The sequence below is a fragment of the Streptomyces sp. NPDC091292 genome (assembly GCF_044757265.1).
Classification (GTDB): Bacteria; Actinomycetota; Actinomycetes; order Streptomycetales; family Streptomycetaceae; genus Streptomyces.
On sequence record NZ_JBIVUQ010000003.1, the window covers coordinates 110907 to 167447 of the forward strand.

Annotated in this window: 54 protein-coding genes (2 of these 54 running past the window's edge); 30 read left to right on the plus strand and 24 right to left on the minus strand. The window is 70.1% G+C overall.

The window, feature by feature from the left end; translation table 11 throughout:
- Positions 1-287, plus strand: the 3' portion of a protein-coding gene (locus ACIQNU_RS11855) for a hypothetical protein (protein WP_401364580.1). 193 nt of this gene lie to the left of the window's left edge; only the last 287 of its 480 coding nucleotides appear in the window; its start codon lies beyond the left edge, outside the window; it ends in the stop codon at positions 285-287.
- Between the two features lie 23 nt (positions 288-310).
- On the opposite strand, the gene ACIQNU_RS11860 is transcribed toward ACIQNU_RS11855, so the two are convergent.
- The 4 genes from ACIQNU_RS11860 to ACIQNU_RS11875 form a co-directional block, all read right to left on the minus strand.
- A complete protein-coding gene (locus ACIQNU_RS11860; RefSeq protein WP_401364583.1) occupies positions 311-937 on the minus strand; it encodes a Maf family protein in 627 nt (208 codons plus the stop codon).
- A gap of 4 nt (positions 938-941) precedes the next feature.
- The gene (gene mmpB, locus ACIQNU_RS11865; RefSeq protein WP_389880562.1) at positions 942-1076 is read right to left on the minus strand and encodes a morphogenic membrane protein MmpB; all 135 of its coding nucleotides are present in this window, start codon (positions 1074-1076) and stop codon (positions 942-944) included.
- A gap of 72 nt (positions 1077-1148) precedes the next feature.
- Positions 1149-1355, minus strand: coding sequence for an acyl-CoA carboxylase epsilon subunit (locus ACIQNU_RS11870; protein WP_401364586.1), 207 nt, complete (start codon positions 1353-1355; stop codon positions 1149-1151).
- Between the two features lie 35 nt (positions 1356-1390).
- The gene (locus ACIQNU_RS11875; protein ID WP_401364589.1) at positions 1391-3034 is read right to left on the minus strand and encodes an acyl-CoA carboxylase subunit beta; all 1644 of its coding nucleotides are present in this window, start codon (positions 3032-3034) and stop codon (positions 1391-1393) included.
- A 135-nt stretch (positions 3035-3169) separates the two neighbouring features.
- On the opposite strand from ACIQNU_RS11875, the gene ACIQNU_RS11880 reads away from it, so the two are divergent.
- The 7 genes from ACIQNU_RS11880 to hutH all read left to right on the plus strand — a co-directional run bounded on the left by ACIQNU_RS11880 (position 3170) and on the right by hutH (position 13603).
- The gene (locus ACIQNU_RS11880) at positions 3170-4093 is read left to right on the plus strand and encodes a biotin--[acetyl-CoA-carboxylase] ligase (protein WP_401364592.1); all 924 of its coding nucleotides are present in this window, start codon (positions 3170-3172) and stop codon (positions 4091-4093) included.
- A 173-nt stretch (positions 4094-4266) separates the two neighbouring features.
- Entirely contained in the window at positions 4267-5472 is a 1206-nt protein-coding gene (locus ACIQNU_RS11885; protein WP_401364595.1) for an adenylate/guanylate cyclase domain-containing protein, read from the plus strand.
- Positions 5473-5540: 68 nt separating this feature from the next.
- Positions 5541-6338: an enoyl-CoA hydratase/isomerase family protein gene (locus tag ACIQNU_RS11890; protein WP_401364598.1), complete on the plus strand. Its 798-nt coding sequence runs from the start codon at positions 5541-5543 to the stop codon at positions 6336-6338.
- Between the two features lie 117 nt (positions 6339-6455).
- Positions 6456-7634, plus strand: coding sequence for a diguanylate cyclase domain-containing protein (locus tag ACIQNU_RS11895; protein WP_401364601.1), 1179 nt, complete (start codon positions 6456-6458; stop codon positions 7632-7634).
- Between the two features lie 148 nt (positions 7635-7782).
- Positions 7783-10506 (plus strand): hypothetical protein, encoded by a 2724-nt coding sequence (locus tag ACIQNU_RS11900; protein WP_401364604.1) that lies wholly within the window; start codon positions 7783-7785, stop codon positions 10504-10506.
- A gap of 5 nt (positions 10507-10511) precedes the next feature.
- Positions 10512-11996 (plus strand): hypothetical protein, encoded by a 1485-nt coding sequence (locus ACIQNU_RS11905; protein WP_401364607.1) that lies wholly within the window; start codon positions 10512-10514, stop codon positions 11994-11996.
- Positions 11997-12064: 68 nt separating this feature from the next.
- Positions 12065-13603 carry a histidine ammonia-lyase gene (gene hutH / locus ACIQNU_RS11910; protein ID WP_401365603.1) on the plus strand — a complete coding sequence of 513 codons (1539 nt, stop codon included), beginning with the start codon at positions 12065-12067 and terminating at the stop codon, positions 13601-13603.
- Positions 13604-13639: 36 nt separating this feature from the next.
- Here the strand turns inward: hutH and ACIQNU_RS11915 are convergent, their stop codons facing one another.
- The gene (locus tag ACIQNU_RS11915; protein WP_401364609.1) at positions 13640-13978 is read right to left on the minus strand and encodes a hypothetical protein; all 339 of its coding nucleotides are present in this window, start codon (positions 13976-13978) and stop codon (positions 13640-13642) included.
- 110 nt (positions 13979-14088) lie between these two features.
- Between ACIQNU_RS11915 and ACIQNU_RS11920 the strand changes: the two genes are divergently transcribed.
- The 5 genes from ACIQNU_RS11920 (at position 14089) to ACIQNU_RS11940 (ending at position 21925) form a co-directional block, all read left to right on the plus strand.
- Positions 14089-14448 (plus strand): hypothetical protein, encoded by a 360-nt coding sequence (locus ACIQNU_RS11920; protein ID WP_401364611.1) that lies wholly within the window; start codon positions 14089-14091, stop codon positions 14446-14448.
- A gap of 241 nt (positions 14449-14689) precedes the next feature.
- On the plus strand, positions 14690-15946 hold the full coding sequence (locus tag ACIQNU_RS11925) for an Ig-like domain-containing protein (RefSeq protein WP_401364614.1): 1257 nt from the start codon (positions 14690-14692) through the stop codon (positions 15944-15946).
- Between the two features lie 168 nt (positions 15947-16114).
- Positions 16115-17584 carry an ABC transporter permease gene (locus ACIQNU_RS11930; protein WP_401364617.1) on the plus strand — a complete coding sequence of 490 codons (1470 nt, stop codon included), beginning with the start codon at positions 16115-16117 and terminating at the stop codon, positions 17582-17584.
- Between the two features lie 123 nt (positions 17585-17707).
- A complete protein-coding gene (locus ACIQNU_RS11935; RefSeq protein ID WP_401364619.1) occupies positions 17708-18385 on the plus strand; it encodes an ABC transporter ATP-binding protein in 678 nt (225 codons plus the stop codon).
- A 252-nt stretch (positions 18386-18637) separates the two neighbouring features.
- Complete coding sequence (locus ACIQNU_RS11940; protein WP_401365605.1) at positions 18638-21925, plus strand: S8 family peptidase; 3288 nt, start codon at positions 18638-18640, stop codon at positions 21923-21925.
- A gap of 140 nt (positions 21926-22065) precedes the next feature.
- Here ACIQNU_RS11940 and ACIQNU_RS11945 read toward each other — a convergent pair whose 3' ends face one another.
- Entirely contained in the window at positions 22066-22458 is a 393-nt protein-coding gene (locus tag ACIQNU_RS11945) for a hypothetical protein (protein ID WP_401364622.1), read from the minus strand.
- 60 nt (positions 22459-22518) lie between these two features.
- A complete protein-coding gene (locus ACIQNU_RS11950; RefSeq protein ID WP_401364625.1) occupies positions 22519-23055 on the minus strand; it encodes an RNA polymerase sigma factor in 537 nt (178 codons plus the stop codon).
- A 333-nt stretch (positions 23056-23388) separates the two neighbouring features.
- Here ACIQNU_RS11950 and ACIQNU_RS11955 point away from each other — a divergent pair, with 333 nt between their 5' ends.
- From ACIQNU_RS11955 to ACIQNU_RS11965, 3 genes are all read left to right on the plus strand, one after another.
- Entirely contained in the window at positions 23389-24030 is a 642-nt protein-coding gene (locus tag ACIQNU_RS11955; RefSeq protein WP_401364628.1) for a hypothetical protein, read from the plus strand.
- Positions 24031-24058: 28 nt separating this feature from the next.
- The gene (locus ACIQNU_RS11960) at positions 24059-24331 is read left to right on the plus strand and encodes a hypothetical protein (protein ID WP_401364631.1); all 273 of its coding nucleotides are present in this window, start codon (positions 24059-24061) and stop codon (positions 24329-24331) included.
- Positions 24332-24436: 105 nt separating this feature from the next.
- Complete coding sequence (locus tag ACIQNU_RS11965; protein WP_401364634.1) at positions 24437-25207, plus strand: antibiotic biosynthesis monooxygenase; 771 nt, start codon at positions 24437-24439, stop codon at positions 25205-25207.
- Positions 25208-25227: 20 nt separating this feature from the next.
- On the opposite strand, the gene ACIQNU_RS11970 is transcribed toward ACIQNU_RS11965, so the two are convergent.
- A complete protein-coding gene (locus ACIQNU_RS11970) occupies positions 25228-26127 on the minus strand; it encodes a helix-turn-helix domain-containing protein (protein WP_401364636.1) in 900 nt (299 codons plus the stop codon).
- A gap of 209 nt (positions 26128-26336) precedes the next feature.
- Between ACIQNU_RS11970 and ACIQNU_RS11975 the strand changes: the two genes are divergently transcribed.
- On the plus strand, positions 26337-27377 hold the full coding sequence (locus ACIQNU_RS11975) for an NAD(P)-dependent alcohol dehydrogenase (protein WP_401364638.1): 1041 nt from the start codon (positions 26337-26339) through the stop codon (positions 27375-27377).
- An 11-nt stretch (positions 27378-27388) separates the two neighbouring features.
- Here ACIQNU_RS11975 and ACIQNU_RS11980 read toward each other — a convergent pair whose 3' ends face one another.
- Positions 27389-28270, minus strand: a complete 882-nt coding sequence (locus ACIQNU_RS11980; protein ID WP_401364640.1) for a helix-turn-helix transcriptional regulator — start codon at positions 28268-28270, stop codon at positions 27389-27391.
- Between the two features lie 116 nt (positions 28271-28386).
- On the opposite strand from ACIQNU_RS11980, the gene ACIQNU_RS11985 reads away from it, so the two are divergent.
- Positions 28387-28866 (plus strand): VOC family protein, encoded by a 480-nt coding sequence (locus ACIQNU_RS11985; protein WP_401364643.1) that lies wholly within the window; start codon positions 28387-28389, stop codon positions 28864-28866.
- A gap of 173 nt (positions 28867-29039) precedes the next feature.
- Here the strand turns inward: ACIQNU_RS11985 and ACIQNU_RS11990 are convergent, their stop codons facing one another.
- The 4 genes from ACIQNU_RS11990 to tgmA all read right to left on the minus strand — a co-directional run bounded on the left by ACIQNU_RS11990 (position 29040) and on the right by tgmA (position 31814).
- The gene (locus ACIQNU_RS11990; protein WP_401364646.1) at positions 29040-29390 is read right to left on the minus strand and encodes a hypothetical protein; all 351 of its coding nucleotides are present in this window, start codon (positions 29388-29390) and stop codon (positions 29040-29042) included.
- Between the two features lie 84 nt (positions 29391-29474).
- Complete coding sequence (locus tag ACIQNU_RS11995; protein WP_401364649.1) at positions 29475-30632, minus strand: methyltransferase domain-containing protein; 1158 nt, start codon at positions 30630-30632, stop codon at positions 29475-29477.
- Positions 30629-31576 (minus strand): ATP-grasp ribosomal peptide maturase, encoded by a 948-nt coding sequence (gene tgmB, locus ACIQNU_RS12000; RefSeq protein ID WP_401364652.1) that lies wholly within the window; start codon positions 31574-31576, stop codon positions 30629-30631. The genes ACIQNU_RS11995 and tgmB overlap by 4 nt, the downstream gene beginning before the upstream one ends.
- Before the next feature lie 4 nt (positions 31577-31580).
- On the minus strand, positions 31581-31814 hold the full coding sequence (gene tgmA, locus ACIQNU_RS12005) for a putative ATP-grasp-modified RiPP (RefSeq protein WP_401364655.1): 234 nt from the start codon (positions 31812-31814) through the stop codon (positions 31581-31583).
- A gap of 478 nt (positions 31815-32292) precedes the next feature.
- Between tgmA and ACIQNU_RS12010 the strand changes: the two genes are divergently transcribed.
- The 5 genes from ACIQNU_RS12010 (at position 32293) to ACIQNU_RS12030 (ending at position 36842) form a co-directional block, all read left to right on the plus strand.
- Positions 32293-33138, plus strand: coding sequence for a helix-turn-helix domain-containing protein (locus ACIQNU_RS12010; protein WP_401364658.1), 846 nt, complete (start codon positions 32293-32295; stop codon positions 33136-33138).
- Positions 33128-33340: a DUF397 domain-containing protein gene (locus ACIQNU_RS12015; protein ID WP_401364661.1), complete on the plus strand. Its 213-nt coding sequence runs from the start codon at positions 33128-33130 to the stop codon at positions 33338-33340. The genes ACIQNU_RS12010 and ACIQNU_RS12015 overlap by 11 nt, the downstream gene beginning before the upstream one ends.
- Before the next feature lie 155 nt (positions 33341-33495).
- Positions 33496-34176, plus strand: a complete 681-nt coding sequence (msrA, locus tag ACIQNU_RS12020) for a peptide-methionine (S)-S-oxide reductase MsrA (protein WP_401364664.1) — start codon at positions 33496-33498, stop codon at positions 34174-34176.
- Positions 34177-34180: 4 nt separating this feature from the next.
- Positions 34181-35020: a hypothetical protein gene (locus ACIQNU_RS12025; protein ID WP_401364667.1), complete on the plus strand. Its 840-nt coding sequence runs from the start codon at positions 34181-34183 to the stop codon at positions 35018-35020.
- A gap of 67 nt (positions 35021-35087) precedes the next feature.
- Positions 35088-36842 (plus strand): sulfatase, encoded by a 1755-nt coding sequence (locus ACIQNU_RS12030; RefSeq protein WP_401364670.1) that lies wholly within the window; start codon positions 35088-35090, stop codon positions 36840-36842.
- On the opposite strand, the gene ACIQNU_RS12035 is transcribed toward ACIQNU_RS12030, so the two are convergent.
- The 4 genes from ACIQNU_RS12035 to ACIQNU_RS12050 form a co-directional block, all read right to left on the minus strand.
- Entirely contained in the window at positions 36832-37920 is a 1089-nt protein-coding gene (locus tag ACIQNU_RS12035; RefSeq protein ID WP_401364672.1) for a hypothetical protein, read from the minus strand. The two genes, ACIQNU_RS12030 and ACIQNU_RS12035, sit on opposite strands and share 11 nt — an antisense overlap.
- A complete protein-coding gene (locus tag ACIQNU_RS12040; RefSeq protein WP_401364674.1) occupies positions 37908-38555 on the minus strand; it encodes a hypothetical protein in 648 nt (215 codons plus the stop codon). Before ACIQNU_RS12040 ends, ACIQNU_RS12035 begins: the two co-directional genes overlap by 13 nt.
- Positions 38556-38683: 128 nt before the next feature.
- Positions 38684-39349, minus strand: coding sequence for a peptide-methionine (S)-S-oxide reductase MsrA (gene msrA / locus ACIQNU_RS12045; protein WP_401364677.1), 666 nt, complete (start codon positions 39347-39349; stop codon positions 38684-38686).
- Positions 39350-39450: 101 nt separating this feature from the next.
- Positions 39451-40569 (minus strand): hypothetical protein, encoded by a 1119-nt coding sequence (locus tag ACIQNU_RS12050; protein WP_401364680.1) that lies wholly within the window; start codon positions 40567-40569, stop codon positions 39451-39453.
- A 103-nt stretch (positions 40570-40672) separates the two neighbouring features.
- On the opposite strand from ACIQNU_RS12050, the gene ACIQNU_RS12055 reads away from it, so the two are divergent.
- Entirely contained in the window at positions 40673-41827 is a 1155-nt protein-coding gene (locus tag ACIQNU_RS12055) for a cystathionine gamma-synthase (RefSeq protein WP_401364683.1), read from the plus strand.
- A gap of 33 nt (positions 41828-41860) precedes the next feature.
- Here the strand turns inward: ACIQNU_RS12055 and ACIQNU_RS12060 are convergent, their stop codons facing one another.
- The 3 genes from ACIQNU_RS12060 to ACIQNU_RS12070 form a co-directional block, all read right to left on the minus strand.
- Positions 41861-42115, minus strand: coding sequence for a hypothetical protein (locus ACIQNU_RS12060; RefSeq protein WP_401364686.1), 255 nt, complete (start codon positions 42113-42115; stop codon positions 41861-41863).
- Complete coding sequence (locus tag ACIQNU_RS12065; RefSeq protein WP_401364689.1) at positions 42112-42639, minus strand: sigma factor-like helix-turn-helix DNA-binding protein; 528 nt, start codon at positions 42637-42639, stop codon at positions 42112-42114. The genes ACIQNU_RS12060 and ACIQNU_RS12065 overlap by 4 nt, the downstream gene beginning before the upstream one ends.
- Positions 42640-42754: 115 nt before the next feature.
- Positions 42755-43264 (minus strand): MarR family winged helix-turn-helix transcriptional regulator, encoded by a 510-nt coding sequence (locus ACIQNU_RS12070; RefSeq protein ID WP_401365607.1) that lies wholly within the window; start codon positions 43262-43264, stop codon positions 42755-42757.
- Between the two features lie 150 nt (positions 43265-43414).
- Here ACIQNU_RS12070 and ilvA point away from each other — a divergent pair, with 150 nt between their 5' ends.
- From ilvA to ACIQNU_RS12085, 3 genes are all read left to right on the plus strand, one after another.
- A complete protein-coding gene (gene ilvA, locus ACIQNU_RS12075; RefSeq protein ID WP_401364692.1) occupies positions 43415-44656 on the plus strand; it encodes a threonine ammonia-lyase in 1242 nt (413 codons plus the stop codon).
- A gap of 230 nt (positions 44657-44886) precedes the next feature.
- The gene (locus ACIQNU_RS12080) at positions 44887-45915 is read left to right on the plus strand and encodes an ATP-binding cassette domain-containing protein (RefSeq protein ID WP_401364695.1); all 1029 of its coding nucleotides are present in this window, start codon (positions 44887-44889) and stop codon (positions 45913-45915) included.
- Entirely contained in the window at positions 45912-46763 is an 852-nt protein-coding gene (locus ACIQNU_RS12085) for an ABC transporter permease (protein ID WP_401364698.1), read from the plus strand. The genes ACIQNU_RS12080 and ACIQNU_RS12085 overlap by 4 nt, the downstream gene beginning before the upstream one ends.
- 86 nt (positions 46764-46849) lie before the next feature.
- Here the strand turns inward: ACIQNU_RS12085 and greA are convergent, their stop codons facing one another.
- Positions 46850-47347, minus strand: a complete 498-nt coding sequence (gene greA / locus ACIQNU_RS12090) for a transcription elongation factor GreA (RefSeq protein WP_401364700.1) — start codon at positions 47345-47347, stop codon at positions 46850-46852.
- 204 nt (positions 47348-47551) lie between these two features.
- Positions 47552-47953, minus strand: coding sequence for a DUF4307 domain-containing protein (locus ACIQNU_RS12095; protein ID WP_401364702.1), 402 nt, complete (start codon positions 47951-47953; stop codon positions 47552-47554).
- A 124-nt stretch (positions 47954-48077) separates the two neighbouring features.
- Between ACIQNU_RS12095 and mca the strand changes: the two genes are divergently transcribed.
- Together mca and ACIQNU_RS12105 are read left to right on the plus strand one after the other, a co-directional pair.
- On the plus strand, positions 48078-48959 hold the full coding sequence (gene mca / locus ACIQNU_RS12100; RefSeq protein WP_401364705.1) for a mycothiol conjugate amidase Mca: 882 nt from the start codon (positions 48078-48080) through the stop codon (positions 48957-48959).
- Entirely contained in the window at positions 48952-49191 is a 240-nt protein-coding gene (locus ACIQNU_RS12105; RefSeq protein ID WP_401364707.1) for a hypothetical protein, read from the plus strand. Before mca ends, ACIQNU_RS12105 begins: the two co-directional genes overlap by 8 nt.
- A 15-nt stretch (positions 49192-49206) precedes the next feature.
- Here the strand turns inward: ACIQNU_RS12105 and ACIQNU_RS12110 are convergent, their stop codons facing one another.
- A complete protein-coding gene (locus ACIQNU_RS12110) occupies positions 49207-52419 on the minus strand; it encodes a tetratricopeptide repeat protein (protein ID WP_401364710.1) in 3213 nt (1070 codons plus the stop codon).
- Between the two features lie 230 nt (positions 52420-52649).
- Positions 52650-55796 carry a DNRLRE domain-containing protein gene (locus ACIQNU_RS12115; protein ID WP_401364713.1) on the minus strand — a complete coding sequence of 1049 codons (3147 nt, stop codon included), beginning with the start codon at positions 55794-55796 and terminating at the stop codon, positions 52650-52652.
- Positions 55797-56241: 445 nt separating this feature from the next.
- Between ACIQNU_RS12115 and ACIQNU_RS12120 the strand changes: the two genes are divergently transcribed.
- On the plus strand, positions 56242-56541 hold the 5' end (the start) of the coding sequence (locus ACIQNU_RS12120) for a ricin-type beta-trefoil lectin domain protein (protein WP_401364714.1). It continues 7500 nt past the right edge of the window; only the first 300 of its 7800 coding nucleotides appear in the window; its start codon is at positions 56242-56244; the stop codon falls past the right edge of the window.

The following is a 56541-nucleotide window of genomic DNA, read 5'->3' on the forward strand; positions in this document are numbered from 1 at the left end:
TCGGCCTCTACCTCGCGCTGTGCGGGCTCGTCCTGGTCTTCACGTCGGTGCGCGACCGGGGCCCGTCGGGCCTGGGGCGCATCCTGCTGATCACGGCGGCCGTGGTGCACGGGGTGCTCGGCGCGTTCTGCGTGGGGATCGTGGGCTGGTCGGCGTTCGCGTTCATGATGGTCGTGCTCGGGCTGATCGTGCTGACGCTCATGGCGTATGAGCCCCCGGGTGCGGCTGTCACCGGTGGTGGCGCGGGCAAGGAGACACCGTCCGGCGGTGCTCCGCAGCCCGTCTGATCCGGCCCGCGCGACCGGGTCGGTCAGCGTTCGGCCGGGGCCCACAGCTCCGTGATGCCGACCCCCAGCTCCGCCAGCAGGCGGCGCAGCAGCGGCAGCGAGATGCCGATGACATTGCCGTGGTCGCCGTCGATGCCGTCGATGAACGGTGCCGAGAGGCCGTCGAGCGTGAACGCGCCCGCGACATGCAGCGGCTCGCCCGACGCGACGTAAGCGGCGATCTCGGCGTCGGACGGCTCACCGAAGCGGACCACCGTCGAAGCGGTCGCCGACGCGTGCCGGCCCGTCACCGTGTCGTACACGCAGTGGCCCGTCTGGAGGGTGCCCGCGCGGCCCCGCATCGCCTTCCAGCGCGCGGTGGCCTCCTCCGCGTCGGCGGGCTTGCCGAGCGCCTGGCCGTCGAGGTCGAGGACCGAGTCGCAGCCGACGACGAGCGCCTGGGCGCGCAGCACCTCCGGGCGGGCCGCCACGGTGCCCGCCTTCGCCTGAGCGAGGGCCAGGGCCAGTTCGGCGGGGGTCGGGGCCGTGACGGCGTCCTCGTCGACCCCGCTGACGATCACCTCGGGCGCCAGGCCCGCCTGGCGGAGCAGCCCCAGGCGCGCGGGCGACTGGGACGCGAGGATCAGGTGGCGGCGGGTCTGAGCGGTCATGGGGTCAGGGTAGTCGGAAGCCGATCGCCAGCATCGCGACGATCATCGCCAGGGCCAGGAGGACGCCCGCTCTGCGCAACATCGTCTGGGTGTCGCGGAGTTCCTTGGGCGGCTTGTTCTCCGGGTCTGACCACAACATGTCTCCATGGTGCGGCGGGGCGGGTGGGGGGCGCCTGAGTACCGGTACTCAACTTGCGCCCCTCCCGGGGGGTCACGCGGGCCAGTAGGTGCGCGCCCATGACTTCGGGCCCGGCGCCGGGGTGCGGTGCTGGGCGACCCGGGCCGGGTCCGACCAGGCCGCCGGGGCCGGGGGCGCCTCGCCGTCCGTCCTGTTCGCCGCCGCCGCGCGGGCCTGGACCACCGCCAGGGCCGCCGCCAGCTCCTCCGGGGTCGGATTGCCCCGTACCACCTTGATCATCGAACCGCTCCTCATGGGGGACGCACAGGCCGGTGCTACAGCGGGATGTTGCCGTGCTTCTTCGGCGGCAGGCTCGCCCGCTTCGTACGGAGCTGGCGCAGGCCGCGGACCACGTGGCGGCGGGTGTCGGACGGCAGGATCACCGCGTCGATGTAGCCGCGCTCGGCCGCCGTGTACGGGTTGAGGAGGGTGTCCTCGTACTGCTGGATGAGGCGCTGGCGTACCGTCTCCTGCTCGCCCTCGGGGGCCGCGGCGATCGTGCGGCGGTGCAGGATGTTGACCGCGCCCTGGGCGCCCATGACGGCGATCTGCGCGGTCGGCCAGGCCAGGTTGAGGTCGGCGCCGAGGTGCTTGGAGCCCATGACGTCGTACGCGCCGCCGAACGCCTTGCGCGTGATGACCGTGATCAGCGGGACGGTCGCCTCGGCGTACGCGTAGATCAGCTTGGCGCCCCTGCGGATGATGCCGGTGTGCTCCTGGTCGACGCCCGGCAGGAAGCCCGGCACGTCCACGAAGGTCAGCACCGGCACGTTGAACGCGTCGCACGTCCGCACGAAGCGGGCGGCCTTCTCGGAGGCGTCGATGTCCAGGCAGCCCGCGAACTGCATCGGCTGGTTGGCGACGATGCCGACCGGGTGGCCCTCGACCCGGCCGAACCCGGTGACGATGTTCGGCGCGAACAGCGGCTGCGTCTCGAAGAACTCGGCGTCGTCCAGGACGTGCTCGACGACCGTGCGGACCTCGTAGGGCTGGTTGGCGCTGTCCGGGACCAGCGTGTCCAGCTCGCGGTCCTCGTCGGTGAGGGCCAGGTCCGCCTCCTCGGGGAAGGCGGGCGGCTCGCTCAGGTTGTTCGACGGGAGGTACGACAGCAGGGACTTGACGTACTCGATGGCGTCCTTCTCGTCGCCCGCCATGTGATGGGCCACGCCCGAGACCGCGTTGTGGGTGCGGGCGCCGCCCAGCTCCTCCATGCCGACGTCCTCACCGGTGACCGTCTTGATCACGTCGGGCCCGGTGATGAACATGTGCGAGGTCTGGTCGACCATCACCGTGAAGTCGGTGATCGCGGGCGAGTACACGGCGCCGCCCGCGCACGGCCCGACGACCAGGGAGATCTGCGGGATGACCCCGGACGCGTGGGTGTTGCGGCGGAAGATCTCGCCGTACATGCCGAGGGCGCTGACACCCTCCTGGATACGGGCGCCACCGGAGTCGTTGATGCCGATGACCGGACAGCCCGTCTTCAGCGCGAAGTCCATCACCTTGATGATCTTCTGCCCGAAGACCTCGCCGAGCGCGCCGCCGAAGACGGTGAAGTCCTGCGAGAACACGGCGACCGGACGGCCGTCGACCGTGCCGTAGCCCGTCACGACACCGTCGCCGTAGGGGCGGTTGTGCTCCAGGCCGAACGCCGTCGAGCGGTGCTGCGCGAACTCGTCGAACTCCACGAACGAGTCCTCGTCCAGGAGCAGTTCGATCCGCTCACGCGCCGTCAGCTTGCCCTTGGCGTGCTGCTTCTCGACGGCGCGCGCCGACCCCGCGTGCGTCGCCTCGCCGACCCGGTGCAGCAGATCGGCGATCTTCCCGGCCGTGGTGTGGATGTCGTACGCGGGACCCCCCGGGTGCTCGGTGGTTCCGGTCTCCGCGGCGGTGGTACGGGGCTCTTCCGGCTTGGACATCGGAGTGCGGCTCCCTGCGGCAGGCTGTGACGGGCGGCTTCGGCGTGCGGCTGTGACGGTCGGCTACTGCGTCGTAGCGTATCGGCGCGGATACCGTTCGGCAGTGCGGCGTTTACCACACCTAGGGTGGGTTGCATGACGCCTCCGAATGCTTCAGGTTCCGCTTCAGGTGCCGGAGACAACCGCTGGTCCGATCTGGACCGGCCGCCCCTCAACGCCGGGTCCCTGAGCCATGCGCTGGTGCGGCCCGGCTCCCTGTGGACCTCGCTGGAGATCGTCGGGTCGACCGGCTCCACGAACTCCGATCTCGCCGCGCGCGCGGACGCGCTGCCCGAGGGCGCCGTCCTCGTCGCCGAGGCGCAGAGCGCGGGGCGCGGACGGCTCGACCGGCGCTGGACCGCGCCCGCCCGCTCCGGCCTGTTCTTCTCGGTCCTGCTCAAGCCCGGGGCGGCCGGTGCCTCCGGGGGTGCGGTGCCGGTGGCCCGCTGGGGCTGGCTGCCGCTGCTCGCGGGCGTCGCCACCGCGACCGCCCTGTCCCGCGCGGCGGGCGTCGACACGGCACTCAAGTGGCCGAACGACCTCCTGGTGACCGTCGCGGGCGAGGAGCGCAAGACCGGCGGCATCCTCGCGGAGCGCGCGGGCGAGGACGCCGTCGTCGTCGGCATCGGTCTGAATGTGTCGCTGCACACCGACGAGCTGCCCGTCCCCGGCGCCGGCTCGCTCGCCCTCGCGGGCGCCACCAGCACGGACCGCGACCCGCTCCTACGCGCCGTACTGCGCTCGCTTGAGCACTGGTACGGCGAGTGGCGTACGCACGGCGGCGACCCGGTCGCCTCCCGCCTCCAGGAGGCGTACGCCGCCGGATGTACGACGCTGGGCCGCACCGTCCGCGCCGAGCTGCCGGGGGACCGCGTGCTGATCGGCGAGGCCGTGGCCCTGGACGGCGACGGACGGCTCGTCCTGGCCACCGGGGACGGCGTGCAGCAGCCCGTCGGCGCCGGTGACATCGTTCATCTGCGCCCGACCGGCCCACCCCCGGGCGACCCCACTTCGGAGTGAGCCACGGCACACCTGTCGTACTGTGTCTCTCCGGGGCTGTGTCTCTTCGGGGGCCCCGGCCGACGGCCGCACAGCAGGTCGGCCGATGTGCCCGCCGCTCCCCTGTGAGACGTATCTCAGTACAGTTGAGGCCGGTCGATCCCTGACCGTGACAGATCGGAAGGGCAGCAGGCGTGACCGGTGACGACACGGGTCCGGGCGCGGATGCCGGCACGGGCACCCCACCTGACGCCGGTCCCGGCCGCGCGGGACCGGACGCCGCCACGGATGCCGCGGCGGACGCCGCACGGCGGGCCGAGGACCGGGTCGACCGGCCCGAGGACCCCGACGCCGGCGACGACCCGCTCGCGCTGCGCCTCGAAGGGCTCATCCTGGGCGCCGAGCGCCGCTACACCCCCTTCCAGGCGGCCCGCAGCGCCGGGGTCTCCATGGAGCTGGCGTCCCGCTTCTGGCGGGCCATGGGCTTCGCTGACATCGGGCAGGCCAGGGCGCTCACCGAGGCCGACGTCCTCGCACTGCGGCGGCTCGCAGGGCTTGTCGAGGCGGGACTGCTCAGCGAGGCCATGGCCGTACAGGTCGCCCGCTCCACCGGGCAGACCACCGCGCGCCTGGCCGAGTGGCAGATCGACTCCTTCCTGGAGGGCCTGACCGAGCCTCCCGAGCCGGGCATGACCCGGACCGAGGTCACGTATCCGCTGATAGAGCTGTTGCTGCCCGAGCTGGAGGAGTTCCTCGTCTATGTGTGGCGGCGGCAGCTCGCGGCGGCCACCGGGCGGGTCGTGCAGGCCGCCGACGACGAGGAGATGGTCGACCGGCGGCTCGCCGTCGGCTTCGCGGACCTCGTCGGCTTCACCCGGCTCACCCGCCGGATGGAGGAGGAGGAACTCGGCGAGCTGGTCGAGGCGTTCGAGACGACGGCGGCCGACCTCGTCGCCGCGCACGGCGGCCGGCTGATCAAGACCCTCGGCGACGAGGTGCTGTACGCGGCGGAGAACGCGGGCATCGCCGCCGAGATCGCGCTGCGGCTCATCGAGACGATGGCCCACGACGAGACGATGCCGGAGCTGCGGGTCGGTATCGCCTTCGGCACCGTGACGACCCGGATGGGCGACGTGTTCGGTACGACCGTGAACCTCGCGAGCCGGCTCACGTCGATAGCGCCCCGGGACGCGGTCCTCGTGGACGGGGCGTTCGCGGAGGAGCTGACCCGGACGGGAGACGCGCCGGCGTCCGAGTCCGAGGCCGCGGAGGCCGTGACGGCGGCCGAGAAGGAGGGCACCGAGCCCCCCGCGTACCGCTTCGCGCTCCAGCCGATGTGGCAGCGGCCGGTGCGGGGGCTGGGGGTCGTGGAGCCGTGGCTGCTGACCCGCCGCACCTGAGGTCGCTGTCTCCTTGACCGGGTGCCGTGCCCTTTCTTCGACGAGCGGGCGCTGACATGATCGCCGGTATGGAAGAAGCGCAGCGGTACGGGGATTTCGTGGTGGTCCGGCGGCACGGACACGTCGCCGAACTCGCCCTCGACCGGCCGAAGGCCATGAACGCCGTGTCCACGGACATGGCCCGCTCCCTCACCGCGGCCTGCGCCGCTCTGGCCGCCGACCGTGACGCGCGGGTGGTGGTGCTCACCTCCACCCACGACCGCGCCTTCTGCGTCGGCGCGGACCTCAAGGAGCGGAACTCCTTCTCGGACGCCGACCTCCTCCGCCAGCGCCCGACGACCCGCGCCGCGTACACCGCCGTACTCGACCTGCCGATGCCGGCCATCGCCGCCGTCCACGGCTTCGCGCTCGGCGGCGGCTTCGAGATCGCGCTGTCCTGCGATGTGATCGTGGCCGACTCCACCGCCGTCCTGGGCCTGCCCGAGGTCTCCGTGGGCGTGATCCCCGGCGGCGGCGGTACGCAGCTCCTGCCGCGCCGGGTCGGTTCCGCGCGCGCCGCCGAGCTGATCTTCTCGGCCCGCCGGGTGGAGGCCGCCGAGGCGCGGGAGCTGGGGCTCGTCGACCAGCTCGTGGCCGAGGGCCGTGACCGTGACGAGGCGCTGGCGCTGGCCGCCCGTATCGCCGCGAACTCCCCCGTGGGGCTGCGGGCCGCCAAGCGGGCCCTGCGGCTGGGGCAGGGGCTCGATCTGCGGTCAGGGCTTGAGGTCGAGGACGCCGCGTGGCGCTCGGTGGCCTTCTCGGGGGACCGTGCGGAGGGCGTCGCGGCCTTCAACGAGAAGCGGAAGCCGCAGTGGCCGGGTGAATGACGGGTGCATATGCCCCCGGCGACCGACGGGGCCGATCTGATTACGTAGCGTGACAGATCACCCCCTGTTCGCCTCAAGAACGTCCCAAATGGTAGTAAACGTACCTAGCCTGTTGGGATGGCTGACGATGTGCGGCTGCAAGCCGTGGTGGAGCTGGCGCAGGGCATGGCGGCGGCACGCACCCCACGGGAGTCCTGGCGGGCGGCGGCCGACGGCGCGTGCCACGCCCTGGCGGGCAGTTTCGCGGCCCTGTCCGTCTGGGAGCGCGAGCTGGGCCGTTTACGGGTCCTCGTGAACGCCGGGGAGCTGGCGCCCGGCGAGGAGGAGTTCCCGGAGCACGAGGCGTATCCGGTGCACCAGTTCCCCGAGATCACCGAGTTCCTGCACGAGCGGTGGGCGGCCGGGGGCGAGCCCAACGCCTGGGTCGAGACCGCCGAGGGGCCCGCGGAGGGTGCGGCGGAGGGCGCTGCGGGGTACTGCCACCAGCGGGTGGCCGCGCTGCGCCGCCGGGGCCGGGGCTGCTGTGTCGTCGCACCGCTCGTGCTGCACGGGAGGGCGTGGGGCGAGCTGTACGTGGCCCGGCGGGCCGGGGAGCCGGTGTTCGGGCCGGCCGACGCGGACTTCGCCACCGTCCTCGCCTCCGTCATCGGGGCCGGGCTCGCCCAGACCGAGCGGCTTGAGGAGGCGCGGCGGCTCGCCTTCACGGACGCGCTGACGGGGCTCGCCAACCGGCGCGCGGTCGATGCCCATCTGGACGAGGCGGTCGACCTGCACCGCACGGAGGGCACCGTGGTGAGCCTCGTCGTCTGCGACCTGAACGGCCTCAAGCGCGTCAACGACACCCAGGGGCACGCGGTCGGGGACCGGCTCCTGGAACGGTTCGGGTCCGTCCTGTCCCTGTGCGGCGCGATGCTGCCGGGCACGCTGGCCGCGCGGCTCGGCGGGGACGAGTTCTGCCTGCTCGCGGTGGGGCCTTCGGCGGACGAGGTGGTACGGGTCGCCGAGGAACTGTGCCGCCGCGCGGCCGGTGTGAAGCTCGGCGAAGGGGTCGCCTGCGGGGTCGCGTCCACGGGGGATCCGATCGGCCCTGTGCGGTCCGCGCGGCGGCTGTTCCGGCTGGCGGACGCCGCCCAGTACCGGGCCAAGGCGGCGCGCGCGGCGGGACCGGTGGTGGCGGGGCGCGAAGGCCCGGACGATCCGGTGGTACGCCTGGCCGACGAGGCGGGCCCTCCGGCGGGCGAGCCGACCCCTCCGGCGGGCGAACGCCGCCGCTTCCGCCGCCACCGGGAGTTCTGAGGCTCACTGGTCACCGGTCACTGGTCACCGAGATGAGTGGTTTGAGCGACGTCTTTTCGTGACGGTCCACAGACTTCGACCCGGACGGCTCATCCTCGTGGGCGCGGGCCGCGACCAGGACCGCGCGCAGGACCACAAGGGGGCAGAAATGACCGACCCTGACATGCCGAGCGCGGTGGTACCCGGGATTCCGCCGACCGCGCCGCGCGTACTGAGCGGTTCCGCCCGGGAGATCTCCAAGGCGACCCTGGTGCAGCTCCGGCTTCCCAGCCCGTCGACCGGTCAGGCGATGATCAAGTCCGCGTACGTCCGCCAGCTCAGGCTACGGCCCGGCGAGGCGGCAGCCGTACGGGACCAACTCCGTCCCGAGGGCGTGGGCGAGGGTGTGACGGGTGAGGTCTCGGATGAACTGGTCGATCTCCTCGCGGAGTTCGAGCGGGCCGTACCCCCCTCGCTGCTTCCTTCGCCGGGTGAGTTCGTCGACGTTCCGGTTCCGGCGCTGCGGGCGTTCGGGGACGCGCTGATCGAGCTGCGGCAGCGGCGTGTCGAGCGGCTTGCCGCCGGCGGGGACGGGGGTGGGGACGGGGACGGGGGCGGGGACGGGCTTGCGCAGCAGCACGTGCGGAACGCCGTGGTGGCGGTCCGCGCGCTGACGGCCAACGCCCAGGCGACACCGCTGGGCATGCTGAACCTCGAACGGCTGGAGATGGTGCCGGCCGGGCTGGAGCGCGGTGAGCTGATCGCCACCATTCCCCTCGCACCGCTGGAGGAGACGGCGGTCAGCCACAAGGAATGGTCGGTGCGGAGCAAGGAGTTCACGTCGATCGTGACCGACTCGCTGGAGACGGTCAGCGAGACCGGGGTGACCGACAACACGGAGCTGGCCCAGTCGACGACGTCACAGGCCCAGCACTCCAACCAGTTCAATGTCACCGCGACGGTCACCGGCGGAATTCCGGTGATCAACGGTTCGGCCCAGTCGGGATTCACCTCGCAGGACTCCCGGTCGCAGTCGGCATCCGACAGCACCAAGCACGCCACCGCGCTGACCAGGAAGGCGTCCTCGCGCGCGAAGCAGGAACACAAGGTCACCATCTCCACGACGACGGTCACCGGGACCGAGGAGACCTCGACCAGGAAGCTGACCAATCCGAGTGCGACCCAGCCGATGCGGGTCGACTACTTCAGCCTGATGCGTAAATGGCGGGTGCGGCTGTACCGGCACGGCCTGCGGATGACGTACGACCTGGTGATCCCGGAGCCGGGTGCCGGGCTGCGCAGGATGCACAAGGAACTCGACGATCTGCAGAACCAGTTGGGCCCGTTCCACTTCGGTCTTCCGCACGCCGAGATCACCGACGCGATCCTGCCGGGCGAGACACAGCCGCACTTCAGGGTGTTGGCCGAGCGGTACGGGGCCGTCGTCCCCGATCCTCCGCTGCCGCCGTCGGCTCCGCAGTTCAGTCTGGGCGCTCCTTCCCAGGAGGAGGGGTGGCACATCTTCACCCCGGACCCGCTGGAGGTCCCTGACGGATACCGCATCAAGAAGCTGAACCTCTGGTTCGCCACCACGAGCAAGACGGGCAGCGAGAACAAATTCAGCTTCAAGGTGCTGGGCACACCGCTCTACATCAAGGAACAGGACCAGGGCGAGTACGGCCCGATGGAACTCACCTCGGGGGCGTACGGCAATTTCCTGCTGTACGCGACCGGCAAGGTCTATATCTCGTTCGAGATGGTGAACAACCGGAACACCACGATCAAGGTCGCCACCGAGATCGAGGAGATTCCCACCCAGCTCGATCCGGACCCGACCAAGCCGGCGGGGAGCAGCCGCATCCGGGACAAGTGGCGGTCGGACGTCTGGAATCTGCTGCGGGACGCGGCACAGAGCCAGTACTACGAGCGCCAGCAGGACATCGCCACCAGGGCCGCGGCGCTGCGGGACCAGATCGAGCAGGTCGACACCCTCACGCTCCGCCGCGAGGAGAGCGACGAAATCATGAAGGGGGTGCTGCGTTTCCTGCTCGGGCCGGACTTCGCGTTCATGCCGCAGCAGGTCATCGACGCGTTCGTGGCGGCGAAGGTCGACCTGGAGCACGGCATCGGCTTCGACGACAACACGCTCGGCCTGGACGCCTCGGCGTGGGCGACCGTACGCGAACACGAGGACGTCATCCGTTTCGTCAACCAGGCCATCGAGTGGGAGAACGTCGTGACGTTCCTGTACTCGTACTTCTGGGACGTTCCGCAGAGCTGGAACTTCATCCGGCGGCTCAGGCATCCCGACGCCAACCGGCAGGTATTCCTGCGTTCCGGCAGCGCGCGGGTCGTCCTGACGGTCCGCAAGGGCTGGGAGGAGGACTGGGTGAACTTCGCCGAGGGCGGCTTCAAGTCCCCGCCCGTGGAGCCGGATTCCCGGTATCTCACCATCGCGAAGGAGATCGCCGCGTACGACGACCGCAATTATCCGGGAATTCCGCCCGCCAACCCGGCCCGCAGCGCGGTCCGCCTGGAAGAGGCCGTCTACACGACTTCGCGGGACGCGCCGGCCAAGAGCGCGAACCCGGTGAGCATCAAGGTCGAATCGTCCAAGGACTTCCTGGTCGGCGCCCAGGTGGTCATCGACTCCGCCGACAAGATCGACACCGCCGACGGCCGGGTCGTCCAGGAGACCCAGATCATCACCGCGATCCCCGACACGACACACCTCGTGGTCGCGCGCCTCGACCGGGCCCACGACGGCTCGGTGACCCCGTTCGCCGTACTGCAGCCCGGCACCAAGGGCGCGCTGATCGCCGAGTGGAACGAGTACACACCGTCGTCGGGTACGGACATCGAGATCGGCTCCGACCTCGGATCCACGGCCTGATCCCGATGACCGAGGCGGACGAGGAACTGGTCACGGCCGGGCGGGTCGCCGCCGTCGTCGCGACGTTCGAGCACGCGCTCACCCTCGCGCGCGGCACACGCAAGGTGACCGACAAGGAACAGCCGACCGTGCCGCGCGCCGACATGGCGGCGGCGCACGCCTTCACCAAGGCCGTGTACGCCGCCGTACGGGACTGGCGGTCCCGGGCCGAGACGGTCCGCTGGCCGTTCTTCGAACGGGTCCGGATGCTCGGCCTGATCGACGCGGCGGCCTCGGCGGCCCGCAACGCCGAGATCCAGATGCGGCTGGTCCTCCAGAGCGGACCGCCCGGCACCGATCCGGTCCGGTCCCTGTACGGCGGCTGGCCGCCGGTGTGGCTGACGTGGCTGGCGGCGGCCCAACTGCCGTTCGAGATCATCGTCGGGGAACGGCCGCTGGAGGGCTCCGCCATCGACCTGGCGGGCGACGCCGAGGCGCACGGCGTCCTGCTCGCCATCCCCGTGCTCGGCCCACTCGTCCTGGCCTTCGAGGCCGCCTCCGGCCATTCGGTCACGAACTGGCGCCGGCTGACCGGCCTTGAGGTCACCCTGTCGGTGGTGATGATCTTCCTGCCGCTGATCGTGGGGGCCTCCGTACGCGGAGCCGCGCGCGCCGCGGTCATCACCCGGCGAGCCGTGCTCGTGGTCCTCGCCCAGCGCGGTGTGTTCGCGGCGATGCGCGGGCCCGCGCGCACGGTGCTGGCGCTGCGGCTGGCGATCGGGCTGCGGATTCTGTCGGAGACGGAGTTCCAGGAGTTGCTCCAGCTCCTGCGCGGCACAGGGACGGCGCGGGTCACTCCGCCCGCCCAACTGACCCGGCTGACCTACCTGCTCACCCGTATCGACTATCTGTCCCGGGCGGCGCAGTGGCTGCGCCACGCCGAGGCGGCGGGCCTGACCACCGGCTACGGCAAGCTGCCGGGGGCCACGCCGAGCGCCGTGGAGGAGTTGGCGGGCCGACGGCTCGCGGCGGTCACCGACAGCCCCGTCGTCGCGCTGCCGACGGAGCTGCCGGAGTACTACCCGGGCCACCAGCATGTGGAGGGCGCGAAATTCCCCGACCTGTTGTGGGGGAGGAAGAAGCTCTGCGACATCAAGGAGGTGAACAGCACCAAGCTGGACGACGCGTTCACGTTCACGGCACCGAAGGCCCAGCAGGCCAACACGGTCGTCGTCGTCTTCGCGAAGAAGTCCGGGCTCACGCCGGCGGACTGGGCGGCCCGCGGCGCGGATTTCTGGGCGAAGCCCGAGACCATCGGCCTGGACGAGGTCGTGCTGATCGGCGAGACCGAAGTACGGGTTCTCACTCGCCCCGAGCCGTACTACGTGCGCGCCGCCTACGGGGTGGTCAGAGCCGCGGCGCCCGACCCCCGGCGCATGGCGGAGACGGCGCGCCAGGTGCTGACCGAGCCGGAGGACGCCCCGGCCGAGCCCGCACCGCCGCGCCCCTGAGAGGCCACCGCGCGACGGTCCGGGTCGTGACACGGTGAGATTCAGTGCGTACGCTCCTGAATATGGATATGCACACTGTGGTGGTGGGGACCCACGGGACCACCGTGGGTGACGTGATCGCCGTGGCCCGGGGCAACGCCCGTATCGAACTCTCCGACGAGGCGGTCACCGCGCTCGCCGCCGCCCGCGAGATCGTGGACGCCCTCGCGGCCAAGCCCGAGCCCGTGTACGGCGTCTCCACCGGGTTCGGCGCCCTCGCCACCCGGCACATCAGCCAGGAGCTGCGCGCGCAGCTCCAGCGCAACATCGTCCGCTCGCACGCCGCCGGACTCGGCCCGCACGTCGAGCGCGAGGTCGTCCGCGCGCTGATGTTCCTGCGCCTGAAGACCGTGTGCTCCGGCCGCACCGGCGTCCGCCCCGAGGTCGCGCAGACCATGGCCGACGTCCTGAACGCCGGTATCACCCCGGTCGTCCACGAGTACGGCTCACTCGGCTGCTCCGGCGACCTGGCCCCGCTCAGCCACTGCGCGCTGACCCTCATGGGCGAGGGGGACGCCGAAGGGCCCGACGGGACCGTACGCCCCGCCGGGGAACTGCTCGCCGCACACGGCATCGCCCCCGTCGAGCTGCGCGAGAAGGAAGGCCTCGCCCTCCTCAACGGCACCGACGGCATGCTCGGCATGCTGATCATGGCCATCGCCGACCTGGAGACCCTGTACACCTCCGCCGACGTCACCGCCGCCCTCAGCCTGGAGGCCCTGCTCGGCACCCAGAAGGTCCTCGCCCCCGAACTGCACGCCATCCGCCCGCACCCCGGCCAGGGCGCATCGGCCGCCAACATGCTGGCCGTACTGAAGGGGTCGGGTCTCACCGGGCACCACCAGGACGACGCGCCGCGCGTCCAGGACGCCTACTCCGTGCGCTGCGCCCCCCAGGTCGCCGGCGCAGGACGCGACACCCTCGCCCACGCCCGCCTGGTCGCCGAGCGCGAACTCGCCTCCGCCGTCGACAACCCGGTGGTACTCGCCGACGGCCGCGTCGAGTCCAACGGCAACTTCCACGGCGCCCCGGTCGCGTACGTCCTCGACTTCCTCGCCATCGCCGCCGCCGACCTCGGTTCCATCGCGGAGCGCCGTACCGACCGGCTCCTCGACAAGAACCGCTCGCACGGCCTGCCGCCCTTCCTCGCCGACGACGCGGGCGTCGACTCGGGCCTGATGATCGCCCAGTACACCCAGGCCGCCCTGGTGAGCGAGATGAAGCGGCTCGCCGTGCCCGCGTCCGTCGACTCGATCCCCTCCTCGGCGATGCAGGAGGACCACGTCTCGATGGGCTGGTCCGCCGCCCGCAAACTCCGGACCTCCGTCGCCCACCTCACCCGGATCATCGCCGTCGAGCTGTACGCGGCCACCCGCGCGATCGAACTGCGCGACGGTCTCACCCCGGCACCCGCGTCCCGCGCGGTGATCGACGCCGTGCGCGCGGCCGGCGTCGAGGGCCCGGGTCCGGACCGCTTCCTCGCCCCCGACCTCGCCGCCGCCGACACCTTCGTACGGGAAGGCCGGGTCGTGGAGGCGGCGGAGCGGGTCACCGGGCCCCTCGCCTGACGAGCGGGGCGCGCCCGGAATCAGCGGGTCAGCGGATCAGAACGCGACCGTGCGCGCCCTGCGGACCGAGTACACGACGAACCCCGCGCCCAGGCACAGGAACGTCGTCCCGCCGACCACATACGGTGTCGTGTCGAAACTGCCGGTGTCCGCGAGCCGGGCGCCGTCGTCGCTCCCGGTGTCCGAAGCGGCCGTGTCCGGGACAGCCGTGTCCGAGGCAGCCGTGTCGGAAGCCGCCGTATCAGAAGCCGCCGTGTCCGAGGCGGCCGTGAGGGTCGCGTCCCCGGTCGCGTTCGCGGACGGGACGAACCACAGGGCGCCGAGCAGGGTTCCGGCGGCGGTGGCGGTCAGCAACGAGCGGCGTGCGGCGGACACGGAATATCGATCCCCTTGTGGCGCTGGCGAATTGGCCGTGTGGGGCGATGCTAGTGAAAGCCGCGGGTCGCGGGAAAGTCACAGGGCGACCGGGTCGTACGCTCCGTGCCATGAGCACACCTGAAGCATCACGCTATGTACGCCTCCGCGTCGATCTGGTGCTGGACGTCCTGGATTCCGACGCCCTGACCGGTGGCGCGCTCAAGCGCATCGCCGAGGACGCCACGCTGCGCCCCGACGAGCGCATCCACGCGGAAGGCGTGGTCACGGGCGAGCCGGCCGAGTCCCTCGCCTATCTCGTGGACCCCTTCGACCTGGTCGGCGACGTCCCCGGCGTCGCCCTCGCGCAGGCGTCCTGGAGCAGTGAGGAAATCGACTACGACCCCGATTCGCCGGATGGGGACCTGGACGAGGATGATGACGGGGACTATGACGGGGACGGCGGGTTCGAGCGGGTCGCCGACCGGTAGCCGGGAGACCGGCATCCACCGGTATTCAGCGACCACCCGGGCCCCGGACGGCAACCGCCGCCCGGGGTTCCGTCGTTTCCGGGGACACCGGTGTCCCCGGGGGTACGGACGCCCCTCCGCGCCGCGGAACGTGGTGTGTCCCACATATTCGTCCCCGGGGGAACGGGACGAAGCCCCCCGTGCGTTGTAGTCCCAACGGGAATGCTCGGGGTTCGGATCGGTGACGATGGAGAAGCGAGTGATGACGGACAGTAGGCGACGCAAGGGTCTGATGACCGCGTCCGCACTGCTCGGCGGGGTGCTGGTGCTCTCCGCGTGCAGCGGCGGCAGCAGCAGCGGGAACAGCCCGTCCGCCGAGAGCAGCAAGACGTCGCAGGCCCAGGTCGACGAGGCGGCTGCCAAGAAGACGTCCGTGGCCCTGATCAAGATCACCCCGAAGGACGGCTCGACCAACGCGAGTATCAACAACGACGCGAAGGTCACGGTGAGCAAGGGCACGCTCACCTCCGTGGTGATGAAGACGTCCGACGGCACCGCGGTCGCCGGGGCGATATCGGCCGACAAGACCAGTTGGCAGCCGAGCGCCCAGCTCAACCGCGCCACCGTGTACAAGATCACCGCGACCGCGAAGGACGCGGACGGCCGCGCCGCCCATGAGAACGCGTCGTTCACGACCGTCTCGCAGGCCAACAGCTTCATCGGCAACTTCACCCCTGAGCAGGGCTCGACCGTCGGCGTCGGCATGCCCGTGTCGATCAACTTCGACAAGGCGATCACCGACAAGGCGGCCGTGCAGGGCGGTATCACCGTCTCCTCCAGCAGCGGCCAGGAAGTCGTCGGCCACTGGTTCAACGCCAACCGCCTGGACTTCCGCCCGCAGAGCTACTGGACCGAGAACTCCACGATCACGCTGAAGCTGGACCTCGACGGCGTCGAGGGCGCCAACGGGATCTACGGCGTGCAGCAGAAGACCGTCACCTTCAAGATCGGCCGCAACCAGGTCTCGATCGTCGACGCCAAGACGAAGACGATGAAGGTCACCCAGGACGGCAAGGTCGTCAAGACCATCCCGATCTCGGCGGGCTCCCCGGAGAACAAGACGTACCAGGGCCAGATGGTGATCTCCGAGAAGTTCAAGGAGACCCGGATGAACGGCGCGACGGTCGGCTTCACCGACAGCGACGGCAAGGGCGAGTACGACATCAAGGACGTCCCCCACGCGATGCGTCTGTCGAACTCCGGCACCTTCATCCACGGCAACTACTGGGGCGCCAAGTCCATCTTCGGCAGCGTCAACACCAGCCACGGCTGTGTCGGCCTCCAGGACGCCAAGGGCGCGAACGACTCCAGCACCCCGGGCGCCTGGTTCTACGACAACTCGATCGTCGGGGACGTCGTCGTCGTGCAGAACACCGGCGACAAGACGATCCAGCCGGACAACGGCCTCAACGGCTGGAACCTGGACTGGGCGCAGTGGAAGGCGGGTTCGGCGGCCTGACCGACCGTCACCGACCCGACCCGAACCGCACCAAACTGGCCCGAACCGCACCACCCTCACTGATCCGAGATGCCCCCGGCCGCGCGACGGCCGGGGGCACCCGTACTTCTCATCCCGCTCTCACCGAGGGCTTATCCCTTCATCACACGGCGTCCCTAGCTTCGCGGCATGTTCTTCACCTACCTGAGGCGCGAACTGCGCCGCCGCAGAAAGGCGGCGCTCGTCGTCGCCTCCGGGCTCGCGCTCGGCATCGCGCTGGTCATCGTCGTCAACTCCGTGTCGTCCGGCATGAACAAGGCCCAGGACAAGGTCCTCGAATCGCTCTACGGCCTCGGCACCGACATGACGGTCACCAAGGCCGCGGCCACGCCCCAGGAGGGTGAACAGCCGCAGCGGCCCCGGTTCGAGTTCGACGCCAAGGACGACGGCGGCGAACAGAGCAGCGACCGGCTGATGGTCCAGGGCTTCGAGACCCTCAAGGACTCCACCGTCGCCACCGTCGCCGAACAGAAGGGGGTCGCGGACGCCGTCGGCGGGCTCAGCCTGGTCGACCTCAAGGTCAGCGGCGACTTCAAGCCCGGCGAGTTCGAGCAGACCCAGCCCGCCCAGCCCGGACAGGGCGGCGGACAGGGCGGATCCGGTGGTGGTGGCGGCAGGGTGCGCGGCGGCGGCGCCGCGTTCGACGTCAACTCCTTCACCCTCTACGGCACCGACGTCTCACGGCCCGCGCTCGGCCCGCTCACCTCGTCGAAGATCACCGAGGGCCGTACCTTCAAGACCTCCGAGACCAACGCCAAGGTCGCCGTGGTCGACAGTGCCTACGCGAAGAAGGAAGACCTCGCGCTCGACGACAAGGTGACCGTCAAGGGCACCAAGTTCACCGTCGTCGGCATCGCCACCGCCGACAGCGGACAGGCCGCCGCCAACGTCTACATCCCGCTCCAGCAGGCCCAGACCCTCTCCGACTCCAAGTCCAAGATCACCACGGTCTATGTGTCGGCGACGGACTCGCAGCAGATCGACGCCGTCAAGAGCGCCATCCAGAAGAACGTCTCCGGTACGACCGTCACCACGTCCGCCGATCTGGCGAGCACCGTCTCCGGCTCCCTGTCCACCGCGTCGGACCTCGCGTCCAACGTCGGCAAGTGGCTGTCCATCGCGGTCCTCGTCGCCGCCTTCCTCGTCGCCGGGCTGCTCACCTCGTCCGCCGTGTCGCGTCGCGTACGGGAGTTCGGCACCCTCAAGGCCCTCGGCTGGAAGAGCGGCCGGGTGACCCGTCAGGTCGTCGGCGAGGCCATCGTCAACGGTCTGGTCGGCGGCGCGCTCGGCATCGCCATCGGCCTGGCCGGCGCGTACATCGTCACGGCCATCAGCCCGACCCTGACCGCCGAACTCGCCTCCGGCGGGGGTGCCTCCGGCGGCGGGCCGCGGATGATCGGCGGCGGCGGAGGTGGCGGCGGTGCCATGCAGTCCGCCGGGAACCAGACGCTCGACATCGCGCTGAGCGCGCCCGTCGGGGCGACGACCATCGCCCTCGCGGTCGGGCTCGCGGTGGCCGGCGGGCTCATCGCCGGTGGGTTCGGCGGCTGGCGGGCCTCGCGGCTGCGGCCCGCCGACGCCCTGCGGCGGGTGGAGTGAGCGGCGGCCCCGCCCAAGGCGCTCCCGCCCCGAGCGGGGCTCCCGCCCAAGGCGCTCCCGCCCACCCACCCCTCTGAAATCCCCCGCGGCACCGGCACACCCCGCCCACCAGGAGTTGGCACCATGTACCAGTTGAAGGACGTCAGTAAGCAGTACCGCAGAGGCAAGGAGACCGTCGACGCCCTGGACGGCGTCGACCTCACCATCGGGGACGGGGACCGGCTCGTCATCCAAGGGCCCACCGGCGGCGGCAAGTCGACGCTGCTCCAGATGCTCGGCGGACTCGACCGCCCCACCTCCGGAAGCGTCGAGCTGGACGGGGTCGACCTCGGCAAGCTGCCCGAGGCGCGGCTCACCAAGGTCCGCGCCGAGTCCATCGGGTTCGTGTTCCAGAGCTTCAACCTCATTCCCACGCTCAGCGCGCAGGAGAACGTCGAGACCGCCCTCGTACCGCTCGGGCTGAAGGCCGCCGACCGGCGGGAGAAGGCCGCCGAAGCGCTGAAGTCCGTCGGGCTCGGGGAGCGGCTGCGGCATCTGCCGTCGGAGATGTCCGGCGGCCAGCAGCAGCGTGTCGCCATCGCCCGCGCCCTCGTCAAGGCGCCCAAGGTGCTCCTCGCCGACGAACCCACCGGCAACCTCGACGAGTCCATGCGCGACGAGATCGTGGACCTGCTCGAAGGGCTCTGGAAGGAGCACGGTCTGACCTTCGTGATGGTGACCCACGACAGCGCCATCGCCCGCCGCGCCTCCCGCCTCGCGACCATCCGCAAGGGCCGCATCAAAGTGACCGAGCGGGCATGACCGAGCGGGCGTAGATGGCTGTAGGGCGCATCAAGTCTTCACAAGAGCCCCACTATTGAGCAGCACGCATCCCCCCGGGCATACTGCGTATCCCGGGGGGATGCGTGCATACGTACGGGCCACCCCCCGGTCGGATGAACCTGCGGTTCGTCCGGCTTCTTTCATCTCCAGGGGGAGAACTTGCGCAAACAAGTGAAAAGGGCGTGCGTGTCCACGATCGCCGCGGCGGCAGCCGTGGCCCTGGCGGCGGGAATGACCAACCCGGCGTCGGCGGCGGACGAGCGTACGACGGGACCGGCGGCCCAGACCGCCGCCAAGGCGGGCCAGGCGGACCTGGGCCCCAAGAGCCGTGTCACCCTCATCACCGGTGACCGTGTCGTCCTCGACGCCAAGGGCCGCGTCGCGGGCCTGGAGCGCGCCAAGGGCCGGGAGCACATACCCGTGCAGACCCGGACGGTCGACGGGCACACGCTCGTCATACCGTTCGACGCGCAGCGGCTGATCGCCGAAGGGAAGCTCGACCGGCGCCTCTTCGACGTCACCGAGCTGAACAAGGCCGCCAACCGCAAGGCCCAGAAGCAGGGTCTGCGCGTCATCGTCGGCTACCGGGGCACCGCGGCCGGCGCCAAGGCCGATGTCCGCTCCGCCGGAGACACCCAGCTCCGCCGGACCCTGAAGTCCCTCAACGCGGACGCGGTGACCACCCCGAAGCAGGACGCGCCCGAGCTGTGGTCCGCGCTGACCAGCGCCAAGGGCGACGGCGCCGTCACCACGGCGTCCGGCATCAGCCGCGTCTGGCTCGACGGTGTCCGCAAGGCCAGCCTCGACAAGAGCGTCCCGCAGATCGGCGCGCCCAAGGCGTGGGCGCGCAACTTCGACGGCACGGGCGTCAAGATCGCCGTCCTGGACACGGGCGTCGACGCGACCCACCCGGACCTCAAGGACCAGGTCGTCGCCGAGAAGAACTTCTCCACGTCGGCCGACGCCAAGGACCGCTACGGCCACGGCACCCACGTCGCGTCCATCGCCGCCGGTACGGGCGCCAAGTCCGCCGGCAAGTACAAGGGCGTCGCCCCGGGCGCGAAGCTGCTGAACGGCAAGGTCCTCAGCGACGACGGGTACGGCGAGGACTCCAACATCATCGCCGGTATGGAGTGGGCGGCCGAGCAGAACGCCGACGTCGTCAACCTCAGCCTCGGCGGCCCGGACTCCCCGGAGGTCGACCCGCTGGAGACCGTCGTCAACAAGCTGTCGGCCGAGAAGGGCATCCTGTTCGCCATCGCGGCGGGCAACGAGGGTCCCCAGTCGATCGGTTCGCCGGGCAGCGCGGACGCCGCGCTCACCGTCGGCGCCGTCGACAAGTCCGACAAGCTGGCCGACTTCTCCAGCACCGGACCGCGCGTCGGCGACGGCGCCATCAAGCCCGATGTCACCGCCCCCGGCGTCGACATCACGGCCGCAGCCGCGCCGGGCAGCCTCATCGAGCAGGAGGTCGGCCAGAACCCGGCCGGCTACCTCACGATCTCCGGTACGTCGATGGCGACCCCGCATGTCGCGGGCGCCGCGGCGATCCTCAAGCAGCAGCACCCGGACTGGAAGTACACCGAGCTGAAGGGTGCGCTGACCGCGTCCACGAAGGACGGCGGATACACGCCGTTCGAGCAGGGCAGCGGGCGGATCCAGGTCGACAAGGCGCTCGACCAGACCGTCATCGCCGACCCGGTGTCGGTGAGCTTCGGTGTCGCGCAGTGGCCGCACACCGACGACGCCCCGGTCACCAAGGAGATCAGCTACCGCAACCTCGGCGACAAGGACGTCACCCTCACCCTGAAGGCGACGTCCAAGGACCCGAAGGGGCGGCCCGCTCCGGCCGGGTTCTTCACGCTCGGCGCGACCACGGTGACCGTCCCGGCGGGCGGCAAGGCGTCCGTCCCGCTGACCGCGAACACCAAGCTGGGCGGCACCGTCGACGGCGCGTACTCGGCGACGGTCGTCGCGACGGGCGGCGGCCAGACGGTCCGTACGGCCGCGGCGGTCGAGCGTGAGGTGGAGTCGTACGACGTCACCGTCCACAGCATCGGCCGTGACGGCAAGCCCGCCCCGTACACGAACAACATACTCGTGGGCACATCGGGTCTTGGTCTCTTCACGTCCTACTCGCCCAACGACCCGTCCGGCACCTCCAAGGTCCGTGTCCCCAAGGGTAGTTACATCCTCAACGGTGGGATCGCCGGCGACCCGGAGGACATCACCAAGGGCTTCGACTGGATCGCCCAGCCGAAGTTGAGCGTCACCAAGACCACCACGATCACCCTTGACTCGCGCAAGGCCAAGCCGGTCGACATCACGGTGCCCACCAGTGGCGCCCGGATGGAGTTCGCCGCTCCCGAGTACGTGGTCGGCGTTGGCAACGGCGGGTTCGGATTCGGGATCTGGCTGGATTCCTATGCCAACTTCCGTACCGCGCATGTCGGTCCGGACATCACCGACGGGTCGCTCTCGCAGCAGTGGGACGGGCATTGGACCAAGGGTGCGTCCACCGAGTACTCGACCCTGTACCAGAGCAGGCCGAAGCGGCTCGCGACCGGTTTCACCATGCACTACAAGGCTAGTGAGCTGTCCACGGTGAAGGTGGCCATGGGCGCCGCGGCGTCCGGCAAGGAAGGCGCCGTCAGCGCCTGGGGCTGGACTCCCGACGGCGGTGGCTATGGCATCGCGGTCCCGCAGAAGCTGCCCGGCACCCGCACCCTGCATCTCTCGACGTCCAACAAGATCCAGTGGACCCTCGACTTCGAGCAGTATCGCGGCCGGGACGCCGAAGGCTTCCCGATCTCCGAAGCGTTCTACACCCTCGGCGACCCGCAGACCTTCAAGGCTGGCCAGACCTACTCCAAGACGTTCAACACGGGCGTCTTCGGGCCGCGCATCGGCGGGGACTACGGGGTCTACCGTGACGGCAACAGCGTCTACGGGCTGGTGCCGCTCTTCGCCGACGGTAAGACGCACGCGGGCTCCTCGGACTTCACCTCGGTGAAGACGACGCTGTACAAGGGCTCCACGAAGATCGGCGAGAACGACGACCCGCTGTTCGCCGAGAAGGAGTTCAAGCTCCCGTCGGCTGACGCCGAGTACAAGCTGACGACGTCCGTCAAGCGCAGCGTGAAGGTGGCCGCGGCCTCCACCCGCATCGATGCGAGCTGGACGTTCCGCTCCAAGAAGACCGCGAGCGAGACGAAGCTGCCGGTCTCCACGGTCCGCTTCAACGCGGCGGTCGGCCTGGACACCAAGGCCACGGCGGGCAAGACCCAGTCGGTGCCGGTCACGGTCCAGGGCGCGGCGGCGGGCAGCAACCTCAAGTCGCTGTCGGTGTACGTCTCGTACGACTACGGACAGACCTGGAAGAAGCTGGACGTCAAGAACGGCAAGGTCTCCGTGAAGAACCCGGCGAAGGGGAAGGCCATCTCCTTCCACGCCAAGATCGCCGACAAGAAGGGCAACAAGTCGACGATCTCGATCTATAACGCGTACTACGGCAAGTAGCCCGAGTGGTGCGCGAGAAGAAGAGTGGGGCCCATCGGGATGGAATTCCCGGTGGGCCCCACTTTGTTTTCCGAGGCTGTTTCGGCATGCTGAAGCGCCGAAGTGACCCGATGGAATATGTGTGCTCAGGACAGTTCTGGTCAGCCTATGGAAATCGTGTGCTGAGCGGGGGAGTAGCTTCCCTGCTGTAGTCCGGAATCGACCGAGGTGAACTCCATTTCGCACGCTTGCCAGGTCCTGTTGTAAGAGCCGTCGGGCTTACGGACCTTGAAGGTCGTGCAGCCGCCCGATGAATTGTCGTGCTGGATCCAGCCGGACCATCTCCAGGTGTTCGCCGTGGTGCACAGGTCCAGCGAATAGGAGCCGTTCTCGGTCGCTTTCTCCAAGTGGGTGGTCGGCCGACTGCACGCCGCGGCGATGACCGGGGCTTCGGACGGCTTGGCGGTCAGCGCGGACGCGGATACCGCTGTACCGGACAGGGCCAGTCCCACCACAGACACTCCGACGGCGAACCTTGTCGTGATCGGCTTCATCCACGTCCTCCTCGGTTGGCCCGGCCGTTGCCGGGTTCCCTGCATCACCCTGACAACGGCTCAGGGCCATCCCTCGTATGACCGGTTCGCTGAGAATTTTTGGCGCAGGGTGGTGAGTCCCCGCGCCCGAGACCGGGAGACCGTGCCGCGGTGCAGTCCCAGCAGCTCGGCGGCCTGGTCGATGGTGTGGTCCTCCACGTCGACCAGGCGCACCGCCGCCGCCTGGCCCGGCGGCAGCCGCTCCAGCAGCCAGTTGATGTCGAGGGCCGATTCGACATCACCGCTGGCGCTGCCCACCGCCCGCTCGGGCACCTCTCCGGCCGGCACCTCGCGTACACGACGCCGGTGGTGGTCGATGAGGACGGTCGTCACGGTCCGCAGCGCGTACGCCGCGGGGTTCGGATGCCGCACGAGGGTGTCGGCGTTCAGCAGTAGCCGCTCGCAGGTGTCCTGTACCGCGTCCTCGGCCAGCCACATGGGTGTCGATCTTGCCGCGTGCCGGCGCAGTCGCGGTATCAGCTCGCGGAGTAAATCATCCGCTGATGCCGGTGCCGCGCCGCGTCTTCGTGTGAGTCCTTTCGCAAGGTTTACCTTCATTTTGCCCCCTGAATCCGATGCATCGCACAGAAAAGATCCCGTGCCTGTCTTCCCAGCGCAAGGCGTGAAAATCCGAGAGAGAGATAGTTTGAGCGGAATCTGAGATTCCTGTGTGGCGTGCGTCACATCTCGTAGAGTGACTTCCGATCGGGCGTATTTCTCTGCTTGCCTAAATGGAGATCGGATGTGGCCGGGGGGTGGAATTTGTGGGTTCCGGTTCGCGGGCGATCCTGCGCTCCGAGTGGGCGCTCAGGGAAGCGCTTCGAGAAATCGGGAGAGAAAGTGACGTTCAAGGACTCTGGAAATCGGCGGCGTATTGCTGCCCTGGCCGCAGTGGCTGCCTTGTCCGCGGGCATGGCCGCCACGCTGGGCGCCGGCACTGCCGCTGCGGACGAGACCGACCCCCAACTGGCTTCGCTGTCGGGGACGTTCGCGCAGACTGCGACCGTCGAGACGGCTGACAGTGTTTGTGACGACATCAGAGTGCAGACTGGCGAGACGGGGAGTTGCCGGCAGGAGGCGGAACTCGGCATCGGGGCAGAGCAGGTCGCCAGTGCGGCGCTCATCGCGCAGTACGGCGATCTGGTCAACCAGGACGGGCAGAAGCTCTCTGAGGCGGGTGCGGCGGCCACGATCTGGACGAAGACCTGGTGGCAGCAGGTGCGTGGGCTCTACTACTACAACTGGAAGGAGCGCCACGAGGGCCGGATCTTCTTCGACAAGGGCAACAACGTCTGGTCGACCACCTCACGCAGCGGCTTCAAGGGCTACCACAAGTGCGGCATCTCGTCCGGTATCGGCTACGACATCCAGGTCAAGGAGTGCTCCACCGAGCGTCGCTACGATCTGAACAAGAACCCCATCTCCGAGTGGGACCGCTTCCGGGTCCATGTGGTGTACAAGGGAATTCCCATCTACTCCACGAAGACGATCCACGCGAACGCGTATCCGTCGGGCACAGTGACCTTCCACTAGAGAGTCGTCACGAGAGACTGGAGAGCACATGACCACGACAGTCGGAGCACCCGCTCAGCGTGCGGCGCAGCGGGGTGAGGTGGCCCTCTGGGGTCTCGCGGTGGTGGCCGGCGGGATGCTGTTTCCCGGACTGGGGATCATCGTGGGCCTGGTGCTCGCCGTTACCCGCCTCAAGCACAACTCGCTCACGGTCCGCCTCGGACTCGTAGGCCTGGGTCTCGTCGTTCTGGTCGCCCAGATCGTCGGGTTGATGTCCGGGAGCGTCGAAGGCGGCGTCGGTTCGGTGCTCCAGTTCGGCTAGGCACGGTCGTTCGGGTGTGCCCCCGCCTCCGGTTCCACGGGGGCGGGGGCATCTCTTCGTGGTGCTCCGATACGCAGGCGGGCCGTTCCGTGTTTCCCTGGATTCATGACCACCGAGACCGTCGAGTACATCCGTTATCGCATTTCCGAAGAGCGGTCCGCGGAGTTCCTGGAGGCGTACACGCGGGCGGCGGTGCAGCTCGCGGGCGCTCCGCAATGCGTCGACTACGAGCTGTCGCGGTGCGAGGAGGATTTCCAGCACTACATCCTGCGGATCGTCTGGACCTCCACCGACGACCATCTGAACGGGTTCCGCAAGTCCGACGCCTTCCAGGACTTCCTCGCCGCGATCGGGCCGTACCGCGGGGACATCGAGGAGATGCGCCACTACAAGCCGACGACCGTACGCGGGCCCGGCGCGGCCGTGCCGACCCTGTACGCCTGGGCGGGCGGCGCCGACGCCTTCGCGCGGCTCACCGACACCTTCTACGCCAAGGCCGTGGACGACGACCTCCTCGGCCCGCTCTTCGCCGACCTGCCGCCCGAGCACGCCGGGCATGTCGCGCTCTGGCTGGGCGAGGTGTTCGGCGGCCCGGCCGTGTACAGCGCCGAGCACGGCGGGCACGGGCACATGGTCGCCATGCACGGCGGCAAGGACATCACCGAGCGGCAGCGGCGCCGCTGGGTCGAGCTGATGCATGACGCCGCCGACGCGGCGGGGCTGCCGACGGACGCCGAGTTCCGGTCCGCGTTCGCCGCCTACATCGAGTGGGGCACCCGTCTCGCCGTGTACTTCTCCAGCCCGGACGCGGCCCGGCCCGCCGAGCAGCCCGTACCCCACTGGACCTGGGGCGCGGCACCCCCGTACCAAGGCTGAGAGCGGCTGCACGGGCGCGGCTACACGGGCGAGACCGTGTTCGAGCCCCAGCTCGCCAGCAGCCGCAGGGCCTCCGCCGACGGCGACCCCGGCTCCGCGTGATACGTCACGAGGATCTGGTCGGGGTCGTCCGCGAGCCGGAACGACTCGTACGGCAGCGTCAGCTCGCCGACCACCGCGTGCCGCAGCCGCTTCACGCCGTGGCCCTTCTCCTTCACGTCGTGCGTGGCCCACAGCCGCCGGAACTCGTCGCTCTTCACCGACAGCTCGCCGACCAGCGCGGACAGCCGCGGATCGTCCGGATAGCAGCCCGCGTCCATACGCAGCGTGCTCACGATGTCCGCGGCCTTGCCGTCCCAGTCGACGAACAGGTCCCGCGCCGCCGGATCGAGGAAGACCAGCCGCGCCCAGTTCCGCTCCTGCACCGGCAGCGCGGCCCAGTCCCAGAACAGCGCCGCCGACAGCCGGTTCCAGCCGAGCACGTCCGACCGCCGCCCCACGATGTACGCGGGCACCCCGTCCATGGCGTCGAGGAGCTGCGCGAGCGCAGGGCGTACCGGCTGTGTCCTGGCCGCCGCCTTCTTCTTCTTGTTGCTCGTGGGCTTCGCGAGATGGTTGAGGTGGGCGCGTTCGGCGTCCGTGAGGCGCAGGGCCCGTGCGATGGCGTCCAGGACCTCCGCCGACACATTGCGGCCGTTGCCCTGCTCCAGACGTGTGTAGTACGCGACCGAGACGCCCGCGAGCTGCGCCAGCTCCTCGCGCCGCAGCCCCGGCACCCGCCGGTGCCGCCCGTACTCCGGCAGCCCCACGTCCTCCGGCTTGAGCCGGGCCCGCCGGGTGCGCAGGAACTCGCTCAGCTCGGCCCGCCGGTCCAGGGCGTGGTCGGGCCCGGTCGGCGCGGCGTACGGCTGATCGTCCATGCAGCCCAGTATTCCCGCCATCCCCTGGTGGTAGGACCCGGAGCCTGTCCCCGCCAGTAGTAGGACCACTGGTCGTAGGCGGGCTGGGGGGCTGGGTGACCTGGGCGTACGGGTTCACGCTGGAGGTGTGCCCGGCCTTCGCATGCCGACCGAGGCGAAGTGCCGACCGAGGCGGCCGGGCACCTGACCACCCCGAGGAGAACCCCGGCATGACCACCGTAACCGCGTACGCGGCACCCTCCGCCAAGGCACCCCTTGAGCGCACCACCGTCGAGCGCCGCCCGGTGGGTGAGTTCGACGTGCTCATCGACATCAAGTTCGCCGGTATCTGCCACTCGGACATCCACCAGGCCCGCGACGGCTGGGGCGAGGGCATCTTCCCCATGGTGCCGGGACACGAGATCGCCGGCATCGTCACCGAAGTCGGCCCCGGTGTCACCAAGTTCGCCGTAGGCGACCGCGTGGGCGTCGGCTGCATGGTCGACTCCTGCCGCGAGTGCGACAACTGCAAGGCGGGCCTGGAGCAGTACTGCACGAAGGGCACCGTCTACACGTACAACGGCCGTGACAAGAACGGCGACCCCACCTACGGCGGCTACTCCACGCACATCGTCGTCGACGAGAACTACACCGTCCGCATCCCCGACGGCCTCGCCCTCGACGTGGCGGCGCCGCTGCTCTGCGCGGGCATCACCACGTACTCGCCGCTCAAGCACTGGAACGTCGGCCCCGGCAAGAAGGTCGCCGTCGTCGGTATGGGCGGGCTCGGGCACATGGGCGTGAAGATCGCGCACGCGCTCGGCGCCGAGGTGACCGTCCTGTCGCAGTCCCTGCGCAAGAAGGACGACGGCCTGCGGCTCGGCGCCGACCACTACTACGCGACCAGCGACCCGGAGACCTTCGAGAAGCTGCGCGGCACGTTCGACGTGATCCTGTCCACGGTGTCCGCTCCGCTCGACTTCGACGCGTTCCTGTCGCTGCTGCGGACGGACGGCACGCTGGTGAACGTCGGCGCCCCCGAGGAGCCCGTCTCGCTCAACCTGTTCTCCCTGCTGAACGACCGCACGTCCCTCGCCGGCTCCGGCATCGGCGGCATCCGCGAGACCCAGGAGATGCTGGACTTCTGCGCGGCGCACGGGTTCGGCGCGGAGATAGAGCTGATCGAGGCGAGCCAGATCAACGAGGCGTATGAGCGGGTGCTGGACAGTGATGTGCGGTATCGGTTCGTGATCGACGTGGCGACGATCTGAGCGGTGACGATCTAGGTATCGAGGCGCCGGATCCCGCACCCTTCGGATCCGGTGCCTCGACTTTTCCGCGTGACGGGTGGTGTGTGCACGGGGGTGTGTACGAGGACGCTGTGGGCGCCGGGCAGGTCAAGGAGGGCCAGTTCGTAGCGGGCGGTTCCGGAGTGGTGGCCGTGGACCTCGACCTCACGCGGTGCGAAACCGCCCACCGAGCGGCAGGCCCACCAGTGCGCCAGGTCGGGGCGGGTGTCCCGGAGCCGCGCGGCGAGCGCCCGCACCCGGGGGTCGTCCGGCACGGTGTCCGCGTGGCCGCGGAGATGCCGGTGCAGATCGAGCGCTACCGACTCCCAGGCGGGCAGCCGGAGTTGATACGCCGGGTCGCCGGTCAGCAGGAGCAGCAGATTGCGGTCGTCGGGCGGTACGCGGCCGGGGTCGGGCCACCGGGAGGTGTACGCGGTGTTCCAGGCGGTGACGGTGAGGAGCGGGTCGAGGACCAGGGCGGGGGATTCCGGCCAGGCGTCGATCATGCGGTGGAGTCCGGCGGGTGCTTGCGGAGCGGCGGGTTCCGGTGTCTGTGGGGGTGCCGGGGCCGGGTCGGGGAGCGGTACGAAACCGGCGAGGGTCAGCACGTGGCGCCGCTGGTCGCCGTCCAGCCGGAGCGCCCGGCTCACGGCGTCGAGCACCTGCCGGGATGTCTCCACGCGCCCCTGTTCAAGCCACGTGTACCAGGCGACCCCGACCCCGGAAAGCGCGGCGACCTCCTCGCGCCGCAGCCCCGGGGTGCGGCGCCGTGGAGTGTCCGGCAGCCCGACGTCGTCGGGCGCGACCCGCTCCCGGTGGGCCCGCAGGAAGGTGCCCAGCTCGCGCAGGCGGGGGGACGACGGGGTGGAGGCCATGCCGTCGAGCGTAATCCTGGACCTGCGGGCCCCTGCCGGCCGCTGAGCCTGTGAGTGCTGGTCACCGTATGAAGAGGTGACTGGCTGAGGCCGGGCGGCGGCGCGAGGGTGGACGCATGAACGAACGCATGACGAAGAACGCGAATGCCGCGGGCAGCGATCACGACCACCCGTCCGTGGGGGCGGTCATGGAGCGCCGCTCCACCGACTCCTCACACCTCACCGAACCCCGCACCTTCGTACGGGTGTTCACGGGCCCGGGAACCCTGGAGGAGGTCACCGCCTGGTACGAGCGGCTGCTCGGCGTCGACCGGGACATGTGGTTCACGTACCCCGAGCGGGGGCTCGCGCTGGCGGCTGTGGGCGGATTCCTGCTGATCGAGGGGGTGGAGGAGACGGTGGCGCCGTTCCGCGCGACGACCGGCACGCTGCTGGTGGACTCGGCGGAGAAGTATCTGACCCGCCTGAAGGCCCAGAACGCGGAGATCCTGACCCCCTTGCACAGGGTCCCCACAGGCTCGGGGTTCACGGCGCGGCATGCGGACGGCACGGTGATCGAGTACGTGGAGCACCGCCCGACACCGGATGGCCGCTAGGGCCTGTCGTCAAATTCCCGTCTGCCGGGCGGCGTCTGGCACGCACGCTCGCCGCGTTGCCGAAAGGCCCACGTAGCCCCGCTACGAGGACCTTCCGGCGCCTTGCGATCGCACGCACCAGACGCCGCCCGGCCCGCCCTACCGGGCGAACGACGCGAATTTGACGACAGGCCCTAGTCCGGCTCGGTCGCGGGGGCGTGCACGCTCCACGAGTGGGGGTGGGGGTGGTCGCGGTAGAGGGTGCAGGCGTCGGAGTCGGGGCCGCCGGGGGTTTCGCACCAGGGGAGGTTTTCGTAGCGGAGGGGTTGGCCGGTGGTCCAGCGGGCCCAGAGGGCGTGGGTGGGGGTGTGGTCCCAGTCCCATACGTGGTCGGCGTGCTCGCCGGGGTGGTCGTGGCCGAGTTCGCAGTGGGTGCGGGTGGGGGCGTATGCGAGTTCGCTGCTGAGGACGCGGCCTTGTCCGGCGAGGATGGCGAAGAGGAGGGCGGCGGGGGGTACGTGGGCGGTGGCTTGGCATTGATTCATGGCCGGTCCTGGGGGAGAGAGACGAGGAAGCCCCGTCCGTACGCCACGGGTGCGGCACACGGACGGGGCCGGTCCGGGGTGGCATCAGATGGGGAAGCGCCATTCGTCGTCCGGGGTCAGCAGGTGGCTGCCCTCGGGCGAGAGTTCCGCGCGCATCGAGTGGAGCGAGAACCTGTTGTTCTCCTCCCACCTGCGGCGGACGCGTTCCAGGTTGTCCCAGAGCCGGCGGGGGCCGCCCTGGTGCACCAGGGGCGACGTTCCGTCCTCGGCTCGGGCCCATGACCCGTCCGCGGCGAGCAGCCACACCACGCGCCGCCCGTCGTCCGGGTAGGTAGCCGCGCGGGTCTCGACCCCGGGCGTGTCCAGCTCGAACAGCCACCGGAGCGGCCATTCCTGCCACAGGTCGGGAATCGTCCCTTCGGGGGGCCGCACGTCCTCGCCCTCGCGCACACGTGCGGTCACGAACACGTCGTCCAGCTTCCCCGGGTAGTCCGCTTCCCGCCGGGTCTCCATGAACGTTGCAGGGTCGGGCTGGACGGTCCCCCGCGCGATTCCGTCCGCGCCCATGTCCGCCGTGATCAGCAGGGCGGTGTGAGCAACGGTCGTGACGACCCGTCCGCCGGGACGGAGCGCGCGGAGCCACGACGCGGGGACGGGCCGCACGGAGACGGTCGCCATGATGCGGTCGTACTCCGCATCAGGGAGTTCCCCGGTCGCGTCGATGGCTTCCAGCCGAGGGGTTCGGCCGAACTCGGCGAGGCGCTTCCGCGCAGCCTCGACCAAGTACGGGTCCACGTCCACGCTCGTCACGTTCTCGTCCCCGAAGCGGCGCGCGAACAGAGCGGCGGAGTACCCGGAGCCCGTTCCGACGTCGAGCACGCGTTCCCCGGGCCTCACGTCGAGCCGACGAGCCATGGACACGATGAGCCCTGGCAGGGTGCTGGACGATGTGGGGTCGCCTTTCCCGTGCTCGCCCGGGGCCGCGTGGTCGGCGTGCGTGGGACCGACGCGGGTCACCAGCGTTTCATCCGTGTAGGCGGCGTGCAGCAGTTCGGCGGAGTCCTCGGGCGGCCTCACCAACTGCCACTCCTGCGCCGGGCTGTTCGGGATGCGCTGCCACCAGCACGGGACGAGCTTGTGACGAGGGGTGCCGCTCACCGCTTCATGCCATCCGGGCGCGTCCACGGTCACCTTGTCGGCGAGCGCGCGAGCCGCGTTGGTCCATGCGGGCGCTTCGGTCATACGGTCTCTCCTTGTAGTGCGTCGGCCATGGCCTCGATGAGCGGGACACCGGCTCTGACCGCGAGCCAATGCCACTGGCCACTGGGGTTCACCTCGAAGAAGAACCAACGTCCATCCGGGGTGACGGCGAAGTCCAGCGCGCCGAAGAACAGGCCGAGTTCGTCCATGAGGCGGCGGACCCCCTCCTCGACTTCCCGGGGAATGTTCACCACCTCGTACGTGTGGGACCGGTAGTCGGTGCGCCAGTCGAGTCGAGCGGATTCACTGCCCGCGTGGATGGCTACGGGGAACATGCGGCCCCCGACCACGGTCAAGCGCACTTCGTACGCCTTCTCCACGCGCTCTTGGAACAAGTGGGCGGTCCCGCTCACCCCGTCGTCCACCTGGTCGGCGGAGACGAGCGTCACAGGGAGGAACTGACGTTGCCCCTCCGGGCCGAGCACGCCACCGCCGAGCCCCTTGTAGACAACCGTGTCGTCTCCCATGAATGCACGGGCGTGCTCGGGATCCGACGTGATCACGGAGCGGGGCACATTCAGCCCGCAGCGCGCGGCAATGGCGAGTTGAACTGGCTTGTAGTTCGCGGCAGCGTCCCGCGAGGGGTGGTTGATCCAGCGGACGGGTAACGAGCCCAGTACGCCGAGCATCCCCGAGCGTGCTTCCGAGACCGCGAGCGCGCGAGCGTTTCCGGGCCAGTCGTCGGGGGTCCGGAACTCGTTGGGGCGACGCCACCACACCGATTTGACGGATTCCAGGCGGAGCGTGCGGGAGCCGGCAAGAGACCCCGTCCAGCCGTCCCCGGTAAGGGAGACGGCCAGACGGGACGCGGTCGGAAAGTCGGCAGTGTCATACCTGACGACGTGTTCACCGCGATTCACCAGCTCCTCAACCACCGCATCGGCCGTGAGATCGTCTCGACCGGTCAGGATGAGGACGGTTTTCAAGGTGTCACCAAAGGTCGGTGCCGCTGTCGGAACCGGGACCCGAGCCGTCGCCGTTGCTGGTCTCGGACTGCGTTTCCGGCTTGCTGGGGGACTCCGCGTGCCACGGGTTGCCGGACGCGGAGACGTTGAGCTGAAGCCCTTCGCTGTACGTGATGACGGGCGCTTCGCTGTTCGACGGCGGGGGCGACACCAGGTGCCGGACCCCGAACGGGACGGGCGTGGCCGTTGCGATGCTCATGCTGCGTTCCTCCTGTGTGGTCGGTGCGTGGGTTCGTGCTGGGAAACGGGTCCTCGGACGTAGCCGAATACAGGGTGGGTCGCGGTGGTCAGAGGTACTCACCCCGACTTCGTGCGTTCGCACGGGCGGTCTCCGCCCGCAAGCGCTCCTCGGGAGTCGCCGGCCGCACATCCTCGGGGGCAACGGTCCATTCCCTCCCGCCGGTTGCGGGACGCAGGGACCACACTCCGCACCACTCACCGCGGAACTCCCCGAGCCGATCCCGTCTGGTGTCGACAACCAGTGATCCCAGAGGTATCGACGGTCCCCTCGTGGTCTCAGCGCTCACCGGTTCAACCGCCTTCATCGTTCGGCATCCGTCCGCCTGGGTCTTGACACCCTCGGCACTTTCACTCTTGCTGAAGGAACGAGCGAGGTATACGGAGAGCGCGTAACCAAATACGCTCAGTGGACAGGGCCTTGAAAGGAGATCAGCGCGTTGGAGCTGGAGCCGGATGAGGACGAGACTCCCGTGTCGCCTGCGAGGATGCTGGCCGCGCGCGCCAAGAGGGCGCGTACCGGAACCGGTCTGTCGTTGCGTGCGCTGGAGAAGAAGCTGGGCTTCCCGCATACCTACTTGAGCCGTGTCGAGAACGGCGACCAACTTCCGTCCGCAGCGTTGGCCGAAGCCTTTGACACCTTCTACGGCACGGACGGGTTGTACAGCGAGCTACTTACCATGGCGGTCGTGATGGCCGCTGACACACCGAAGTGGGGCCACCGGGTCCTTGAGGCGGAGAAACGAGCGGCACGCATCCAGACGTTCAACAGCAGCGTTGTTCCGGGGTTGCTTCAAACCGAGCAGTACACGACCGCCCTCTACACCGAGTCGATGCCGGGCAAGGACGCTGAGAATATCGCCCTGCAAGTCGCGAAGCGGTCACACCGCCGGGCGGTTCTGGACTCGGCTGAGCCCCTGCTGTACTGGGCGATCATGGATGAAGCGGCCTTGCGTCGTCCGGTAGGCGGCTCGGCGACCATGGCCGAGCAGATCCGGCACATACTGCACATCATCGATGCAAAGAGTGCCGTACGGGTTCAGGTACTCCCTTTCGCCCGTGGGGTGCACCCGCTGTTGGGCGGTAGTTTGAGCTTGCTCACCCTCCGGGATGGCGCGAACTTCGCCTATGTCGAGTCGTTCGCGTCTGGTGTGTCCGTGGACACCCCGACTGATGTGTCGCATTTGGCGACGCTGCTGGACGTTGCCCGGTCGAAAGCCCTTGATAGCGGGGAGAGCGTGACCTTTTTCCGCGAGCGTCTGAAAGAGTATGAGGATGACTGCTGACAAGAACTTTCCTTCTCCGCACTGGGTGAAGAGCACTTACAGCAACGGGCAAGGTGGTGAGTGCATCGAATGGGCGCCGGGGCACGCGGCGGTCACCGGTGAGTTCCTGATCCGGGACAGCAAGGACCCGGACGGCCCCCGCCTGAGCCTGACCGCCGAAAGCTTCGCCGGGTTCGTGGCGTTCGCCAAGGCCCACGGCTAGATCTCGCGCGGACCGTTTCCGAACACGACGACGGCCCCGCCACACCGCCCAAAACCAGGACGCGCGGCGGGGCCCCGGGCGACGATCGCGACCGGGTCGGCCACCTCAAGGAACCCCCGCCACTCCATCTGACCAGGACCGATGAGGGGAACCGCATGACGTTCGGGCGGAATAGGGGGCCGCGGATGCCCACGGCCGACGAAGCGCCGGTCGGGCGGGCTGCGCCCGCATACGCGGTGCCCGAGGCGCACCTCGTCCTCGGGACGCGGCTTCAGGGCCCGTACCCCGACGGGTACGAGATCGCCGACTTCGCGCTCGGCTGCTTCTGGGGTGCCGAACGGCGGTTCTGGCAGCTTCCCGGTGGGGTCTGGACGACCCTCGTCGGGTTCCAGGGCGGATTCACGCCGCATCCCGTGGACGACGAGGTGCGGACCGGACTGACCGGGCACGCCGAGACGGTACGGGTGGTCCACGACCCGGCCAGGGTCCCGTACCGCGCCCTCCTCACCCTCTTCTGGGAATCCCACGACCCCACCCAGGGCCTCCGCCAGGGCAACGACATCGGCACCCACGTCAGGTCGATCATCTTCATCCACTCCCCGGCACAGCGGACGGCCGCCGAGGAAACGCGCGCCCTCTACCAGCAGGCCCTCTCCTCAGCCGGACACGACCGCCCCATCACCACGGACATCCTCCCGGCGACCGAGCACCCCTTCTATCCAGCCCGCGAATACCACCAGCAATACCTGCACAAGAACCCGGCCGGGTACTGCGGACTGGGTGGCACCGGGGTGTCATATCCGCTGGGAGCGACGCCGTCCCGCTCGCTACCGTGACCCCATGTGCGTCTCCCTCGACCAGGCCGAGTTCTCCGGTACGACGCTGTACGCCGGACGCCTGCGGCACGCCACGTACGGGCTGATCCACGTACTCGGATACCAGAACACGGCGGTCAACCTGGCCGACGGGCCGAACGCCATGCTGCTGCCCCTGCCCACCACCCGCATGGGCCGGGACAACTTCCTCTCCGTGGGCCGGAGTTCGGATGTGCTGGAACGGATGGTCGAGGCCGTCCGACCCCGGCCCGGTGGGGTGACCGACGACATCGCCTGGATGGGGGCGGCGGACGCCGGCGTGGCCGAGGTCTTCGATCACGACATCTACACCGTCCTGCTCGCCACCGACCCGAACGCCGTCCCCGCCGCCCTCGCCCGCGTCCCGGAGCACAAGCGGCCCCCGTTCGACCCCGGCCTGTTCGCGTTCTACGCGGAGCGGTACCCCGGACACGCCATCGCCGTGTGCTGCTTCGACAACGCCGAGGCGGCGCGCGCCAAGCCGCTCCTCATGTGGTACCCGCCGACCGATCCGGACCGCCTGACCCTCCCGGCACTGGACTGCCACACGGGCGGGGCACCCGACCTCAACAGCCCTGTCCCCGTGGACCATTGGGCCATCGTCGGCACCGACGAGGCGCCAGAGGGCTGGGGCCAGCCCGTCGACTACACACCCGGAATGCGGCACTCCCTCCGCGCGTTCCTGCCGGACGCGGTCATGGGAACGCAGGTCGGCGGCTCCCTGCCCAACGGTGACTTCGTCATCGCGTACGAGGACGTCCTCGCGGGCGACCTGGACCGCATGCACCGCGTCGCGCCGTCCGCGGCTTCGTCCCCGTCACGTTGAACCGAAGCTCCCCGCCGCCCGTACACACAGGAGCCACCACCGGGTTCCGTACGGAAGGACCTTCGGGTTGTCGCTCTTCACGCGCACGCATCAGCAGCCGGACACGAACCCGCCGGCGCCCCCGGACGACCCACCGAGCCCACCGAGCCCACCGTCGACCACCTGGCGGGACCGCCACCCCCGACTCGCCCGTACCACCTCCCGTACCACCACCGTCCTCGCCGCCGCCCTCGTCCTCGCCGCACTCCTCCTCCCCGACCATCTCGGCAGCCTCACCCCCGGCGAATTCGTCCGCATCCCGGCCGAGGGGGTGTGCGGGGTCGCCCTGCTGCTGGTGCTGCCGGCCCGCGCCCGGCGGATCGCGGCCGTCGCCGCCGGGCTCGCGCTCGGTGTGCTCACGCTCCTCAACTTCCTCGACATGGGCTTCTACGCGACCCTGGCCCGCCCCTTCGACCCAGTGCTCGACTGGATCCTGCTCGACGACGCGGAGGCGTTCCTCCAGGATTCGGTCGGGCGGGCCGGTGCGATCGGGACCGTCGTCGTGGTCGCCGTCCTGGTCGTGGCGCTGCTCGTCCTCCTCACGTTGGCGGTCGTCCGCCTGAGCCGCCTGCTGGTGAGACACAGCGCCTTGGCGACCCGTACGACACTGGTCGCGGGAACCGTCTGGGTCGTGTGCGCTGCGCTCGGCGCGCAGATCGCGGGCGTACCGGTCGCCTCGGACAGCGTGGCGGGCGGTGTCCAGGACCGCGCCGACCGCATCCGCCAAGGCATCGCGGACGAACGGGAGTTCAAGAGGGAAGCAGCCGACGACCCCTTCGCGAACACCCCGCCCGACCAACTCCTCACCGGGTTGCGCGGCAAGGACGTCATCTTCGCGTTCATCGAGAGCTACGGCCGTACGGCCGTGGAGGATCCGGCGATGGCGTCGCAGGTCGGTGCCGTACTCGCGGACGGTACGCGGAGGTTGAGGGCGGCCGGGTACGGGTCGCGCAGCGCGTTCCTCACCTCGCCGACGGCGGGCGGCGGGAGCTGGCTGGCTCACTCGACGTTCCTGTCGGGGCTGTGGATCAAGAACCAGCAGCGGTATCGCACCGTCACGTCGAGCGACCGCCTCACGGTCACCGGCGCCTTCGAACGGACCGGCGCCTGGCGGACGGTGGGCATCATGCCCGGCGTCACGGGCGCCTGGCCCGAGGGCCGCTTCTACGGCCTCGACCACGTGTACGACTCCCGCACCCTCGGCTACCAGGGCCCCAGGTTCAGCTGGTCCCGCATGCCCGACCAATACACCCTGTCCGCCTTCGAAACGCTGGAACACGGCCGCAAGGACAGAGGGACCCCGCGGAAGCCGCTGATGTCGGAGATCATCCTCACCTCCAGCCATAACCCCTGGGCCCCGATCCCGAGGACGATCGACTGGGACGAGATCGGCGACGGCTCGGTCTACGACGCCATCCACGACGCGGGCAAGGACCCGAAGGACGTGTGGAAGAACCCGGACCAGGTCCGCACCGAATACCGCCGCTCCATCGAATACTCGCTGACCAGCCTGATCTCGTACGTGGAGAAGTACGGCAACAAGAACACCGTGCTGGTCTTCCTCGGCGACCACCAGCCCGTCCCGACGGTCACCGGCGACCACGCGAGCCGCGACGTCCCCGTCTCGATCGTCGCCCGGGACCCCGCCGTACTGGACCGGATCGCCGACTGGGACTGGACCGAGGGCCTGAAACCCGGCACGAACGCCCCCCTCTGGCGCATGGACACCTTCCGCGACCGCTTTCTGACGGCGTACGGTGCCGGCGGCGAAGTCACCGATTGATCGACTGGATCTCCTGTACGGCCATGTCCTGAGTCGTCGCGAAGGTCCCGTCCGGCAGGTCACCCTGGGCGCCGCCCGTGCCCTCCCAGGAGATCTGCCAGGTGATCGAGGCGGTCAGCCGGTACGGTTCGCTGGCGCTGGCCCGCCGGTACGTGATGCCGCACGGCGGGGTGTCACCCGTGCCGCCCTTGGTGTACGGGGTGCCGATGGAACCGTCGTCATTGATCCGGCACAGCCCCGACGCGGGGTGCGTCTCGGCGTCGTCGGTGCCGGGCTGGAGGCGCAGGGCCACGGGTTTCGCGGTGGTCTCGGCCCAGAGATTCGTGTGCGGCAACTCGGCCCGGACCTTGACGTCCTTGAAGGTCCCCCGATCCAGCCACACCCAGGTGGGCAGATTCACGGTGGACCGCCCATCGGGCTTCAACTCGATCTCGGTGTCGGGGACTTGGATCTTGTCGTAGGCGTAGGCGGCGAGGACGTCGGGGGTGGGGGCGTTGGGGTCGTCGGGGACGGTGCCCGCGTCCTGCCAGAACAAGTTGCGTTCGCAGTCGTACGACGCGGGGTCGTTCTCCCTGTTCTTGTTGATCACCCCGCGCCAGAACATGCCGTCCTCGCCGAGGTTGTAGTCCTTGTACCCGGCCGCGCCGTCGGACTGGCCCTCGCCCTTCTCGTAGTGGCTGACCATCAGGTCTTCGCCCCAGCTCAGCGAGGGCGTGACCCGGACCAGATCCCCGCCCTGCTTCAGCCGGTCGACGCCCGCCTTCAACTGCGCGGGCGTGGCGACGGGTTCGTACCAGCAGGCCGGTGGCCGCCAGTTGGGGTCCACAGCCGCGAGCCCCTTGGAAGACGTCCCCCCGGAACCGCCACCGCTGACTTGCGTGACCCGGATGGACGTGGTGCTGGCTTCGGCGGTGAGGGTGTTTCCGGAGGCGTTTCCGGAGGGGCCGGGGGGTGGGGGACCGGACCCGGCGTCGCCGCCTTCACCGTAGCCGTACGCTCCGATGGCTGATGTCAGGAGCGCGGTGAATGCCAGAGAGGACAGACAGAGGCCCGTACGTAACCCCTTCACTGCCCGCACGCCCCTCGCTCCGTCTCCACGGACCGGGTCTTCCACACTCCCTGGGAGGTCTTCTCCAGCGTGGTGCGGTACTGGAGATTCGGGCTCGTACCGTCCGGTGTACCGACGACCTTGCCCGTCTTACGGTTCTTGGTGAATCCCTTGCCCTCGTCCACGCAGTAGAAGAGCACGCCCAATCCCGAACTGTTCACGCTTACTTGGGGCTCGAAGACTCTGACCACGCCGATCAGACTGTCGTCGGTCTTCACATACCCGTTGATCCATTTCTTGGACGAGTCCAGAGCGGCGCCGGAGTTGTAGAAGGCGACGTAGGTGGCGTCGGGGTCGGCCTCGATGATGGCCGCGTGATTCGCCCGCAGCGCCTCCTTGCCGTCGTTGAGGATCGCCTGCAACTTCGGATCGCTGTTCGTCCAGCGCTCGAAGTTCATCGTGAACGTCGAGGGAAACGGGATCTCCGGCCTACCGTCGGAGGCGGCCGACGTACTCGGCGACGGCGACGACGTACTGCTCCCTCTGTCCGCCCCCTTGATCTTGTCCGAGGACGATCCGTCCTCGTCCCCGGAGCCGCAGGCGGTCAGCAGCAAGGCGGCCGTGGTGACGAGAGCGGCCGGCACGAGCCGGGCGGGGCGGTTCACGGGAGACTCCTGGCAAGGTAGGGGGTAGCTGAAGCGAACCAACGCTACCGACCGGCCACCTGGACACACCAGTGGGAAACCCGTCATCCGACAGCACACCTTTGCTGCCGCTCAGCCCCGCGCGAGCGTCAGCCCTCCGCCCGTGCCACCCCGATCGGGCACGACACACCCGTGCCGCCGATTCCGCAGTACCCCGCCGGGTTCTTGTCCAGGTACTGCTGGTGATATGCCTCCGCCGGGTAGAAGGGGCGGCCCTCCGACGGGAGGAGTTCTGTGGTGATCTTGCCGTGGCCGGAGGCCGTCAGGACCTGCTGGTAGCGCTCGCGGGACGCCTCCGCCGCCGCCTGCTGCGCCGCCGAGTGGGTGTAGATCGCCGAGCGGTACTGGGTGCCCACGTCATTGCCCTGGCGGAAGCCCTGCGTCGGGTCGTGGGACTCCCAGAACAGCTTGAGCAGCGTTTCGTACGAGACGGCCTTCGGGTCGTACACCACGCGGACCGCCTCCGTGTGACCCGTCAGCCCCGAGCATGCCTCCTCGTACGTCGGGTTCGGCGTCGTGCCGCCCTGGTAACCGACGAGGGTCGTCCAGACGCCCTCCGTCTGCCAGAACTTGCGTTCGGCGCCCCAGAAACAGCCCAGGCCGAAGTCGGCGATCTCCAGACCTTCGGGGTACGGGCCGAGGAGCGGGGTGCCGAGGACCGTGTGGCGTTCGGGCACCGTGAAAGCCGGCTCGGGGCGGCCCTTCAGGGCCTGCTCCGGCGTCGGCAGCTGCGGGGTACGGCTGTGCAGGAACATGCGGACTCCTCGGCAATCGGATACGTAATCAACAACGTGCGGCGACGACCGGGAATTCCTTGCCTCACGTCGCCCGCCCGCCGCCCGGTGGGCCCGCTCCGTCACTGCGGCAGCGTCGCCGGGCTCCCCCCGTTCGCCTCGTAACCCGCCACCGCCAGCGCGCGGTACACCGCGTAGTCCGCCGCCGGGTCCTCCGCGACGGTCCACGGCAGGGCGCCCACGTGGCCGTCGACGTGCACGAGCTGGTTCATGGCCTCGCCCCAGCGCTCGGAGCGGACCAGGAAGAACAGGAGCAGATGGCGGACGTGGGCGAGCATGGGGTCGCCGGGGCGGGCCGTGTGGACCGCGTAGAGGGCGCCCTCGATCGCGTTGCGCACGACCTCGCTCTCGTAGAACCCGCGTACCAGCGTGATCTCCGGCAGATGCTCGTACACCGCGAAGAGGGGGAGGGCCGCGAGGAGGGAGCCCTGCGGGGCCCTGGCGGCTGCCGCCTCCGCGAAGCTGTACGCCACCTCGCGGGAGCCGAGCCACTTCTCGCACCAGTAGTGCAGCGCGGCGAGATGCGCCCCCATGTGCGCGGGCGCGCGGTCGAGGATCTTCAGCCACAACTGCTCGAACTCCTCGCGCGAATACGCGAGCCCGCGCGCGATGGACAGCTCGATGATGTACGGGACGGGGTCGCCGGGGGAGAGGAGGGCTGCCTCACCGCAGGCCGTACGGGCCTCCTCCAGGATGATCCGGAACTCGTCCGTCCCGGGCGTCGACGTCCGCCACGCCTGCTGGACCAGGAACTCCGCGTGCACGGCGGCGCCCCCCGCGTCCTTCGGGGCCTCGGCCCGCCAGACCCGCAGCCACTGCCCACCGGGGCTCTCACTGACCCCGCCGGGCCGCTGCCGCAGTTCGAGCGAGGCGGCGCCCGCGAACGCCTGCACCCGCTGCCACCGCTCCTCGCCCCGGATGTCGGTGCCCGCGAGGAGCTGCGACGCGGCGCGCCAGTCCTGGCCGCGCTGCACCACGTCCAGCACGTCCTCCAGGTCCTGGTCGGGTCCCGGCATCCGCACGTCCAGCTCCTCCTGGCGCGCGAAGCCGTAGTTCGCGGGGTCCGCGGCGTCCGGCGCACCCGGATGGGCCAGCCGGATCCCGCTGCGCCTGCGCAGCATCATCGGTCCGATGACCGCACCCAGCATCACCACGGCGATGAGCACCCAGAGAATCTCCATGCGTCAAGCGAACCAGACGGGTCCGACAATTGGCGAACCCGTCACATGACTAGGTATCCCACCGGTGCTCACCAGGCCCTTCCCCGCACTACCCTCGGTGCCCATGAGCGACTCGCACAACATGCACGCCTTCGAGACCGTCGCGATCCACGCGGGCAACACCGCGGATCCCCTGACCGGCGCGGTCGTCCCGCCGATCTACCAGGTGTCCACCTACAAGCAGGACGGCGTCGGCGGTCTGCGCGGCGGCTACGAGTACAGCCGCAGCGCCAACCCGACGCGGACCGCCCTGGAGGAGAACCTCGCCGCCCTGGAGGGCGGGGTCCGCGGACTCGCGTTCGCGTCGGGGCTCGCCGCCGAGGACTGCCTGCTGCGGACCCTGCTCGGCCCCGGCGATCACGTCGTGATCCCCAATGACGCGTACGGGGGGACGTTCCGGCTGTTCGCGAAGGTCGTCGCCCGGTGGGGCGTCGAATGGTCCGTCGCGAACACCAGCGACCCGGCGTCGGTACGGGCCGCGATCACGCCGAAGACCAAGGCGATCTGGGTCGAGACGCCGTCCAACCCGCTGCTCGGCATCACGGACATCGCCGTACTCGCGCAGATCGCGCGCGAGGCGGGCGTCCGGCTCGTCGTCGACAACACCTTCGCCAGCCCCTACCTCCAGCAGCCCCTGCTGCTCGGCGCCGATGTCGTCGTGCACTCGCTGACGAAGTACATGGGCGGCCACTCGGACGTCGTCGGCGGCGCGCTCGTCGTGAACGACGCGGCGCTCGGCGAGGAGCTGGCGTACCACCAGAACGCGATGGGCGCGGTCGCCGGACCGTTCGACGCGTGGCTGGTGCTGCGTGGCATCAAGACGCTCGCCGTGCGCATGGACCGGCACAGCGAGAACGCGGCCCGTGTCGCCGAGATGCTGACCCGCCACGCGCGCGTGACGCGCGTGCTGTACCCGGGGCTGCCGGACCACCCGGGGCACGAGATCGCCGCGAAGCAGATGAAGAGCTTCGGCGGGATGGTGTCGTTCCAGGTCGAGGGCGGTGAGGAGGCGGCCGTCGCGGTGTGCGACCGGGCGAAGCTGTTCACGCTCGGCGAGTCCCTGGGCGGCGTCGAGTCCCTGGTCGAGCACCCGGGCCGGATGACGCACGCGTCGGTCGCGGGGTCCGCCCTGGAGGTACCGGCCGACCTGGTCCGACTCTCCGTGGGCATCGAGTCCGCCGACGACCTCCTCGCGGACCTTCAGCAGGCGCTCGGCTGACGCGCCCCACCTGACGAGCCCACCCGAGGGCTCCTACCAGCCCGTGAGTGGTGGAGTCGTGTCCGACGGCGGCTCCACCCACGGCCGGGCGAGCGACGCCCACACCACGAACGCCACCACGGCGACGGCCAGCAGGAACCACAGGAGCCGGCGCAGCGCCGTACGCCGCCGCAGCATGCGCGCGCCGCGCCGGACCGCGTCCCCGTACAGCTCGGGCGGTACGGCGGGCTGCTGCCCGTCCTCCATGAGGCGCCGTACGGCGTGCTCCTTGCGCTCGGTCCCGCTCATGACGGCGCCACCTTGGGTACGACGGCCGCCGCACCCCGCGGCGGATGCAGCAGCGTCGTCATCGCGCGCGTGCAGATCGCCCGGACCCGCTCCACGGGCAGCGCGAGCAGAGCGGCCGTCTGTTCCTCGGCCACCCCCTCGTACAACCGCAGCACGAGGACGAGCCGCTCCTGCGGGGTGAGCCGGGCCAGCACCCCGCCCGGCTCCGTACCGGCCGGGCGCCCGCCGTACCGGCTGATCCAGGCCACGCGCGCGAGGCCGTGCTCGTGCCACGCCCCGCGCGCGAAGCGGACGGCGAGCTGCTGACGCGCGCGGTCGTACGGGTCCTCGCCGCGCAGCCGGTCCCAGCACGCGTAGGTGTGCGCGAGCGCGTGGGTGAGCAGGCGCCGCGCGCGCGGGTTGGCGTCGGGGGGCTCCGCCGTGAGCAGCGTCGCGGCGTGCAGCAGCCGCCCTGCCGCGCCCGCGACGAACGCCTGGAACTCCCGGGCCCGGCGGGCGTCCTGGGACGCGTGCCGTTGTCGCACCGTGCCTCCCCCGAAGAGACAGCCTCGATCTATCTCATATGAGGCCAGGGACCGGTTCCGGTCAAGAGCGCGGCGCGGGCCTTGGCAAGAGTGCGGTGCGAGCGGTACGGGCGGGTCAGGACGCGGGAGCGTCCTCCGCGCCGGGCGTCGACTGCGTGGCGGCCTGGCGCGCGGAGAGCGCGGTGTTGAAGCGCGTCAGGAGCGCGCAGAACTGTTCGCGTTCCGCCGGTTCCCAGTCCTCCGTCAGCCGGGCCATCAGCTCCCGCCGCGAGGAGCGCACCTCGTCCAGGCGGCCCTGACCGCGCGGGGACAGTTGGAGGACGACCGCGCGGCCGTCCTCGGGGTGCGACGTCCGCTTCACGAGCCCGGTGTCGACCAGCGGGGCGACCTGCCGGGTCACCGTCGAGGAGTCGATGCCCATGCTCGCGGCGAGCGCCTTGACGCCCATCGGGCCTTCCTTGTCGAGGCGGTTGAGCAGCAGATACGCGGCGCGGTCCATGGAGTTGCGCACCTGCCCGACCCCGCCGAGCCGGGTCTGTTCGGCACGGCGGGCGAAGACGGCCACCTCGTGTTGCAGCGCGTCGAGAAGGCCGGTGTCGCCGGAGGTCGTCATGTCCATCGACATTTCAGGTGTTGTGGGCATGGCCGGAGGCTCACTTCATGCGTGGGGAAAAGGTGGGGGACAGAGTACGCGGCCGGGACGCTGGTCGTACCGGCGCTGCGCAAACAGATCACGCGGCCTGAGACGTGCCGTGTGAGCTGCGAGACTTGCGTCATGAGCTACCGCACGGCTGACTCCTTTCCCCGCGTGACACCGCCCGTCACCCTCGATGACGTACGCGGCGCGGCCAAGATGCTCGCGGGCGTCGCGCGGATGACCGCGATGGAGGGCAGCAGGCACCTGTCCGCGCTGGTGGGAACCCCTGTCCACCTCAAATGCGAGAACCTTCAGCGCACGGGTTCGTTCAAACTGCGCGGCGCGTACGTACGGATCTCGGGGCTGCTGCCCGAGGAGCGGGCCGCCGGTGTGGTGGCCGCGAGCGCCGGGAACCACGCCCAGGGCGTCGCGCACGCGTCGTCACTCCTCGGCGTCCGCTCGACCGTGTTCATGCCGGTGGGCGCACCTCTGCCGAAGGTGGCGGCCACCCGCGAGTACGGCGCGGAGGTGAGGCTGCATGGTCAGGTCGTCGACGAGACACTGGCCGCCGCGCAGGAGTACGCCGCCGAGACGGGCGCCGTGTTCATCCATCCGTTCGACCACCGGGACGTCATCGCGGGCCAGGGCACGGTCGGCCTGGAGATCCTGGAGCAGTGCCCCGAGGTGCGGACCGTCGTCGTCGGCCTGGGCGGCGGCGGGCTCATCGCGGGCGTGGCGGTCGCGGTGAAGGCGCTGCGGCCCGACGTGAAGGTGATCGGGGTGCAGGCGGCGGGTTCGGCCGCGTATCCGCCCTCGCTCGCGGCCGGGCACCCGGTGTCGATCGACGCCCCCGTGACGATGGCCGACGGCATCAAGGTGGGGCGCCCCGGTGATCTGCCGTTCCGGATCGTCCAGGAGCTGGTGGACGAGGTGCGGACGGTGTCGGAGGACGCCCTGTCGCGGGCGCTGCTGCTCTGTCTGGAGCGGGCCAAGATGGTCGTCGAGCCGGCGGGGGCCAGCCCCGTGGCGGCGTTGATGAGTGACCCGGGCTCCTTCGAAGGGCCGGTCGTCGCGATCCTGTCGGGCGGCAATGTCGACCCGGTCCTGATGGAGCGCGTGCTGCGGCACGGCATGGCGGCGGCGGGCCGCTACCTCGCGGTACGGCTGCGCCTGACCGACCGGCCCGGGGCGCTCGCGACGCTCCTGGGGGTGTTGTCAGTGGTGGACGCTAACGTCCTCGACGTGAGTCATGTACGGACCGACCCGCGGCTCGGGCTCACGGAGGCGGAGGTGGAGTTGCACCTGGAGACGAAGGGGCCCGAGCACTGCGCCGAGGTCGGCGCCGCGCTCCGGGACGCGGGGTACACGGTCATCTCCTGAGGGCGGTCTTGGAGTACGGCACCGGATTTCGCCGGGCAGTCGGTCTCGATCGAACGGCATCGCAGCAGGTGAGAGCGTTCCGCTTCCCGCACGGGAAAACCCGTTGTAGAGACGCGATGTATCGCGTTATGGTGTGTCTCTCGTCACCTGCTTTCCGTCCTTTCCGTATGTCCGTACCGAGTCGCCCGGCACCCGGGTGACCGGGTGACCCAACACCTGGGAGAAGTCACATGCCAGGCGCCATCTACGCCGAGGGTCTGGTGAAGACCTTCGGCGACGTAAGGGCTCTGGACGGCGTCGATCTCGATGTCCCCGAAGGCACCGTCCTCGGCCTCCTCGGGCCGAACGGCGCGGGCAAGACCACCGCGGTCCGCTGCCTGACCACCCTGCTGCGCCCCGACAGCGGCACCGCCGTCGTGGCGGGCATCGACGTCGTCAAACACCCCAACGAAGTCCGCCGCTCCATCGGCCTGTCCGGCCAGTTCGCCGCCGTCGACGAATATCTGACGGGCCGCGAGAACCTTCAAATGGTCGGCCAGCTCTACCAGTTGAAGGCGAAGGCGGCCAAGGCGCGCGCGAGCGAACTCCTGGAGCGCTTCGGACTCGCGGACGCCGCCGACCGGCCCGCGAAGACGTACTCCGGAGGCATGCGCCGCCGCCTCGACCTCGCCGCCGCACTGGTGGTGTCCCCGCCCGTGATGTTCATGGACGAGCCCACCACAGGGCTGGACCCACGCAACCGCCAGGGCCTGTGGGAGGTCATCCAGGAACTCGTCGCCGGCGGCACCACCCTGCTGCTGACCACGCAGTACCTCGAAGAGGCCGACCACCTGGCGCACGACATCTGCGTCGTCGACCACGGCCGCGTCATCGCGCGCGGCACCTCCGACCAGCTCAAGGCCCGCACCGGCGGCGAGCGCGTCGAGGTCGTGGTGCACGAGCGCGAGCAGATCGCCACCGCGTCCGAAGTGCTCGCCGGATTCGGCAAGGGTGAGGTCGCCGCCGAACAGCACACCCGCAAGCTGACCGTCCCGGTCACCGGCGGCGCCAAGCTGCTCGCCGAGGTCATCCGCGAGCTGGACACCCGGGGCGTCGAGATCGACGACATCGGACTGCGCCGCCCCACCCTGGACGACGTCTTCATCTCCCTCACCGGCCATGGCGCCGAGGAGGCGGGCACCGAGACCGACGACCCGGGCGGCCGGGACTCCAAGAACCGCAAGGACAAGGGCAAGGCCAAGAAGGAGACGGACCAGTGACCGCAGTGACCGACATCGCGAAGGTCGGCGCGCCCCAGGGCTCCGGAGGCATCGGCCAGTCCGTCCGGGACTCCCTCGTCGTCGCCCGGCGCAATCTGATCCGGATGACCCGTATCCCGGAGATGGTCATCTTCGGGCTGATCCAGCCGATCATGTTCGTGGTGATGTTCACCTATGTGTTCGGCGGGTCGATGAACATCGGCGGCTCCACCGACTCGGGTGTGTACACCGAGTTCCTGATGGCCGGCATCTTCGCGCAGACCGTCACCTTCGCCACCGCGGGCGCGGGCGCCGGAATCGCCGACGACATGCACAAGGGCCTCATCGACCGCTTCCGGTCGCTGCCCATGGCGCGCGGCGCCGTCCTCACCGGGCGCACCCTCGCCGACCTCGTCCAGACCGCGCTGACCGTCCTGGTCCTCGCGATCGTGGCGCTGCTCGTCGGCTGGCGCACGCACACCAGCATCGGCGAGGTCCTCGGCGGCTTCGCGCTGCTGCTCCTGCTCGGCTATGCCTTCACCTGGATCGGCGCCCTCATCGGCCTGTCCGTACGCACCCCGGAGGCGGCCACATCGGGCGGACTGATCTGGCTCTTCCCGGTCACGTTCGTGTCGAACGCGTTCGTGGACTCCAGCCAGATGACCCCGTGGCTGCGGCATGTCGCCGACTGGAACCCGTTCAGCGCGACCGTGCAGGCGTGCCGGGAGCTGTTCGGCAACCCGGGCGTGGTCGACTCGTCGGCCTGGCCCATGCAGCACCCGGTGTGGGCGTCCCTGATCTGGTCCGTCCTGATCATCGTGGTCTTCCGGACCCTCGCGGTCCGCAAGTACCGCAACGCCACGGCCTGACCGGCACCCGTATACGCCGATGCCCCCGCGCCCTCAGAAGAGGACCGGGGGCATCCGCGTACAGGCGATACGGATATACGCGCTGCTCAGGCCGAGTAGGGCTTCGCGTCGAGGATCTTGACCGAGGCGAGCTTGCCGTTCGGCAGTTCGTACGCCGCGTCCTCGCCGACCTTCTTGCCGTTCACGCCCGCGCCGAGCGGGGACTGCGGCGAGTAGGTCTCGATGTCGGCGCTCGCGTACTCGCGCGAGGCCATGAGGAACGTCAGGGTGTCGTCCTCGTCGCCGTCGAAGGCGATCGTCACGACCATGCCGGGCTCGACGATGCCGTCGTCCGCGGGGGCCTCGCCGACCTTGGCGTTCTCCAGGAGCTGGGTGAGTTGGCGCACGCGAAGCTCCTGCTTGCCCTGCTCCTCCTTGGCCGCGTGGTACCCGCCGTTCTCGCGCAGGTCGCCCTCCTCACGCGCCGCCTCGATCTTCTTGGCGATCTCGGTGCGCGCGGGACCAGACAGATACTCCAGCTCGGCCTTGAGCTGGTTGTACGCCTCCTGGGTCAGCCAGGTGACGTTGTCGCTGGTCTGGGTCACAGGTGCTCCTCGTAGGTACTGGGAATACAAAGCATCGCCCTACCCAGAAGATTGTGCGTTCACGGGTGGGCGAAACCACGAGCCTAACAATTCCGGCGCCGAAGGGGGAGGACATAAGCCATCAGACTTGCGTCAACGCAGGTCAGCCCGGATCCGGCGACAAAAGGGACCGGCCGGCCCGTACCTGCCCAGGCCGGAGGCCGCTCAGTCGGTGTGGCAGCCCAGCAACTCGGCGCTCGTGCCGCGCTTGGTGGTGATGAGCGTGACGACCTGGTCGATCCGGTCCGTGTCCTGGTCGAAGCGGAAGTCCGCGCGGCCCACCTCGGCACCGTTCTCGGCCTGCGACCGCACGGTGCAGTAGCCCCGGGCCCCGGCGTCCTTGCGGACCTCCAGATGCACCTCGACCGCCTTGTCCGAGACCACCTTGAACTTGATCACCTCGGCGCTGATCTTCTGTCCGCCGACGTAGTCCCAGCCGATCCAGCCGACGACACCCAGCACCAGGACGCCGAGGACCGCGCCCACGATCTTGAGCTTCCGGTCGGCGCGAGCGTCGGCCGACCGCCCGTAACGGCCCTCGGGCAGCTGTTCGCGGACCGCGCTCATGATCGTCCTCTCGCCCTCGGAAACGGGGACAGGGGCCCCGGAATTATTGGCCCCCCGATTCGGTCACTATAGGAGTCGCCCATCGCGCCGGATCACACGGGCGCCGAATCACGAGGATCGAGTCTTGACTGAGCAGCTGCGACTGATGGCGGTGCACGCCCACCCCGACGACGAGTCGTCGAAGGGCGCCGCCACCATGGCCAAGTACGTGTCCGAGGGGGTGGACGTGCTGGTCGTGACCTGCACGGGCGGGGAGCGCGGCTCCATCCTCAACCCGAAGCTTCAGGGGGACGCGTACATCGAGGAGCACATCCACGAAGTACGCAAGAAGGAGATGGACGAGGCGCGCGAGATCCTCGGCGTCGAGCAGGAGTGGCTCGGATACGTCGACTCGGGGCTGCCCGAGGGCGACCCGCTGCCGCCGCTGCCCGAGGGGTGCTTCGCCCTGGAGGACGTGGACGAGGCCGCGGGGCGGCTGGTGCGGAAGATCCGGGAGTTCCGTCCGCAGGTCGTCACGACCTACGACGAGAACGGTGGCTATCCCCACCCCGACCACATCATGACCCACCAGATCTCGATGGTGGCGTTCGCGCACGCGGCGGACACCGAGAAGTACCCCGAGGACCGGTTCGGGCCCGCGTACCAGCCGCTGAAGCTGTACTACAACCAGGGCTTCAACCGGCCGCGCACCGAGGCGCTGCACGAGGCGATGCTGTCGCGGGGTCTGGAGTCGCCGTACGGGGACTGGCTGAAGCGGTGGGACGAGTTCGAGCGGGTCGAGCGGACGCTGACCACGCACGTTCCGTGCGCCGACTTCTACGAGATCCGTGACAAGGCGCTCATCGCGCACGCCACGCAGATCGACCCCGAGGGGGGCTGGTTCCGGGTCCCGATGGAGCTGCAGAAGTCCGTGTGGCCCACCGAGGAGTACGAGCTGGCAAAGTCTCTGGTCGATACCTCCCTCCCCGAGGACGACCTCTTCGCGGGCATCCGCGACAATGCCTGACATGAGCGCAAGCGCAAGCCTGGCAGTGGCCCAGCTCGTCCCCCTCGCGAAAGAGGTGGACGAGAACAAGGTGACCCCCGGTGTCCTCGGCTTCATCGTCTTCGCGGTGATGGCCCTGGCGGTGTGGGGCCTGATGAAGAGCATGAACCGGCACATGGGCAAGGTCTCCTTCGAGGAGACCCCGCCCAAGGACGACGCGGCGCCCGGGGCGGCGAAGACCAGCCAGGGGTGACTGCCGGCTCGCCGGCTAGTGCGATGTCGTCGGCAGTGGTACGCCCATGATTTCCCTTGCCTGGCGGCCTGGGACCATGCCCAGGCGCCAGGCCGGCCAGCCCTGCTCCAGGGGTACGCCGCGTTCCAGGAGGAGCGCGAACGCCTCCGCGTAGTCGTCCAGCTTGCCGTCCCGTGCCGGGTGCCGGGTGCGCAGGAGCTGGGCCAGCTCCTCCTGGGCGACCGCCGTACCGACCTCGGTGCCGCCCGGTGACGCGTACGGCAGCAGGGTGCAGCGCAGGAAGTGCGCCCAGTCCTCGCCGCGCCGGTCCCCGTACGTCGCGAACAGCGCCGCCGCCTCGTCGCACAGCGTGAGCGCCTGCTGCGGGCGGAGGTTGCCCGCGTCGACCACGGCGAGTTCCAGACAGGTCCACGCCTCGCCGTGGGCGACGCCGATGCGCTGGAAGTCCGCCCGTGCGTCCACCAGGAGCTGGCGCGCGAAGCCGCTGTTGCGGAGCGAGCCCGTCTGGGCGGCGCGCTGGTCGCGGGTGACCCGGGCCGAGTGGTGCCGGGCGCAGGCCAGGCCGTAGACGTCGCGCATGCGCGAGAACATCGTCCGGGACCGCTCCAGCTCGCGGACCGCCTGGTCGAGGTTGCCGGTCTCCTCCAGGGCCTGCCCCAGGTAGTACGCGGACCACGCCTCGCCGCGCGCGTCCTCGTTGTCCCGGTGCCGCGACACCGCCTGGCGCAGTCCGTCGACGGCGGCCGACGGGTCGCCGTGCACCAGCCGGGCCCGCGCGAGCTGGGTCAGCGCCCACGCCTCACCGCGCGCGTCGCGGGTGCGCCCGTACAGATCGAGCGCCGCGCGCAGCTCCGTCTCCGCGCGCGGTACGTCGCCCATCCGCAGGCAGACCTGGCCGAGCTGGAAGTGCGCCCACGCCTCGCCGTGCACGGACTCGCTGTCGCGGTGCAGGTCGAGCGCTGTCGCGAGGAGCCGCAGCGCCTCCGCGAGGTGGGCCCGGTCCCGTTCGACGGCGGCGAGCGCGTGCAGGGTCCACGCCCGGTCGGCGGCCAGCGCGTCGGACGCCTGGAGGTCCAGCGCCTCCCGCAGCTTGGTCGCCGCCTCCGTGAGATTGCCCTGGTGGTGCAGCGTGATGCCCAGCGAACACAGGGCGCGCGCCGCGCCCGCCTCGTGGTGCGCCTCGAAGTACAGGTCGACCACCGACGACAGCGTGGTGCGCGCCTTGTCCAGCTCACCGAGCTGCCGGGCGGCGATACCCGTACGCCACTGGACGGACCGTACGAGAAGGCCCTGGTCGACGGCCTGGGTCAGCTCGCTGATCTCGCCGAGGCGGTACAGGTCGCCGCGCAGCAGGCAGTAGTCGCACAGCGCGCCCAGGAGGTTCAGGACGGCGCCCTGGTCGACGCCCTCCGCGTGCCGCAGGGCCGCGGTGATGAAGCTCGACTCGTCGTCCAGCCAGCGCAGGGCCGCGTCGAGCGAGGTGAACCCGTGCGGTCCGACGCGGTCCGCGCGGGTCGATGTCTTGCCGTCCACGAGGCGGATCACCGAGTCGGCCAGCTCGGCGTAGCTGACGATGAGGCGTTCCTGCGCGGCCGTGCGCTCGGCCGGCTCCTCCTCGTCCAGGAGTCGGGCCTGGGCGAAGGCGCGTACGAGGTCGTGCAGGCGGTAGCGGCTGCCGCGTACGTGGTCGATGAGGCCGGCGCGGCTGAGGGCCGTGAGGTGCCGGGCCGCCTCCGGTTCGTCCGTCGCGAGGAGCGCCGACGCCGCCGCGGCCCCGAGCGAGGCGCGCCCGGCGAGGGCCAGCCGCCGCAGGAGCCGCCGCGCCTGCTCGGACTGGTCGGAGTAGCGCAGCCACAGCACCCGTTCGACGGGTTCGACCGGGCCGTACGCCGCGAGGTCGGTGGCGAGTTGGCGCGGGGTGCGCGGGCCGAGCGACGAGCCCGCGACCCGCAGCGCGAGGGGGAGTCCGCCGCACAGCTCGCGGATACGGTCCGCCGCGTCCGCGTCGTACGGCCCGGACGCGTCCTGGGCCGCCGCCTTCAACAGCTCCTCCGCGCCGGCCTCGTCCAGCGCCTCCACCGGGAGCTGGTGCACCCAGGCCGGCAGGTCGGCGGGGAGGGTGAGCGGGGAGCGGGCGGTGACCAGGACCAGGCTCTCCGAGCGCTCGGGGACGAGGGTGCGCACCTGCGCGGCGTCGCTCGCGTCGTCCAGCACGATCGTCACGGGCAGCCCGGTCAGATGCTGGTGGTACAGCTCGCTGAGCCGCCGGACCTGCTGGTCCTGGGACGACCGCTCACGGAAGAGCAGTTGTTCGCGCGGGGCGCCGAGCCGGTTGAGCAGGTGCAGCAGCGCGTCGCGGGTCGACAGCGGCGGGGACTCCGGGCTGTCGCCGCGCAGGTCCACCACGCAGGCGCCCTTGAACTGGTCCCGCAGATGGTGCGCCGCGTGCACGGCGAGCGTGGAGCGGCCGGAGCCGGGCGCGCCGTGCAGCACCACCACCGTCGGGCGGGTCTCGGTGGAGGCGCGCGCCGCGTGCACCCACTGCGCGATCCGCGTCAGCGCGGGCCGCCGCCCCGCGAACGGGCCGTCCGGCTCCGGGAGTTGACCGAAACTCTGCTCCAGGACCGTACGTCTGCGGGCCGCCGCGCTCTTGTCCGTACGGCGCAACTGCGGGGGTGTCTTCTTCGCGCCGCCGCCCCCGGTCGCCGCGGTGAGGACGCGCTGCTGGTCCAGGAACGGCCGGATGCCGCGTACCTCCAGCGCCGTCAGCCACTGGAGCCTCAGCTGTTCCGGGCCGCCGGGCTGGTTGCGGGCGCCCGCGCGGCGGCTCGCGGCCGGCAGGTGCGAGGCCGTCACCTTCGCCACGGTCGTCGCCGCGCCGGCCACCGCGACGGTCGCCCCCGCGCCGACCGCGACCCCGGGTCCGGTGCCGAGCGCCAGGTCCGCGACGCACGCGGCGACCGCGGCCACCGCCGTGACCAGCAGCGGAGTCCCGGCGCCCTCGCGCGCGTACCGCTGCCCGAACGTCAGTTGTCCGGCCTCCGCGTCGTCGAGTGCCTGGGTGTAGGCCGCGTACTCCTCGGCCGCGGCCTGCGCCATCGTGTCCAGCGCGCCGCGCGCCCGGCTCATCAGGACGGAGCCGTCGGTCCGCCCGCCCGACCGGCGCACCTCCTCCTCGACGGCCCGCCCCAACAGCCCCTCGGCATCAGCCCGATGGCCGTCCCGCATGTCATGTCCCCCTCCAGCAGCAAAGGTTCAGAGCCCAAGTGTCCTGCGTACGGGGGCTGAGCGCGAGGGCGTCCCGGGATCGGGGGTGTCGATGGCGAGGATGGCCGATCTGCGGCGGTGCGGGCGGACGAGGAGGAACGGCCGGCGGAGACGGCCGAGTTGGCGGGGATGGCAGAGACGGTGGAGACGACGCCCGGTCGTCTCCACCGTCTCGGAAAGCAGACGGTTACTCAGCCGAGAGCTTTCACCGTCCTCCAGTCAAGGTTCAGCACGATCTTGACCGGACTGTTCGTGTTCGTTCTCGACGGGTGGTAGATCCGCATCTGTCCGTCCGCCCCGAATCGTGCCCAGATGTCCGGGATGCCGTCGTTGTTGACGTCCGGGATGCCGAGGGCGGTGGTGACGTTGGCCTCGGTCCAGGTGGTGCCGTAGGCGACATCGCCGTTCTTGGAGTTGGCCGCCAGCATGATGGATTCCAGGTCCACGCTGCCCGTGGCCGCGCCCGCTTTGCCGTGGCGGACGTACATGTTGCCGTTGTCCAGGTTGCGCCAGAGCAGGTCGGGGACGTTGTCGCCGTCGATGTCGGCGACGTTCACGATGTCGCGGCGGGCCCAGGCGTCGGCGTTCATGAGGGTCGCCGTCTCGAAGCTCGCCCCGGTGTAGCCGGAGAGCGTCCAGAACGCCATGCCGGCTCGCAGGACGAGGTCGGGATGCTTGTCGCCGGTGATGTCGCCGACGGCCTTGATCTGGGTCCAGGTCGAGGGCGCCGGAGCGTTGGCGGGCAGCCGGATCCTCATCCGCTTGTCGACGTCGAAACTGCCGTACCCGTCACCCGGGTAGAGCCGGAACACGCCGTCGGGGGCCACCGCGAAGAGGTCCGTGATGCCGTCGCCGGGGTAGGCGTCCCCGTAGTGGGTGATCAGGGCGGACTTGCCGGTGCCCGAGTCGTACCAGTGGTCCGCCGGGTCCAGCTTGCCGTCCGTGGAGTAGGCGGCGTCCTGGCATTCGTTGAGTTCGCCGTCGATGCTGCCGGGGCAGTTGATGAGCTTGCCGCTCGCGTCCACGACCAGCAGGTCGGGCATGCCGTCACCGGTGGTGTCACCGGGACCGTCGCCCGTCGCGCTCGGCGGCACGTAGAACGTGTAGTTGGTGACCTTGCTCTTGTTGCCGAGCGCGTCATAGGCGTACACGTTCAGCACGTTGGGGCCCGCGTGCGGCGGTTTGAGGTCGCGGACGGTGGCGGTGCCGCCGGTGGCGCCGATGTCCTTCGAGCCCAGCCCGTCGATGGTGTACGAGAACTTGCTCGCACCCTCGGAGGTGAAGGTGACCGCACCCGTCGAGGGGAACTTCACCGTCGCCCAGGTCGCCCCGTCGTCGGTGGCCTCAAGGAAGACGTCGCTTTCCACGGTCGGCGGCGGTGGGGCCGACCCGTCGACAGTGATCCGGCACCGGTTGCCGCTGGTCGGGTAGTACGCGGTGACCAGGCCCCCGGAGTCCTCCGCGCGGACGTCCCAGTAGTAGAGACCCTTGTCCACGAGCGTGCTCGACGGGATGGTCAGCGTGCCCTTGCCGCTGCTCAGGCTGGTGACGAGGGTGCCGGCCGGGGTCGCGTCGCCCGCCTTCCAGAAGCGGAAGCGCAGCCCCTTCAGGTTGCCGTCGGGGTCGGAGGACTTCGCCGACAGGACCACGTTGGTCTTGCCGACGGTCACCCCGGCCGTGCTGGTGTTGCAGGTACCGCCCGGGGCGCTGGAGACGCTGCTGGGCACGGCGGGCGGCCGGTTGTAGTCGACTTCGAGCGTCGCCGATGTCGCCCTGAACTTCCGCCAGGTGTAGGTATCGCTCTCACTGGTCGCCTGCATCCCGAAGGTGATGTTCGACCAGCCGCCGTCCGCGCCCTTCTGCGCCGCGGACTTCACGGTGAACGACTCGTACGCGTCGGGGCAGGCGGACGACCAGCCGTGCGCGAACGACTTCCGCTGGATCTCGAAGGAGTTGGTCGGCTTCTTGTTCCACGTCGTGCCCGAGGAGATCGCCCCGGTCTGCCAGAGCTGGAACTGACGCTCGTCGCAGTTCCAGGAGTGGTTGTTGAGCACCTTGAAGTACGCCGAGGTGACGGTCGCGCCCTTCAGGCTGCTGCTGAAGTTCATCCGCCAGTAGGAGCGGGCCGTGCCGTTCGTGTCCTTCTCGTGGCCGACGCGGGCGTCCGATGTGCCCGAGCTGAAGTTGGTGCCGTTCCAGAAGCTGGTGTTCGGGTACGGCTTGTAGGCCACCGTCCACGCCAGCCACCCCGCGTTGAGCGTCGGGTCGACGAACACCGGGAACAGGGCGTCGGGGTCGCTGAGCAGGCCGGTCTTGCCGACCTTCACATCGATGCGTGCCGTCCCCGTACCGTCGCCTGCCAGGCTCATCGGCGCCACCGCCTGCCGGGACCCCGGCTCGATCCCGCTCAGCCCGGACAGCTTCAGCACATCGGCCGGTGTGGCCACCGAGGTGCGGGGCTCGCCTTCGCCCGGGGGCAGTTCCACGTCACGGCCGCTGGAGTCCCAGGCGAACGGCGTGGGGATGGAGCCGATCTCCTTGCCGGAGCCGTCAAGGACCTGGACGCGGCCCGCCGTCCCGTCGTGGCGGAAGGTCGCCGTCGAGGACTTCAGCCCGTACGACAGCGTCTCCAGCGCGGGGTTCTGCGCGGCCTCGCGGTCCTTGACGATGAGCAGTTGTGCGAAGCCGCCCTCCTCCTTCGCGACCAGCAGCATGTCGACGCCGGGCAGCACCTCGGAGTAGAGGGCGCGCGGCCCGTCGAGCACCGGCTCGGGCAGCTCGCCGGGCCAGGTGTACACGACGGTGTGGCCCTGGATGACGGTCTTGGCCAGCACGGTCTCACCGGACGCGGCCGACGCCTCCGACCGGGTCTCCTCGGAGAGTGTCCGAGGGCCCGTCAGGGGGCCGCGCGCGGACGAGCGGTCCGCCCGGTCCTTGGTCGTCCTGCCGGAGAAGACCAGTGGTACCGCCGGGTTGACCGGCCGTATGCCGTCCTTGGTGCGGCGCAGCCGGTTGTCCACCGGCGCCCACTTCCCGGAGGCGTCCTTCGCCCGCTTCGGCGCCGCGGTGATCTGCGTGTGCAGCTTGCCGTCCGGCCGGGCCCAGGTCATGGCGGTGGGGGTGGTCTCCGTGTCGACGACCACCCGCTTGCCGGTGCGCCTGGCCTCGGCCGCGGCGGCGGCCTCGTCACGCGGACCGGTGGCGGCCGGGCGGGCGTCGGTCTTCTCGCGTGCTTGGGGAGTTGGCGGGGGATCGGCGTGCCACCAGGGCAGCAGGGCAGCGGTCAGGGCGGCCAGCACCAGGCCGAGGGTGAGGGTCAGCCGGGTGCGCGTGCGCACGAAGGGACTGAGAAAACGAGGCGGCGCGGACACGGCGGTCTCCCGTGTGGTCCAAGCGGATCAGGACATGAGCGCGCACACCATGGCACGGCTTCTTCACATCGTCTACGCGCAAAGACCTTTATGAATTCGCAATGAAGGCCGGGCTGCCCGCCGGTCGGCGGGTCGCGAATGTTGATCTTGCGGCTTTTGGTCACCGGTTATGTGTTCACGCGGTTGGATTTTCGATGATCTCTCCTGCCGGTGTGGAGAATTGGTGATTAGTCACTCAACATCCCGTGATGCAGGTCTCAAAAGGACTCTTTCCATCCGCTTCAACGGCCTTGATCCTTCACCGGTGATGACGGAGGGTCCGGACCATCTCTGTTGTTGCATCGCCTGGGTGGAGTCGACGCGTATGCGTGCTCAAGGTCCACTGTCATGGCTGGGGTCCGGACGCCTCACCATGACGGAGTCACAACGACGGCGCCGGCGGCTCGGCCGCGTGGTGACCGTCCTCTTGTTGTCCTCGACGCTGACCGTGACGAGCCTGGGCTCGGGCGCGTGGGCGATACCCGGTCCCGGCATGAGCCGCTCGGTCGAGCTGCCCGAACTGCCCAAGAACACGGCCGTCGACGGTGACGAGGAGGCCGACAAGAGCCTCACCACCGCCCCCGAGGTCCCCGTCGACCCGTACGCGCCGACCGCCGTCACCCCCTGGAACGAGGACAGCGGCGTCGCGACGCTGACAGCGGACACCGCGCCG

Bases quoted from the DNA above. Each gene is read 5' to 3' on its own strand.
- ACIQNU_RS11935 (WP_401364619.1), top strand. From the start codon at position 17,708: ATGTACCAGTTGAAGGACGTCAGTAAGCAGTACCGCAGAGGCAAGGAG.
- ACIQNU_RS11900 (WP_401364604.1), top strand. From the start codon at position 7,783: ATGACCGACCCTGACATGCCGAGCGCGGTGGTACCCGGGATTCCGCCG.
- ACIQNU_RS11925 (WP_401364614.1), top strand. From the start codon at position 14,690: ATGACGGACAGTAGGCGACGCAAGGGTCTGATGACCGCGTCCGCACTG.
- ACIQNU_RS11890 (WP_401364598.1), top strand. From the start codon at position 5,541: ATGGAAGAAGCGCAGCGGTACGGGGATTTCGTGGTGGTCCGGCGGCAC.
- msrA (WP_401364677.1), bottom strand. From the start codon at position 39,349: ATGTTCCTGCACAGCCGTACCCCGCAGCTGCCGACGCCGGAGCAGGCC.
- ACIQNU_RS11945 (WP_401364622.1), bottom strand. From the start codon at position 22,458: ATGAAGCCGATCACGACAAGGTTCGCCGTCGGAGTGTCTGTGGTGGGA.
- ACIQNU_RS11985 (WP_401364643.1), top strand. From the start codon at position 28,387: ATGAACGAACGCATGACGAAGAACGCGAATGCCGCGGGCAGCGATCAC.
- tgmA (WP_401364655.1), bottom strand. From the start codon at position 31,814: ATGAGCATCGCAACGGCCACGCCCGTCCCGTTCGGGGTCCGGCACCTG.
- ACIQNU_RS11860 (WP_401364583.1), bottom strand. From the start codon at position 937: ATGACCGCTCAGACCCGCCGCCACCTGATCCTCGCGTCCCAGTCGCCC.
- ACIQNU_RS11875 (WP_401364589.1), bottom strand. From the start codon at position 3,034: ATGTCCAAGCCGGAAGAGCCCCGTACCACCGCCGCGGAGACCGGAACC.
- ACIQNU_RS11930 (WP_401364617.1), top strand. From the start codon at position 16,115: ATGTTCTTCACCTACCTGAGGCGCGAACTGCGCCGCCGCAGAAAGGCG.
- mmpB (WP_389880562.1), bottom strand. From the start codon at position 1,076: ATGTTGTGGTCAGACCCGGAGAACAAGCCGCCCAAGGAACTCCGCGAC.
- ACIQNU_RS11870 (WP_401364586.1), bottom strand. From the start codon at position 1,355: ATGATCAAGGTGGTACGGGGCAATCCGACCCCGGAGGAGCTGGCGGCG.
- ACIQNU_RS11975 (WP_401364638.1), top strand. From the start codon at position 26,337: ATGACCACCGTAACCGCGTACGCGGCACCCTCCGCCAAGGCACCCCTT.
- ACIQNU_RS11980 (WP_401364640.1), bottom strand. From the start codon at position 28,270: ATGGCCTCCACCCCGTCGTCCCCCCGCCTGCGCGAGCTGGGCACCTTC.
- ACIQNU_RS11970 (WP_401364636.1), bottom strand. From the start codon at position 26,127: ATGGACGATCAGCCGTACGCCGCGCCGACCGGGCCCGACCACGCCCTG.
- ACIQNU_RS12015 (WP_401364661.1), top strand. From the start codon at position 33,128: ATGACTGCTGACAAGAACTTTCCTTCTCCGCACTGGGTGAAGAGCACT.
- ACIQNU_RS11920 (WP_401364611.1), top strand. From the start codon at position 14,089: ATGAGCACACCTGAAGCATCACGCTATGTACGCCTCCGCGTCGATCTG.
- ACIQNU_RS11940 (WP_401365605.1), top strand. From the start codon at position 18,638: ATGACCAACCCGGCGTCGGCGGCGGACGAGCGTACGACGGGACCGGCG.
- ACIQNU_RS11990 (WP_401364646.1), bottom strand. From the start codon at position 29,390: ATGAATCAATGCCAAGCCACCGCCCACGTACCCCCCGCCGCCCTCCTC.
- ACIQNU_RS12095 (WP_401364702.1), bottom strand. From the start codon at position 47,953: ATGAGCGCGGTCCGCGAACAGCTGCCCGAGGGCCGTTACGGGCGGTCG.
- ACIQNU_RS11905 (WP_401364607.1), top strand. From the start codon at position 10,512: ATGACCGAGGCGGACGAGGAACTGGTCACGGCCGGGCGGGTCGCCGCC.
- ACIQNU_RS12055 (WP_401364683.1), top strand. From the start codon at position 40,673: ATGAGCGACTCGCACAACATGCACGCCTTCGAGACCGTCGCGATCCAC.
- ACIQNU_RS11965 (WP_401364634.1), top strand. From the start codon at position 24,437: ATGACCACCGAGACCGTCGAGTACATCCGTTATCGCATTTCCGAAGAG.
- ACIQNU_RS12110 (WP_401364710.1), bottom strand. From the start codon at position 52,419: ATGCGGGACGGCCATCGGGCTGATGCCGAGGGGCTGTTGGGGCGGGCC.
- ACIQNU_RS11950 (WP_401364625.1), bottom strand. From the start codon at position 23,055: ATGAAGGTAAACCTTGCGAAAGGACTCACACGAAGACGCGGCGCGGCA.
- msrA (WP_401364664.1), top strand. From the start codon at position 33,496: ATGACGTTCGGGCGGAATAGGGGGCCGCGGATGCCCACGGCCGACGAA.
- ACIQNU_RS11895 (WP_401364601.1), top strand. From the start codon at position 6,456: ATGGCTGACGATGTGCGGCTGCAAGCCGTGGTGGAGCTGGCGCAGGGC.
- ACIQNU_RS12070 (WP_401365607.1), bottom strand. From the start codon at position 43,264: ATGTCGATGGACATGACGACCTCCGGCGACACCGGCCTTCTCGACGCG.
- ACIQNU_RS12060 (WP_401364686.1), bottom strand. From the start codon at position 42,115: ATGAGCGGGACCGAGCGCAAGGAGCACGCCGTACGGCGCCTCATGGAG.
- ACIQNU_RS12050 (WP_401364680.1), bottom strand. From the start codon at position 40,569: ATGGAGATTCTCTGGGTGCTCATCGCCGTGGTGATGCTGGGTGCGGTC.
- hutH (WP_401365603.1), top strand. From the start codon at position 12,065: ATGCACACTGTGGTGGTGGGGACCCACGGGACCACCGTGGGTGACGTG.
- ACIQNU_RS11880 (WP_401364592.1), top strand. From the start codon at position 3,170: ATGACGCCTCCGAATGCTTCAGGTTCCGCTTCAGGTGCCGGAGACAAC.
- ACIQNU_RS11960 (WP_401364631.1), top strand. From the start codon at position 24,059: ATGACCACGACAGTCGGAGCACCCGCTCAGCGTGCGGCGCAGCGGGGT.
- ACIQNU_RS12105 (WP_401364707.1), top strand. From the start codon at position 48,952: ATGCCTGACATGAGCGCAAGCGCAAGCCTGGCAGTGGCCCAGCTCGTC.
- ACIQNU_RS12080 (WP_401364695.1), top strand. From the start codon at position 44,887: ATGCCAGGCGCCATCTACGCCGAGGGTCTGGTGAAGACCTTCGGCGAC.
- ilvA (WP_401364692.1), top strand. From the start codon at position 43,415: ATGAGCTACCGCACGGCTGACTCCTTTCCCCGCGTGACACCGCCCGTC.
- ACIQNU_RS11995 (WP_401364649.1), bottom strand. From the start codon at position 30,632: ATGACCGAAGCGCCCGCATGGACCAACGCGGCTCGCGCGCTCGCCGAC.
- ACIQNU_RS12025 (WP_401364667.1), top strand. From the start codon at position 34,181: ATGTGCGTCTCCCTCGACCAGGCCGAGTTCTCCGGTACGACGCTGTAC.